Consider the following 57,671-nt stretch of genomic DNA (forward strand, 5'->3'; position numbering starts at 1 on the left):
GCGCCGGCGGGGGTCGTCGGGGTGGTGGGGGGCGTTCGGGCTACCCAGGGTCGTCCAGGCCAACGGGGGGGGGGGGGGGGGGGGCCGCCCGGGGGGGGGGGGCCGGGCCCGCCGGTCGGGTCACTGGCCGGCGGCGGCGGAGGCCGGGCCGATGGCCGCGCTCAGTTCGCGGACCGTGCCCGCGTCGAAGAGCAGCTCGATGTCGAGCGCGCGCCCGAGTTCCGCCTCCAGCCGGGAGACGAGGCGCAGGGCGCGCAGCGAGTCGCCGCCCAGTTCGAAGAAGTCGTCGTCGGGGCCGACCTCCGGAAGGGCCAGGACCTCGGCGAACAGCCGGGTCACCAGGGCCTCGTGGTCCGCCGCCCCGACCGGCCGGGCGGCGGGTGCGGCCTCGTCGCCGGGCTGCGGCGGGGTGGGCAGGGCGAGCAGGTCGGTCTTGCCGGCCGGGGTGAGCGGCAGCTCCGCGAGGACGGCGACCGCCTCGGGGACCATGTACGAGGGCAGCGAGCGGCGCAGTCCGGCCTGGAGGCCGGCGGTGTCGAGCGGGGCGTCGCGGTCGGCGGGCACCACCCAGGCGACCAGGCGGCCCTCCCGTACGGCGACGGCGGAGCCGGCCACCTCGGGCAGGGCGAGCAGCACCTGCTCGATCTCGCCGGGCTCGATCCGGTAGCCGCGCAGCTTGAGCTGGCGGTCCATCCGGCCGAGCAGCTCGATCCGGCCGTCGGGCAGGCGGCGGGCGTGGTCGCCGGTGCGGTACATCCGGCCGCCGGTGAACGGGTCGGTGACGAACCGCTCCGCCGTCAGCTCGGGGCGCCGCCAGTAGCCCTGCGCCACGCCGTCGCCGCCGATGCACAGTTCGCCGACGCAGCCGACCGGCAGCAGCCCGCCGTCGACGGTGTCCAGCACGTGCAGCACGGTGTTGGAGATCGGCCGGCCGACGGTGACCCGGGTGGTGTCGGCGGTGATCGGCTCGACGCTGGAGTACACGGTGGTCTCGGTCGGGCCGTACATGTTCCACACCGAGGAGCCGCGCTCGGCCAGCGGGGCGGCCAGGTCGGCGGGGAAGGCCTCGCCGCAGCTGTAGAGCCGGGGCCGGCCGGCGCCCTGCCAGCCGGAGTCGAGCAGCGCCCGGTAGCGGGAGGGGGTGGCCTGCAGAGCGGTGATGCCGTGCTCCAGGGTGTAGCGGTCGACCTCCCGGCCGCTCAGTCCGAGGGCCTGACCGCCCACGTGGACGGTGCCGCCGACCGCGAGCGGGACCAGCAGTTCGGCCAGCGAGGTGTCGAAGCCGAGCGTGGTGAGGGCGAGGAAGCGGGTGTCGCCGTCCAGGCCGGGGTGCCGGCGGGCCAGGCTGTCCACCAGGTTCGCCAGGGCGCGGTGGCCGACGGCGACGCCCTTGGGGCGGCCGGTGGAGCCGGAGGTGAACATCAGGTAGGCGAGCCCGTCCGGGTCGGCGCCCGGGAGCTCGACGGCCTCGGCGGAGGGCGTTCCCGCGGAGTGGGCTTCGCCGGTGAGGTCGGCGGCGGTGAGGTCGAGGACGGCGCCGTCCCAGTCGGCCAGCGCGGGCGCTCCGGTCGCGTCGACGAGCACCACGGCGGGCGCGGCGTCCGCCAGGACGAGGCGGATCCGCTCCACCGGGTGGGCGGGGTCGAGCGGGACGAACGCGGCTCCGGCGCGGGCGACCGCCAGCATCGCGGTCACCAGGTCGGCGCCGCGGCCCAGGCAGATGCCCACCCGGTCCGCGGGGCGCACCCCGCGCCCGACCAGCAGCCGGGCCAGGGCGTCCGCCCGCAGGTCCAGCTCCCGGTAGCCGTGGCGGTGCTGCTGGTCGACCACGGCGGTGTGGCCGGGCCGGTCGCGGACCGCGGCGTCGATCAGCCCGGACAGCAGGGCGGCCGGCTCGCTGCGGTCGATCTCGGTGCCGTTCCAGGTGTCCAGCTGCCGGGCGCGGGTCTCCTCGGGAACGGCCAGCAACTCCCTCACGGGGAGGCCGGGTTCGGCGGCGAAGCGGGTCAGCACGGCGACGACGTGGTCGAGCAGTGCCCGCGCCTCGTCCGGGGGGATCCGGCCGGAGTCCACCACCGCCTGCAGCTGGAGGTCGGCCGCGGCCCGGACGACCAGCGTGACCGGGTAGTTGGTCCGGGTCTCGTAGCGGACGTCGTCGACCGTCACCTCGCCGTGGGAGAGCACCGCCTCCGTCCGGTCCGGGTAGTTCTCGACCACCACGACGGTGTCGAACAGCGGCACGCCGGGGGCGGTCCCGGCCCAGCGCTGGATGTCGGTCAGCGCGGTGTGCTGGTGGTCCAGCACGGGGTGGCGGGTGGCGGCGTGCCGGGCCAGCCACTCGTCGCCGGGCAGCTCCCGGTCGACCCGCACCCGCACCGGGACGGTGTTGATGAACATTCCGAGCATCTGCTCGGCGCGGTCCAGGCCGAGCGGGCGCCCGGAGACCGTCACGCCGACCACCACGTCGTCGCGGCCGGAGTGGCGGGCGACCGTCCCCGCCCAGGCCGCCTCGACCAGGCCGCTGAAGGTGGTGGCCCGGGCGGCGGCGAGCCGCCGCAGGGCGGCGAGGGTTCCGGCGGGCAGCGCCGCCCGTACGGTGTGGAACCCGCCGGTGGGCTTGGTGCCCGGACGCATCCCGGGCAGGGTCAGGGTCGCCGGTTCGCGGTGGTCCGCCAGGTACTCCGTCCAGAACTCCCGGTCGCGCTCCGGGTCCTGGCGGCCCAGCCAGGCGATGTACTCGCGGAACGGCGGCGGTGCGGGCAGCTCGGCGGTGGCGCCGGACAGTCCGGCGGTGACCTCGGCCAGCAGCAGGGCCGCGGACCAGCCGTCCAGCAGCAGGTGGTGGTACGTCCACACCACCAGGTGCTCGCCGGGCAGGCGCAGCACCAGCAGCCGCATCAGCGGCGGCCGGGTCAGGTCGAAGCGCTCGCGGGCCCGCTGCTCCAGTTCCTCGGCGACGGCGGCGGTGCGCGCCGCGTCGTCCAGGCCGGTCAGGTCGCGGAACTCGATCGGCAGCTCCGCCTTCGGCAGCACCACCTGGTGCGGGGTGCGGATCCGCTCCCGGACGAAGGCCGTGCGCAGCACCGGGTGCCGGGCTATGGCCCGCTGCCAGGCGGCGCCCAGCACGGCGAGGTCCAGTTCGCCGTGCACCCGGAAGGTGGTCAGCTCGACGTAGAGGCCGTGCTCGGGGGAGGTGGTGCTGTGGTAGAGCATCCCCTCCTGGGTGGGCGAGAGGGGATAGATGTCCTCGATGTCGTTCACTTCGTGTCCTCTCCTGACCGGAACAGGGCGAGTACCCGGGCCAGGTCGTCTTCGCTGAGGTCCGCGTCCGAGAAGGCCTCGCGCGGCCCCGGCGAGGGGGCCGGGGAGGGTCCGGCGGGAGCGGTGGGCGGGGCTGTGGTGGCGGGCGCGGGCGCGGCGGCCGGTTCGCGGTCCGCGCGGATCCGGGCGGCGAGCTGCCCGACGGTGGGGTGGGCGAAGAGGTCGCCGGGGGAGACGGCCAGCCCGATCCGCTGGAGTTCGCCGGTGATCTGGACGATCAGCAGGGAGTCGCCGCCGAGCTCGAACAGGCTGTCGTCCGGGCCGATGCCGGGCACGCCCAGCAGGCGGGACCAGACCGCGGCGATCCGCTCCTCCAGCTCCCCGGGGCCGGCCGGCTCGGCGTCCGCCGGTGTGGCCGTGGCCGTGGCGGTGGCGGTGGCGAGGGCGGTCCGCGGCGCGGTGCGCCCGGCCGTGCGGGGGCTGACCAGGACGTGCGGGAGGTGACGGTTGGCCAGGATCCGGTCGAAGGCCAGCAGGCCCTCCCGGGTCGGGATTCCGCCCTGCTCGGGCTCGACGCCGCCCGCGGCCCCCGCAGCGCCCGTGGCGCCGCCGTCCGGGCCGGAGGCCGGGGCCGGCCGGAGCACGAAGCCCTCGACGAGCACGCTCGGCGTGCCGTCCGGCGCGGCGACGACCACGTCGACGACCAGCGTGCCGCCGGCCCCGGCCGCCCCGGCCGCACCGGAGCGGCGCAGGACCCGGACGACCGCCTCGGGGCCGAGCGGGCCGAGCACCACCAGCCGCCGGTAGGCCACCGGCAGGTGGCTGCCGGTACGGGCGGTGACGGCGCCGGTGGCGGTGTCCAGCAGCGCGGGGTGCAGCGGATGCGCGGCCAGATCGCCGTGGAACGGCTCGGGCAGGCGCAGCCGCAGCATCGCCTCGTCCCCGCTCCCGCCCCCGCCCTCGCTCCGGCGGACCTCCGTGACGCTCTCCCAGCGCGGCCCGGTGCGCAGCCCGCTCGCCCCGCCGGGCCGCTGCCCGGCGGACGGCGCGACGGCGGTGCAGCGCTCCGCGAGCCCGTCGAGGTCGAGGCGCTCGGGGGAACCGCCCCGGTACGGCGCGATCCGGCCCTGGGCGTGCGGCCTGGACGGCACCGCGCTGGAGCGGACCTCCCACAGCTGCCCGCCGTCGGGCGCCGGACGCAGCCGCAGGGTCACCTCCGGCGGCCGGCCGACGGGCAGCCGCAGCGGGTGGGTGAAGACCGCGTCCAGCTCGACCGGACCGTCCCCGAGCGTCAACCGGTGCCCGGCGACGGCGAGTTCGAGCAGTGCGGTGCCGGGCAGGACCGGGACGTCGCCGATCCGGTGTTCCTCGGCGGGCCAGCTCGTCTGCCCGCTGCGGCGCAGCCGCAGCTCCACCGTGCCGTCCGGTTCGGTGCGGCGGGCGTCGAAGAGGGCGTGGTCGAGGACCTCGCCGCCGTCGAGCCAGTCCCGCAGCCCGGAACGGACCGCCATGCCGGTCTGCGACCAGCGGTCCCAGCCGATCGACACGGCCGCCCGGGTGCCGGTGGCGAAGCTGTCCAGGAAGGCGTTGGCCCCGGTGTAGTCGGCCTGGCCGACCGCGCCGGTGACCGCGAGCGCCGAGGAGCAGAGCACCAGCAGCGGACGGTCACGGGCCGTCAGCCGCTCCAGCAGGACGGTGCCGATCACCTTCGGGGCGAGCACCCGCGCCATCTCCTCGGGGCCGCGCAGCGCCGCGACGCCGCCACCGGGCACCCCGGCGGCGTGCACCACCCCGGCGATCGGGCCGTACGCGGCCCGCACCCCGTCGAGCGCGGCGGCCAGCGCGGCCGCGTCGGTGACGTCGGCCTGGACGAGGCAGAGCCGGGCGCCGCGGGCGGTCAGCCCGGCGAGCGCGGCGGCCAGCTCCGGCGGGCAGCTCGCGGCGGGCGCGGCGCCCGCGGGCCGCAGGCTGCGCCAGCCCTCGCCGTCGGGAACGGCGCGGCGGGTGAGCAGCACGACGGTCCGGCCGGCGTCCTCGGCGAGCCGGCCGGCCACGGCCAGGCCGATCCCGCCGAGACCGCCGGTGACCAGCCAGGGACCGGCGGGCAGTGCGGTCTGCGGCGCGGCCGGGTCGGTGAGCACGGGCCGGCCCGGGGCGGGCGCCAGGTGGGCCCGGCCGCGGACCGCGGTGAGCGGCGCGGGCGCCTGCTCGGAGCACAGCTGCGCCACCACCGCGTCGGCGGCCAGGGCCAGTTCGGCGGGCTCCCGGGTGGGGCAGTCCAGGTCGAGCGCCTCGGCGGTGAGGCCGGGCACCTCCTGCGGCAGCACCCGGACGGCGCCGAGACCGGCGGCTGCCTGCGGAGTGCGGGCGGGCTGCCCGTTCACCCCGTGGGCGGCGTCGGTGACCAGCAGCATCCGCAGCGGCCGGCCCGGGAAGGCCTCGCCGAGGGCGCGGGCCAGCTGGACCGGGACGGTCAGCGCGCGCAGGGCGCCGTCGGCCGCCTCGCCCGGGGTGGCCCGCTCCAGCGGCGGCTCGTCCATGGCCCGGCAGGAGACCACGGCGTCCGGCGGGGTGCCGCGACCGGCCAGGGCGGCGGCCAGGGCGGAGTAGGCGGAGGGGTCCGCGGGGTCGAGGGTGAGCCCGGCGCCGTCCGGGTCGGCCGCCGCGCCGGGTGCGCGGACCGGGGTGACCCGGGCGCCCGCCGCGGCGAGCCGCTCGGCGACCGGCCCGGCGAGGCCGGCGTCGTCGGCGAGCAGCAGCACCGAGGCCGGGACGGGCCCGGTGCCGGCCGGCGGGAGGACGGGGGTCCAGGTCAGGACGTGCAGCCAGGAGTCCACGCCGTCGGCGGCCGGGGTGGTGCTCGCGGCGGCCACGGCCGGGGCGGTGACGGCGGCGGCGGGCCCGGCGGGGCGCGGGCCGTCCCCGGCCGGTTCGAACCAGTGCCGGACCGGCTCGAACGGGTAGCCCGGCAGCGAGGCGTGCCGGCGCCCGGCCCGCTCACCGAGGGCGGACCAGTCGAGGTCGGTGCCGCGCTCCCAGAGCCGGCCCAGCGCGCTCAGCCGGGCGGGCGGCTGCGGTCCGGCCGCGGCGGCGTCCAGGGTGGGCAGGGCCGGCCGGTCGGTGCCCAGGGTCCGCACGGCGAAGCCGGTCAGGCCCCGGCCGGGGCCGAGCTCCAGCAGCGGGCCGTCGCCCGGCAGGGCGGCGAGCGCGTCGGCGAAGCGGACGGTGTGCCGCAGCTGGCGCGCCCAGTACTCCGGCGAGACGGCCTCGTCGGCGGTCAGCTCACGCCCGGTCAGGCCGGAGACCACCGGCAGGGCGGGGGCCTGCGCCGGGACGCCCGCCACCAGCCGGGCGAACTCCGCCAGCAGCGGCTCGGCGTCCCGGGTGTGGAAGGCGTGCCGGACGGCCAGCGGACGGGCCGCGACGCCGCGTGCGGAGAGGCGCTCGGCCAGCCGGGCCACCGCCGCGGGGGCGCCGGCCGCCACGCAGCGGTCCGGTGCGTTGACGGCGGCGAGTTCCGGGCCCTCGGGGTCGTCCAGCAGCGCGCGCAGCTCCGCCTCGGGCAGCGGGACGCTCAGCATCGCGCCGGGTGCCATGGTGCCCATCAGCCGGCCGCGTTCGGCCACCAGCCGGGCGGCGTCGGGCAGTTCGAAGACCCCGGCGGCGCAGGCGGCCGCGAACTCGCCGACGCTGTGGCCGGCCAGCGCGACCGGCCGCAGGCCGAGCGCCGTCCACCACGCGGTGAGCGCGTACTCCACCGCGAACAGCGCGGGCTGGGCGACCTCGGTGCGGTCGAACAGGTCGGCGTGGGCCGGATCGAGCAGCAGCGCCCGCAGCGGTGCGGCCGTCCACGGCCGCAGGGCGTCCAGGCAGCGGTCGAGCGCGGCGCGGAAGACCGGTTCGGCGCGGTACGGCTCCGCGGCCGTGCCCGGGCGGCCGGCGCCCTGGCCGGGGTACAGGAAGGCGACCCCCCGGCCGTCGCCGGAGACCCGGACCGGGCGGGAGCGCAGCCGTTCCCCGGGCCCGGTCAGGACGGTGCGCCGCCACGGGTGGTGCCTGCGCCTGGTCTGCAGGGTGAACGCGGCGTCGGCGGCCGTGGGCGCGGCCGGTCCGGCCAGTGCCGCCTCGAGCCGTTCGGTGGCCCGGTCGAGGGCCGGCTCGGTGCGGGCGGACAGCGGCAGCAGCTCCCACTCGCCGGCCGGCCCGGCGGGCGCGGCGGGCAGCGGGGGAGCGTCCTGGAGGATCAGGTGGGCGTTGGTGCCGCCGATGCCGAAGGAGCTGACCCCGGCGATCCGGGTGCCGTCCGCCCCGGGCCAGGGCTCAGCCTCGGTCAGCACCCGGAAGAGGCGGGGGTCCAGCTCGGGGCTGGGGCTCTCGAAGTGGACGGTCGGCAGGAGCGTGCGGTGCTGCAGCGAGAGCACCGTCTTGATCAGCCCGGCCATCCCGGCGCAGGTGTCCAGGTGGCCGACGTTCGACTTGACCGCGCCGAGCACCCGGCGGGGGTCCGGGGCGCCGCCGAACACCCGTGCCAGCGCGGCGAGTTCGATCTGGTCGCCGAGGGCCGTCGCGGTGCCGTGGGCCTCGATGCAGGAGACCTCGTCGGGCGCGACCCCGGCCACCGACTGGGCCGCGGTGATCACCCGGACCTGGCCGTCCAGGCTCGGCGCGGTGAAGCCGACCTTGCGGTTGCCGTCGTTGTTGACCGCCGAGCCGAGCAGGACGGCCCGGACGGTGTCGCCGTCGGCGACCGCGTCGGCCAGCCGCTTGAGCACCACCACGCCGACGCCGCTGCCGAAGACCGTACCGGTCGCCCCGGCGTCGAAGGGGCGGCAGTGCCCGTCGGCGGAGAGGATCCCGCCCTCGGCGTGCAGGTAGCCGAGCCCCTGGCCGACCCCGGCGGAGACGGCCCCGGCCAGCGCCACGTCGCACTCGCCGCTCAGCAGCGCCTCGGCCGCCAGGTGGACGGCGACCAGGGCGGAGGAGCAGGCGCTCTGCACGCTCAGGCTCGGGCCGGTCAGGCCGAGCCGGTAGGAGGTCTGGGTGGCGAGGTAGTCCTTGTCGCCCGCGGCCAGCCACTGGACCTCGGCGCGGTCGGCCAAGTGAGCGGCGCGGGGGAGCAGTTGGTGCGTCAGGTAGGAGTTGAACCCGGCCGAGGCGTAGACGCCCACGCCGCCGTCGACCCCGTCGGTGGGCTGTCCGGCGTCCTCAAGCGCGGCGACCGCGCACTGCAGGAACAGCCGGTGCTGGGGGTCCATCAGCTCGGCGTCCCGGGGCGGGATGCCGAAGTACTCGGCGTCGAACTCCGCCAGGCCCTCCAGCACGCCGCCGGCGCCCACGAACCGCGGGTCGGCCAGCCGTTCGGCCGGAACGCCCAGGGCCGCCAGCTCCTCGGGGGTGCGGAAGGTGATGTTCTCCCGGCCCGCGACCAGGTCGGCCCAGAAGGTCCCGGCGTCGGGGGCGCCGGGGAACCGGCAGGCGAGGCCGGTGACGGCGATCGCGTCCGGCAGGTCCGGCACCGCGGTGGCCGGGCCCTCGGGGGCGTGGGTGGACATCGGACTGCTCTCCTCACAGGTGGTGATCGACACGGCTCGGGGGCCGCGGCCGGACCGGGCAGGGGTGCCCGCCCGGCCGCCGGCCGCACGATCAGCCGGTCGGGTTGGTGCCGGAGCCGCCCCGGCGGGCGGCGCGGCGCCGTTCGTGGTGCTGCCGGCGGTCGCCGCCGACGGGCTGCGCGTCCGTCCGCGCCTCCGTCCGCGCACTGCTCCCGGGGACGGGCGACGGCTCCGCGTCCGCCGCGGGGGCGGATCCGGGTGCGGGGGCGGGGACGGACCCGGGGGCGGGCCGGTCCAGCAGCTCGGCGAGGTGCCGGATGGTCGGCCGGTCGAACATCTCGACCACCGACAGCTCCCGCCCGAAGTCCTCGGCGATCCGCCGCTGGACCCGGACCAGGTGGATGGAGTTGGCGCCGGCCTCGAAGAAGTTGGTGTCGACGTCGACCTCCGCCCCGTCCATCACCTCCCGCCACAGAGCGGTGAGCCGTTCCACCGCGCCCGCCTCGGCGGCCCGCGCCACCGGGCGCGGCGCGGGAACCGGCGCCGGAACGCGTGCCGCGGGTGCGGCCGCCGTCACGGCCGGGGCGGCCAGCCTGGCGAGCGCCGCCCGGTCGACCTTGCCGTTGGCGGACAGCGGCAGCGCCTCCACCGCCCGGACCAGCTGCGGCACCATGTAGCCGGGCAGCCGCTCGGCGAGCGCCTCGCGCAGCCCGAGCGCCCAGTCGGCGCCGGAGCCCGGCTCCTCGGCCGCCGCGCCCGGCGGCAGGCCGCCGACCAGGGTGTGCAGCACGCTCTGGCCGTCCTCCAGCATCAGCGCGCCGCGCAGCGGCTCCGGGAACACGTCTCCGATCGGGCAGAGCGCCACCGTGCAGTCGCCGGCCCGGTGCCGCAGCAGCTGCGCCATCGCACCGGCCTCCAACAGGCAGAAGCGGTCGGCGAGTTCGCCGTAGACCGGGGTGATCGCGGTGTTCCTGGCGACCAGGAAGAGGGCGAAGCCGGCGCGTTCGACCAGCGGCCGGTTGGCCTCGCTGTAGAGCGCCGGATCCAGCGCCCGTTCCGCGCCCGGCGCGCCGTCGAGGGCGACCAGGGCCGGTCCGGCGGGGTCGACGTAGTAGGTGCCGGCCGCCAGACCCGCCACCCCGCCGGGGGCGACGGCCAGGTAGGTCTGCACCGGGTACAGGCCGCCGGCCGACCCGTAGGCGTACCGGGGCACGCCGTCCTCGTCCTGGCGGGCGAGCACGGTCAGCAGCGCGTGCAGGTCGGTCAGGCGCACCGGGACGTCCGCGAAGCCGGTGGCGGCGCCGCGCAGGGCGGCGGCCCGGCGCAGCTCCAGGGTGTCGGCCGGGAGCGCGAAGGGCAGGACCTCACGGCCCGCCAGGTCGGCGCGGCGGCCGGGCTGGCGCAGCCGCGCCTCCAGCCGGCGGACCCGCTCGGCGTCCAGCGCCGGCACGGCCGCCGGGGCCGGGGCGGCGGGCAGCGGACGGGCGGCCTCGCAGACCACGTAGGCCGCGAGCCGGGCGCCGAGTCCGTCGCCCTCGACCAGCGCCGCGGCCTCCCGCACGCCGTCCATCCGGACCAGCGCGGATTCGATCTCGCCCAGTTCGATCCGCATGCCGCGCACCTTGACCTGCGAGTCCTCGCGGCCGAGGAACTCCAGGTCGCCGTCCGGCAGCAGCCGGGCCAGGTCGCCGGTGCGGTAGAGGCGCTCGCCGGTGACCGGGTGGGTCGGGAAGGCGCGGGCGGTGATCCCGGGGGCGTTGCGGTAGCCGACCGCCAGGCCGACGCCGGTGATGAACAGGGCGCCGGCCACCCCGACCGGACGCGGCCGGAAGGCCTCGTCCAGGACGACCATGCCCTGGTTCCGCATCGGGCGGCCGTACGGGATGCTCGGGCGGTCCGGGTCGACCGCGCCGATCGGGTGCAGCACCGACCAGATGGACGCCTCGGTGGCGCCGCCCAGGCTGATCACCTCGGCCTTGGGCGCGAGCGCGCGGACGTTGTCGGGCATGCCGACCGGGATCCAGTCGCCGCTGAGCATGACCAGGCGCAGCGACTCCAGGTCGGCCGCCGGGTTGCCGTCGGCGTACGCCAGCAGCATCTCCATCAGCGCGGGTACGGAGTTCCACACCGTGACCCGGTGCTCGGCGACCAGCCGGGACCACCGGGAGGGATCGCGCTCCTCCCCGGCGCCGACCAGCACCAGGGCGGCGCCGGCGGCGAGGGTGCCGAAGACGTCGTACACCGAGAGGTCGAAGCCGAGCGAGGAGATGCCGAGGACCCGGTCGGACGGCGTGACCCGGAAGCGGTCGTTGACGTCCACCACGGTGTTCAGCGCACCCCGGTGGTCGATCATCACGCCCTTGGGGTCGCCGGTGGAGCCCGAGGTGTAGATGACGTACGCGAGGTCGGCCGGGGTGGTCGGGACCGGGTCCGGCGGGGTGTCGGCCGGGGTGGCCAGGGCCTGCTCGAAGCCCAGCAGGGTGACTCCGGAGGGCACGGCGTCCTCGGGGGCCCAGGACTCCCGGGCGAGCAGCGCGGTGGCGCCTGCGTGCTCCAGCGAGCGGGCGACCCGGGCGGCCGGCAGGCCGGCGTCCAGCGGCAGGTAGGCGCCGCCGGCCCGGATCACGCCGATCGCCGCGGCCACCTGCTCCCAGCCCCGGTCGGCGCGCACGCCGACCAGCTCGCCGGGGCGCACCCCGGCCGCGCGCAGCGCGTGGGCCACGGACGCCGAGGCCCGCTCCAGTTCGCCGTACGTCACCGTACCGGTGGCCGAGACCACGGCGGTGCGGTCGGGCGAGGTCCGGGCCCGGTCGAGGAAGGGCTCGTGCAGCAGCCCGGCGGGCAGTGGGCCGTCGGTGGCGTTGAGTGTCCGGTAGGCGTCGAGCTGGGCGGCGGGCAGGGCGACCAGGTGCGGGTCCGTCCAGGCGTCGGGCTGTTCGGCGAGTGCGGTGAGCAGGCCGGTGTAGGCCTCGAACATGGCGTCGAGCACGCCCTCGGGGAAGAGCTCCTCGACGGCGTCCCAGGTCAGCCGCAGCCGGCCCTCGTCCTCGGAGATCTGGTGGTCCAGCCAGACCTGCGGGGTCTGGGTGATGGTGTGGGCGACCTCGGCGCCCAGCTCCCGGAGCACCCGGCTGCCGCCCACGCCTTCGGCGCCGAGCTCGCTGGTGAACACGACCGGCATGGCCGCCTCGGCGACCCCGCGCCGGCGGGCGAGTTCGCCGCCGACCCGCACGCCACTGACCAGCTGGTGGTCGAGGTCCTCCCAGAGCCGGTCCTGCAGTCGGCGGGCCCGGTCGGCGAAGGCGCCGGCGGTCGCGCCGTCCACCTCGAACAGGCTGAGCGCGGTGAAGTCGCCGACCATGGCGCCCAGGTCGGGGTGGTCGCCGACCCGGTTGAACAGGGTGAGGTTGAGGGTGAAGCGGTCGGCGGTCGACCAGGTGCCGATCACGGTGGCGTAGGCGGCCAGGGCGAGCGCCGAGGGGGTGACCCGGCCGGCGGCGGCCCGGCTCTTCAGCCGCTCCCACAGCTCGGCGGGCAGGTGTGCCTCGCGGCGGTGGAACCTGGTCTCGGCCAGCTCCTCGGGGCGCCGCGCCAGCGGCAGCGCGGGGGCGGGCGGCAGGGTGTCCAGCCGGCCGTGCCAGTAGTCGAGGTCGCGCTGCAGGGCCGGGCCCCGGCGGCGGTCCTGCTCGGCCAGCACGTAGTCGCGGAAGGAGAGTTCGAGCGGGCGCGGGTCGAGCGTGCCCTGGTAGACGGCGAGCAGTTCGCGCAGCAGGATCTGCACGCTGCCGCCGTCGGCGATCAGGGTGTCGATGCTCAGGTGCAGCCGGACGTCGGCGCCGGCGGTGCGGCTGGCGCGCAGCTCGAACAGCGGCCAGGCGTCGGCGGGCAGCACCTGGTGCGACATCCGGGCGCGGGTCCCGGCGAGGCGCTCGGCCCGGTCCTGCTCCGGCAGCTCGCGCAGGTCGTCGACGGTCAGCTCGTACGCGGGCACCTCGGGCAGGACGCGCTGGGTGCCGTCCTCGCCGAAGACCAGGCGCAGGGCGTCGTGCCGCAGCACCATCGACCGCCAGGCGTCCTGGAGCCGGAGCGGGTCGACGTCGGCGACGTCCACCTCCAGGTAGAGGTGGCAGGCGACGTCGCCGCCGACGGCGCCACTGCGGCCGATCCAGTAGGCGCGCTGGACGTCGGTGAGCGGGAAGGGCTCGTGCCGGCGGGCCGGGTCCGGGACCAGCGCGGTCCGCTCGGCGGGGGCCCCGGCGGCCCCGTCCGCGCCGAGCGCGTCCACGGCCCGGGCCAGCGCGGCCACGGTCGGCGAGTCGAACAGGGTGCGCAGCGGCAGCTGCACGTTCAGCCCGTCGCGGATGCCGGCGACCATCCGGGCGGCCAGCAGTGAGTGGCCGCCGAGCTCGAAGAAGTCCTCCCCGGTGCCGACCTCGTCGAGGCCGAGGGCCTCGCACCAGATCGCGGCGATCCGCTCCTCGGTGGGCGTGGCCGGCGGGGTGCGGTCGCGGCCGGCGGCGGGCACCGACTCGGGCGCGGGCAGCGCCGCCCGGTCGACCTTGCCGTTGCCGGTGAGCGGCAGCGCGTCGAGCGTGAGGAAGCGGGACGGGACCAGGAAGCCGGGCAGCTGCCCGGCCAGGGCGGCCCTCAGCTCGGCCGCGGCCGGCGGCGCGGCCGGGTCCTCGGGCACCAGGTAGGCGGCCAGCGCGGCCCGGGAGGTGCCCAGGCCGTAGGCGGTCACCACGCACTGGCGGATCCCGGGCAGTGCGGTGAGGGCGGCCTCCACCTCGCCGGTCTCGATCCGGAAGCCGCGGATCTTGACCTGGTGGTCGTTGCGCGACAGGTACTGGATCCGGCCGTCGGGGCGGGTGCGGACGAGGTCGCCGGTGCGGTACAGCCGCCCGGTCCCGGGGCCGGCCGTCCCGGGACCGGTGGCCTCGGGGTCGGTGACGAACCGCTCGTCGGTCAGTTCGGGCCGGTCGAGATAGCCGGCCGTCACCCCGGCGCCGCCGATGAGGAGTTCACCGGGCACGCCGACGGGCACCCGGCGCCCGTACGGGTCGAGCACCCGGACGGTGGTGCCGGCGATCGGGCGGCCGACGGTGACCAGGCCCTCGTCCGGGTCGACCTCGTCGGTGGTGGACCAGACGGTGGTCTCGGTCGGCCCGTACATGTTGAGGATCCGGCCGTCGAGGTGCGCGGCCAGCCGGCGCACCAGGTCGGCGTCGAGGGCCTCGCCGCCGAGCAGCAGCCGGCGCAGGCCGCGCAGTGCCTCCGGGTCGGCCTCGTCCAGCAGGGTGCGGGCCCGCGAGGGGGTGCACTGCAGGTGGGTGACGCCGTGGGTGCGGATCAGCGCGGTCAGTTCGGTGTCGGCCGGGCCGGCGGCGGCCGGGGCGGCGGCCGCGGTGCGGCGCAGCCCGGCCAGCCGTGGCAGGGCGGCCAGCGCGGTGTCGGTGTCGACGCCGAAGTCGATCAGGCAGCCGATCTCGTCGACCCCGATCGCGGCCAGCCGCCGCACCAGCGGCAGGCACTCCTCGGCGGTGCCGATCAGCGAGCCCTGGCCCAGGTAGCGGGCGCAGGCGTGGTCGAGCAGCGCCTCCTGGTCCTCCGCGGTGAAGTCGCTGCTGCGCACGTCCATGCCGAGGCCGCGGGCCAGGTTCTCGATCAGGCCGACCGAGCTGCGCAGGTAGTCGCGGAACGGCTGCCGGGCGTGCGCCCGGACGTCGGCCTCGTCGGCGCCGACGTAGCTGTGCAGCATCAGGGTGACGTGCGGCTCACCGGTGTGGCCGGCCTCCCGCCAGGCCTCGCGGTACAGGGCGATCTTCTCGGCGAGGTCCTCGGTGCTCTGGCCCAGCAGGTGGGTGAGCAGCCGGGCGCCGACCCGGCCGGCCGTGCGGCAGGTCTCGGGGTTGCCGGAGGAGGTGAGCCAGTACGGCAGTTCGGCCTGGACCGGGCGGGGCAGCACCTCGACGTCGACGGTGCGGCCGCCGGGCCCCTCGAAGGGGAGCCGCTCGCCGCGCCACAGCCGCCGGACCTGCTCGATGCCGCTGACGGTGAGCGCCTGGCGGTCCTGGTAGGCGTCCTTGGCGAGGACGAAGTCGTCGGCGTGCCAGCCCGAGGCGAAGGAGAGGCCGACCCGGCCGCCGGACAGGTTGTCGACGACCGACCACTCCTCGGCCACCCGCACGGGGTGGTGCAGCGGCAGCACCACGCTGCCGGCCCGGATGCCGATCCGCTCGGTCGCCTGCGCGATCGCGGAGGCCAGCACCGAGGGGGCCGGGAACGGCCCGCCGAAGGCGTGGAAGTGCCGCTCCGGGAGCCAGACCGCCGAGAAGCCGTGGGTGTCGGCGAAGCGGGCGCCGTCCAGCAGCAGGCGGTACTGCTCGGGGCCGGGCTCGGCGCCGGCGGTGTCGCTGGCGAAGTAGAACAGGCTGAACTCGGGGACGGCCCGCTCGGCTCCGGGTGCCGGGGCCGCGGCCGCGGCGGGCAGCGCCGTGCCGGGGTCGGGGTTGACCACGACCCGGTGGCCCCGGCTGAGGGTCCAGAGCAGTTCCAGGACGGAGATGTCGAAGGACACGCTGGTGACGGCCAGCCAGGTCGACGGCTCGGCCGCGCCGTCGGTGCCGTCCGTGCCCTCGGCGAGCACGCGGTCCATCGCCGCCAGGAAGGCGGTGAGGTTGCGGCGCAGGACGACGACGCCCTTGGGGCGGCCGGTCGAGCCGGAGGTGTGGATGACGTAGGCGGGGGCGTCCGGGTCCACCGGCGCGGGCTCGGCGGAGGCGTTCCCGGCCGGGGCCGGGGCGTCCAGGTCGAGCAGCGGCGCGCCGGCCGGCGCCGCGTCCCGGGTCGCGGCGTGCACCAGGACGGCGGTGGGCCGGGCGTCCTCGACCACGTGGGCCAGCCGGGCGGCCGGGTAGTCGGGGTCGAGCGGCAGGTAGGCGGCGCCGGCCCGGAGCACGGCGAGCATGGCGGCGGGCAGGTCGGTGCCGCGGCGCAGGCACAGGCCGACCCGGTCGCCGGGGCGCACCCCGGCGGCGCGCAGCCGGGCCAGCAGCTCGTCGACCCGGGCGTCCAGTGCGGCGTAGGTCAGGGCCTGGTCCGGGCGGTCGCCGGGCAGCACGGCCTCGGCGTCGGGGCGGGTGCGGACGGCCTCGGCGAAGGCCGCCACGACGTCCACGGCGTCCTCGGGCAGCGGCCCGCCGTCCCCGGCGGCGGCCAGCAGGGCCCGCTCCACGGGGGTGAGCGCGAGCAGCTCGGAGAGCCGCAGGCCGGGGTCGGCGGCGCCGCGGGCGAGCACCCGCCGCAGAGCCTCGGTCAGCTCGCGCACGGTGTCGTCGTCGAACAGGTCCCGGCTGAACTCGCAGACGCCGGCGGTGAGTCCGCCGTCCCGGGCGAGCTCCAGGCTGAGGTCGGTGCGGCACAGCCCGTTGTCCAGCTCGACGAGCTCGACGCCGACCCCGGGCAGGTCGATGTCCGGCGCGGGGACGTTCCGGTAGCCGAACTGCACCTGGTAGAGCGGCGCGTGGCTCAGGTCGCGGTCCGGGCGCAGCTCGCGGACCAGGCGCTCGAAGGGCACCTGGGCGTGGGCGAGCGCGCCGAGGGCGGTCTCCCGGACCCGGTCGAGCAGCTCGCCGAAGGTCGGGTCGCCGGAGAGGTCCGAGCGCATCACCAGGCTGTTGACGAACATGCCGACCAGGCCGGTCAGTTCGGGCCGGTCGCGGCCCGCGGTGGGCACGCCGACCAGGACGTCCTGCTGGCCGGAGTGGCGCATCAGGACGGCCTGCCAGGCCGCCAGGGTGACCATGAACGGGGTGGCCCGGGCAGTGCGCGCGGCCTGCTCCACGGCCTCGGTGGTGGCGGCGTCCAGGGTGAAGTGCACCCGGCCGCCCCGGTGGCTGGGCACGGCCGGGCGGGGCCGGTCGGCGGCCAGTTCCAGGACGTGCGGGGCGCCGTCCAGCCGCTCGCGCCAGTAGGCGAGCGGCTCGGCCAGCGCGCCGTCGGTGAGTTCGCCGCGCTGCCACTGCGCCCAGTCGGCGTACTGCACGGTGAGCGGACCGGGCACCGGGCCGCCCTCGCGGAAGGCCCGGTAGCGGCCGCAGAGTTCCTCCACCAGCACCGAGCGGGACCAGGCGTCGCCGACCAGGTGGTGGTTGACCACGACCAGCAGGGCGCGCTCCGGCGTGGAGCGGATCAGCAGGGCGCGCAGCAGGGGGCCGTGCTCCGGGTCGAACGGCAGGGCGGCCTCCCGCTCGGCGAGTTCGCGCTCCCGCTGCTCGCTCCAGCCGGCCTCGCCGTCCTGCGGCTCGACCACCCGCAGTACCGGGCCGACCTGCTCCAGCACCCGCTGCACCGGTCCGTCCGCGCCGGTGGCGACGACGGTGCGCAGCGCCTCGTGCCGCTCCACCAGGCCGGTCAGCGCCGCCTCCAGGGCGGCGACGTCCAGCGCGCCGGTCAGGCGCAGCCCGACGTACTCGTTGAACACCCCGAGGCCGGGGGTGAGCTGCTCCACGAACCAGAGCCGCTCCTGACCGAAGGACAGCGGCGCGGGCAGCGAGCGGTCGCGCGGCGGCAGCGTCGGCGCGGCGGCGGGACCGGCGGTGGCGGGGCCGGTGGCGGTGGCCGGGGCCGCGCCGGCCCGGCCCCGGGCGCGCGCCTCGAAGGCGGCGCGCTGCTCGGGGGTGAGCCGGGCGAGGCGGTCCTCGCGGCCCCGGGGGTTGCGGCCTGCGGGGTTGGTCACTGCTGCTCCAGTTCGGCGATGATGCGGTCTTCGATCTCGACGGCGAGGTCGGCGATGCGGCCGCCCTCGAAGAAGAGCCGGGCGGGGACGTCGACCTCGAACTCGGCCCGCAGCCGGGCCGCGACCTGGGCGGCCAGCAGCGAGTGGCCGCCGAGCTCCAGGAAGTCGTCCTCCACCCCGACCCGGTCGAGGCCGAGCAGTTCGGCGTAGATCTCGGCCAGGCGCTCCTCGGTCGCGGTGGCCGGGGCGGTGTACGGGGTGGCGAGTTCGGGGCGCGGCAGGGCGGCCGTCCGGGGCAGGTCGGCGGCCGGGGCGGTGGAGGTCCGCAGCGTGCCGTCGGTGATCCCGGCGCCGACCCGGGCCACCACGGCCCGGCCGGCCGGGCCGTCGAGCACGGCGGCGAAGGCGCGGGCGCCCTGCTCGGGAGTGAGCGCGCCGGCCAGCATCTCGGCCTGGAAGGCCCGCAGCGCCTCCGGGACCTCGGCCTGGCTGGCCATGCCGACCTGGGCCCACATGTCCCAGTCGACGGCCACCGCGAACCGCTCGCCGCGCGCGGCCTCGGCCTCCGCGACGGCGGCCAGGTAGGCGTTGGCGGCCGCGTAGTCGGACTGGCCGTAGGTCGGGATCAGGGTGGCGAGCGAGGAGCAGAGCACCAGCACCTCGGCCTCGCCGGGCCGCAGCGCGGCCAGCAGGTGCCGTAGGCCGGCGGTCTTCGGGGCGAGCACCGCGCGCATGCTGTCGTCGGAGCGCAGTTCCACCGAGCCGCCGCCGGGCACACCAGCCGCGTGGATCACGCCGTCGATCCGTCCGAAGGCCGACCGGGCCTGCTCCAGCGCCCGGTCGAGCGACTCGGCGTCGGTGACGTCGGCGCGCACGGCCAGCACCTCGGCGCCGGCCCCGCGCAGCCCGGCCAGGGCGGTCTCGGCGGCCTCGCCGCCGGCCCCGCGGCCGAGCAGGACGAGCCGGGCGACCCCGGAGCCGGCCAGGTACCGGGCCAGGGTCAGGCCGATCCCGCCCAGGCCGCCGGTGATCAGCCAGGTGCTGTCGGCGCGCACCCGGGCCGGGGCCGCGGGGACGGGCCGCTCGACGCGCTCGACCGTGCGGGAGAGCAGGGAGCCGTCGCGCAGGGCGAGCAGCGGGGCTGCGGCCGTGAGCACGGCGCGCACCACCGCGGTGGCGGCCGCCTCGTCCAGGACGGCCCCGGCGGCGAGGTCGACCTGGGCGCAGCGCAGGTTGCGGTACTCCTCGCCGAACACCTGGACCGGACCGCTGAGCAGGGCCGCGGCGGGCCGGGGCCGCTCGCCGGGGGCGGCCGGGAAGGCCCCGGCGGTCACCACGCCGAGCCGCACCTCGTGCAACACGCTCTCGGCGGACATCGCCCGGGCGAGGTGGACCAGGCCGAAGTAGCCGTCGGTCTCGTCCGCGGTCTCGTCTAGTCCCCAGGCGTACAGGACGGCGGTGGGCGTGCGGACCAGGGCGCGCAGGTCGGCGAGCAGCTTGGCGTACTGGGCCGGGTCGGCCGGGTCGAGCTCGTAGACGCCCCGGCGCACCCGGCGGTAGCCGGTGCCGGGCTGGACGGTGGTGACGATCTGGCCGCGCGCGGTCAGCAGGTCGACCAGCGGCTGGGCGGCGCCGGCCCGGTCCAGCAGGACCAGCCAGGTCTGACGGCGCCCGCTCAGCGGGTCCTCCCCGGCCGGGCCGGTCAGCGGGTGCCAGCCGATGGTGGCGTGCACCGCGTCGGGGTCCGAGGCGGGCAGCGCGGTGGCGGCCGCCCGGCCGGGGACGGTGGGCTCGATCCAGTGCGGCAGCCGCTCGAAGGGGTAGCCGGGCAGGTCGGCGGGGCGCGCCGCGGCGTCGAGCGGCTCCCAGTCGACCGGGGCGCCGTGCGTCCACAGGCTGCCGAGGGCGAGCACGGCGCTGCCGGGCTCGTCCTCGGGACCGCGGCGGCCGCGGGTGGGCAGCGGCGGCTGGGCGAGCCGCGGTGCGGCGGTGCCCTCGGCGGCCGAGCGGGTCAGGTCGGTCAGGACGCTGCCGGGGCCGGTCTCCACCAGCACCATCCGCTCGTCGAGCGCGGCCAGGCGGGTGAGCCCGTCGTGGAACCGGACGGGGGAGAGCATCTGGCGGGTCCAGTACCCGGGGTCGGTGGCCTGCTCCGGGGTGATCCAGTCGCCGGTGAGGTTGGAGAGGAACGGCACGGTGGGCTCGCGCAGCGTCACCTTGGCCAGCTCGGCGGCGAACCGCTCGGCCGCCGGGGCGCACAGGGCGCTGTGGAAGGCCCGGTCCACCGGCAGGGCGAGGGCGCGCAGGCCGCGCTCGCCGAGTTCGGCGGCGGCGCGCTCGGCGGCCGCGGGGGCACCGGACAGCACGGTGGCGGCAGGACCGTTGACGGCGGCGAGGTCCAGCCCGTGCCGGGCGGCGAGGTCGGCGGCGGCCGCCTCGTCCAGCGGGACGGCCACCATCGCGCCGGGTGCGGTGGCCTCCATCAGCCGACCGCGGGCGGCGACCAGGGCGAGCGCATCGGGCAGGTCGAGGACGCCGGAGAGCAGCGCGGCGGTGTACTCCCCGAGGCTGTGGCCGAGCAGGGCGGCCGGGCGGACGCCCCAGTGCCGCCACAGCGCGGCCATGGCGTGGCCGACCGCGAGGACGGCGGGCTGGGTGACGGAGCTGCGGCGCAACTGCTCGGCGTCGCCGCCGCGGAGCAGCTCGACCAGGTCGAGGCCGAGGTGCGGGCGCAGCAGCTCGGCGGCCTCGTCCAGCGCGGTGCGGAACACCGGGTGCGCCGCGTGCAGGCCGAGGGCCATGCCCGGGTACTGGGCGCCCTGGCCGGGCAGCAGGAAGGCGACGGGCGCGGCGCCCTGGCCGGCGCGGGCCCGGACGGACTCCCGGCGGCCGCCCTCGCGCAGCGCGGCGATCGCGCCGGCGGTGTCCCGGGCGACCACGACCCGGCGCTGGACCAGTCGGCGCCGGCCGGTGCGCAGGGTGCGGGCGACGTCCGCGAGCGGGCGGTCCGGGTGGGCGGCGAGGTCCTCGGCGAGCCGCTCGGCGGCGGCGTCCAGGGCGGTGCCGGTGCGGGCGGACAGCGGCAGGGCGACCGGGACGGCGGTCGGTTCGGCGGCCTCCCGGGCGGCGGTCGCGGGTGCCTGCTCCAGGATCACGTGGGCGTTGGTGCCGCCGATGCCGAAGGCGCTGACGGCGGCCCGGCGCGGGCCGTCCTGGACCGGCCAGTCGGTGAGGTCGGCGGGGACGAAGAACGGGCTGTCGGCCAGGCCGAGTTCGGGGTTGACGGACCCGGCGTGCAGGCTGGCCGGGATCCGCCCGTTGCGGACGGCCAGGATGGTCTTGATCAGACCGGTGACGCCCGCGGCGGTGTCCAGGTGGCCGAGGTTGGACTTGACCGAGCCGAGGCCGCACCAGCCGGTGGCCGAGCGCCCCCCGGCGTCCTGCTCGGCGCGGAAGGCGGCGGTGAGCGCCTCGACCTCGATCGGGTCGCCGATCGGGGTGCCGGTGCCGTGCGCCTCGACGTAGCCGATGGTGTCCGGGGCGACGCCCGCGACGGACAGCGCCTCGCGGATCACCGCGGTCTGCCCGGCCACCCCGGGAGCGGTGTAACCCGCCTTGTTGGCACCGTCGTTGTTGACAGCCGAGCCGAGGATCACGGCGTGCACCCGGTCGCCGTCGGCGAGCGCGTCGGCGAGGCGCTTGAGCACCACGACGCCCGCGCCGTTGCCGAAGACCGTGCCGGCCGCCTCGGCGCCGAAGGGCCGGCAGTGCCCGTCCGGGGACTCGATGCCGCCGGGCACCGGCAGGTAGCCGGAGCGGTGCGGAACGGTGACGGTGACGCCGCCAGCCAGGGCGAGGTCGCACTCCTCGGAGAGCAGGCTCTGCACCGCGAGGTGCACCGCCACCAGCGAGGTCGAGCAGGCGGTCTGCACGCTGACCGCCGGGCCGCGCAGGTTGAGCTTGTACGCGGCCCGGGCGGCCAGCTGGTCGGGCTGGTTGCCCTGGAAGAGCATCGGCACGCCGAGCGAGTCCCGAAGGTCGGTGCGCGGCAGCAGGTTGTGGATCAGGTAGGTGCTGAGCAGCGATCCGGCGTAGACCGCGACCGGCCCGCGCGCCCGGTCGGGGTCGCAGCCCGCGTCCTCCAGCGCCGCCCAGGCGCACTCCAGGAAGATCCGCTGCTGGGGGTCGATGACCGAGGCCTCCAGCGCGTTGTAGCCGAACAGCTGGGAGTCGAAGCCGGCGACGTCCGACAGCACGCCCTTGGCGGCCACGTACCCGGGCTTGCCCGACTGGTCGTCCGGCACTCCGTCGGCCCGCAGCTCCTCCGGGCCGAAGCGGCTGATCGCCTCGGTGCCGGCGGCCAGCAGCTCCCACAGCGCGTCGACGGAATCGGCTCCGGGGAAGCGGCCCGCGAGGCCGACGACGGCGACCCGGCCGTCGGTCTCGGCCGCGTCGGGAAGGACCGGCTGTGCGTTCAAGGTGTTCTCCGTGGTGTGGTGGGCTCCGCGCGCGGCGGGGCGGGCAGGACCGGGGGCGACCGGGTGCGGGCCGGGGCTCAGACCGCCATCAGGTAGCGCTGGAAGCGGGGCATGAGGATCTCCAGGGCCCGGACCTCGACGGGCGTCAGCTCGGGGTGCCAGACGTCCCACAGCAGGACGGCGCGCTGCTGGGTGCCCTTGTTCCACGCCTCGTGGATGAAGCTGTCGTCGAAGAGGATCACCTTGCCCTCCTCCCAGCCGCGCTCGTCGTCGGCGACCTTGATGGCGCAGCCGGGCGGGACGATCAGCGGCAGGTGCGCGGTGAGCAGCAGGTTCACGCCGCCGGTGTGCGGGGTGATGTGCACGCCGGGGTTGAGGATGGTGAACATGCCGTCGCGCGGCCCGTGCGGGGTCGCGGACACGGCGGCGTGGGTCTCGGGGCAGCGCTCGCGGACCTCGTCGCGCCACTCCCCGTTGCGATAGAGCTGGTAGGTGTCCCAGCCCTGCCAGCCGAGCTCCTTGGTGTACAGGTCCTCGTACGGGGCGAAGCGGGCCTGCTCCTCGCGCAGCGCCAGGAACTCCGCCTTGATCGCCCCGTACGCCTCCTCCACCCGGGCCACCCAGGGCAGTTCGGCGGTGTCGTGCCAGGGCAGGGCGCTGATCCCGGGGAAGAACAGCCGGGTCGGCTCCTGGTCCTCGTGCAGGTACTCGGGGGCCTGCTCCCCGGTGAGGATGCGCAGGCACTCCTCGACCCGCTCCAGCCCCTCGGTGCCGAGGGCGCCGTGCAGCTCCGTCATCACGCTCTGGACGTCCATGGATTCAGTCCCTTGCTGTCGGTGTGTACTGGTCGGCGGCGTCCGCCCCCTCGGCCCGGTCGCGGGCCTCGCGGCGGGCCCTGGCCCGGGCGCGGACGGCGTTCTGCCGCCGTTCGCCGCGCGGTTCGGCGGTCGCGGCCTGGGTCCGGTCGCCCGGGGTGCCGGCTCCGTCGGTCAGGCCGGCCGCGAACTCGGCGATGGTCGGCCGGCCGAAGACGTCGACCAGCCGGACCGGCCGGTCCAGCCGGCGGGAGAGCTCCAGCTGGAGCCGGGCGGCCAGCAGCGAGTCGCCGCCGGCCTCGAAGAAGTTGGTGTGTCGGCCCACCGGGCCGCCGCCCAGCAGCTGTTGCCAGGCGTCGGCGACGAGCTGTTCGACGCCGGCCAGCGGAGTGGCGTCGGCGGGCCGCGCGGCGGCCTCGGGGCGCGGCAGCCGGGCCCGGTCCCGCTTGTTGGTGCGGGTCTTGGGCAGCGCGTCCAGCAGCATCACGGTGTCCGGCACCACCGCGGCGGGCAGCCGTTCGGCCAGGTGCGCCCGCAGGTCGGCGCCGGTGACCCCGGGCGCCGCGACCGCGTAGCCCACCAGCCGCCGGGCCGGACCCTCGCCGTGCGCGGCGGCGGCGGCCTCGCGCACCCCGGGGTGCAGCTCCAGCAGGGCTTCGATCTCCTCCAGCTCGATCCGGTTGCCGCGGATCTTGAGCTGGCTGCCGATCCGGCCGGCGAACGCCAGCTCGCCGTCCGCCAGCCGGCGGCCGAGGTCGCCGGTGCGGTACAGCCGGCCGCCGTCCTCCCAGGGGTCGGCGACGTACGCCCGGGCGCTCTCCTCGGGCCGGCGGTGGTAGGAGCCGGCCAGCAGGTCGCTGCGCAGGTGGATCTCCCCGACCACCCCGACCGGGCAGAGCCGGCCGCGGTGGTCCAGGACGACCGCCTCGCGGCCCGGGATGGGCAGGCCGATCGGCACCCCGGTGGGGAACTCCTCGCCCGGCGCCAGCTCCCGGTGCGTCGCCAGCACGCACTCGGTGGGCCCGTACAGGTTGTGCAGCCGGGGCCGGTCGGGGCGGTGCGCCCAGGTGGCGGCCAGGGCCACCGGGAGCACCTCGCCGGCCATCAGGACGTGCTCCAGGTCGGGCAGTCGCGTCCCGGTCGCGTCCAGCGCCTCGGTGACCAGCTGGAAGAAGGCCGGGACGGTCTGGATCTGGGTGATCCGCTCGGCCCGCAGCCACTCGGTCACCGCCAGCGGGTCGCGGCGCAGCCCGTCCGGCGGCAGGCAGAGCACCGCCCCCGAGCAGAGCGCGGCGAACACCTCGGTGTAGGCGGCGTCGTAGGTGAACGGCGCCCACTGGGCGATCCGGCTGTCCGGCCGGATGCCGAAACGTTCGCGCTGCCAGTCGGCGAACTGGGCGAGCGCCGCGTGCGGCAGGGCGATGCCCTTGGGGGTGCCGGTGGAACCGGAGGTGTAGACCAGGCAGAGCGGGTCGCCGGCGGCCGCGGGGGAGGCGGCCGGGGCGGGGCCGGCGGGGGCCCCGGCGTCCGGCGGGCACGGGTCGAGGGTCTCGACGGGGACACCGGCGAAGTCCCCGACCTCCCCGCGCAGTCCGGGGTGGCGGGCGAGCGCGGGCTCGGCGGCCAGCAGGCAGACCGGTTCGGCGTCGGCCAGCAGGGTCGTCAGCCGGGCGTCCGGGTCGGCCGGGTCGAGCACCGCGAAGGCGGCGCCGGTCTTGGCCACGCCGAGGATCGCGGCGGTCTGCACCGGACCGGCGGGCAGCAGCACCGAGACGAACCGGCCGGGTCCGGCGCCGTGGGCCAGCAGCCGGGTCGCGACGGCGTCGCTCCAGGCGTCCAGCTGCCGGTAGTCCACCGTCAGGCCGTAGGCGCGGATCGCGGGGGCGTCCGGGTGGGCGGCCGCCCGGGCACGGAACAGCTCGGTCACCGACCGGGCGTGCTCGGCGCGCACCCGGCCGGCCGGACGGGCCGGAGCGGGGGAGGGCAGTGCCGGGTCGGCGAGCTCGACCGCGTCCAGCGGGGCGTCGGGCGCGGCCAGCGCGGCCCGCAGCAGGGCGTCGAAGTGCCGGGCGAACCGGGCGGCGAAGTCCGGGCCGAAACGGTCGGCGGCGTACTCCAGCCCGCCGTCGATCCGGTCGGAGTGCTCGTCCAGGGCCAGCGTGAGGTCGTACTTGGCGGTGCCGGTGGGCAGCTGCCGCAGCACGCCGGTGGCCCCGCCCAGCCGGAGCCCGGTCGGCGGCGCGGCCTGGAACACCAGCGAGGCCTGCGCCAGGCTGGGCCGGCCCGGCTCGCGCGGCAGGCCGAGGCCGGCGACCAGCCGGTCGAAGGCGACCAGCGGACGGCCCAGGTCGGCTGCCAGCGCCCGTCCGGTGCGGGCGACCAGCTCGGCGAAGGAGGGCACGCCGGACAGGTCCACCCGCACCGGCAGGGTGTTCACCAGGGAGCCGACCAGCGGCTCGAGTTCGGGCCGGTCGCGGTTGGCCACCGGGACGCCGACGACCACGTCGTCGCTGCCCGCGTAGCGGCCCAGCAGGGCCGCGTACACCGTGAGCAGCAGGGCGAACGGCGTCGTGCGCAGGCGCGCCGCGCCCTCGCGCAGCCCGGCCGTCACCTCCGGCGCCAGCGCGACCGGCAGGGTCGCGCCGGCGCCGGCCGGGCGGGTCAGGGCGGGCACGTCGGTGGGCAGGTTCAGGACCCCGGGGTGCCCGTCGAGCCGCTCCAGCCAGTAGTCCAGCTGCTGCCGACGGTCCGTCACGGACGGTTCCGCGGCGAGCTCGGCCGCGTGGTCGGCGAAACCCGGCTCCAGCGCGGGCGGCGGCTCGGCCAGGCCGAGGCGCGCGGCGTAGAGCGCGGCCAGTTCGCGCACGGCCACCCCGATGGACCAGCCGTCCACCGCGAGGTGGTGCGCGGTGCACAGCAGCACCGAGCGCTCGGGGCCGGTGCGGACCAGGGTGAGCCGCAGCAGCGGTCCGGCGGCCAGGTCGAAGGGCCGGACCGCCTCGGCGCGGGCGAGCGCGGCCACCTCCCCGGGCGTCGCGTCCACGACGGCGAGGACCGGTGCGGTGGTCGGCGCGAGCAGCAGGACGGGGCCCTCCTCGCGCAGTTCGCAGCGGGCGGCCAGCACCGGGTGGCGCGCCACCAGGTCGGCGAAGGCGCCCTGGAGGGCGTCCCGGTCCACCGGACCGGTCAGCTCCACCTCGGCCGGGAGGTGGTAGGCGGGCGACTCCGGGTCGAGCCGGTGCAGCAGCCACAGCTGTCGCTGCTGGTCGGTCATCGGGACGGTGTCGGGCGCGGAGCGGGCGGTGCGGCCGGTCGGACCGGTCGGACCGGTCGGGCCGGTCGCAGCCGCCCGCGTGCGGGCCAGCGCGGCCGGGGTGGGATCGGTGTAGAACTCGGCGAGCGAGGGCGCGCCGCCGAACCGGGCCCGGACCCGGCCGAGCAGGCGGGTGGCGGCGATGGAGTTGCCGCCCGCGGCGAAGAAGTCGTCGGCGGTGCCGACCCGTTCGGCGGGCAGGCCCAGCACCTCCGCCCAGAGCGCGACGGCGGTCCGCTCGGCCTCGGTGACCGGCGCGGTCCGTTGGGCGGCGGCCAACTCCCCGGCGCGGCGCAGCAGTTCCGGCCTGTCCACCTTGCCGCTGGTGTTCAGGGGCAGGGCGGGCAGCACGGCGATCGGGCCGGGCACGGCGGCGGCGGGCAGCCGCTCGCGCAGGTGGTGGCGCAGCGAGTCGGCCAGGGCCCCGTCCTCGGACAGCGCTTCGCCCTCGGACCGCGCGGTGACGAAGGCGACCAGCCGGGGGCCGGCCGGCTGCTGCCGGTCCACGACCACGGCCGCCTGGCGTACCGCGGGGTGGGCGGTCAGCAGGGACTCCACCTCGCCGACCTCGACGCGGTGGCCGAGGATCTTGACCTGCTGGTCGGCCCGGCCGAGCACCAGGATCCGGCCGTCCGGAAGGTGCCGGGCCAGGTCGCCGGTTCGGTAGACGGTGCCGCCGGCCGGGTCGACCGGGTCGGGCACGAAGGCGGCGGCGGTGAGCTCGGGGCGGTTGCGGTACCCGGCGCTCACACCGGCCCCGCCGATCACCAGCTCGCCGACGGCGCCGCGCGGCACCGGGCGCAGCCGCCGGTCGAGGACGTAGCAGACCGTGCGGGCGACCGGGCGGCCGACCGTGACGGGCTCGCCGGAGCGCACCCGTCCGACGGTGGACCAGATGGTGGTCTCGGTGGGCCCGTACAGGTTCCACAGCTCGGCGCAGCGGGTCAGTAGCCGTTCGGCGAGGTCGCCGTCCAGGGCCTCGCCGCCGCACAGCGCCCGCAGTCCGGGCCGGCCCGGCCAGCCGCCGTCCAGCAGCCCGCGCCAGAGCGAGGGGGTGGCCTGCATCACGGTGGCGCCGCTGCTCTCCAGCAGGGTGCCGAGCGCCTCGGCGTCCCGGACGCTCGCGCGCGGGGCGACCACGACCCGGCCGCCGGCCAGCAGCGGGGCGAACAGCTCCAGGACCGAGATGTCGAAGGTGATCGAGGTGACGGCGAGCAGGGTGTCCTCGGGGCCGAGGCCCGGCTCGGCGGAGACCACGCTGTGCAGCAGGTTGGCCACGCAGCCGTGCGGCACCGCGACACCCTTGGGCAGCCCGGTGGAGCCCGAGGTGTACATCAGGTACGCGAGGTCCTCGGGCGCCGGGCCGGGCGCCGGGGCCGCGGCCGGCTCCGGCCCCTCGGCCAGCAGCGCGGCCGGGTCGACGGCGGGCAGGCCCGGCAGGCCGTCGCCGACCAGCAGCCGGGCGCCGCTGTCGGTGAGCACGTGCTCGGCGCGTGGGGCGGGCATGGCCTCGTCCAGCGGGACGAGGACGGCCCCGGCCCGCCAGATGCCGACGATCAGCGGCACCAGGGCGGCGTCGCGGTCCACCCGCAGGGCCACCCGGTCGCCGGGCAGCACGCCGTGGCGGGTGGTCAGCCGGTCGGCGACCCGGTCGGCGGCCGCGTCGGCGCCGGCCCGGGTGAGGGCGGTGCCGGGGGACTCGACGGCCGGCGCGGAGCCGTCCCGCCGGGCGAGCTCGGCCAGGGCCCGCGGGACGGTGGCCCAGTCGCGTCCGCCGTCCGGGGCCCGGTTGAAGTCCGTCAGGACCTGGCGGCGGCGCGACTCGGAGAGCACCGGCAGCTCGGTCAGCGGCCGGTCCGGGTCGGCGACGGCGGCTTCCAGCAGGCACAGCAGCGAGTCCGCGAAGTCGGCCGCCGTCTCGGGGGCGAGCAGCGCGGTGCGGTACTCCAGGGTGGCGTCCAGGGCGCCCGAGGGGCGTGGCCTGAGGAAGAAGGTCAGGTCGTACTTGGCGGTGCCGCTGTGCGAGGGCGCGGGGGTGGTCCGGACGCCGGGCAGCTCCAGGGTGGTGGTGGGGCCGCTGTGGAAGGAGTACATCAGCTGGAACAGCGGGGTCCGCCCGCCGGCGGCGCGGCCGAGGCGCTCCACCACCAGGTCGAAGGGGGTGTCCCGGTGCCGGAGGTCGGCCTTCAGCTGCTGCCGGGTGCGGGCCAGGGCCTGCCGGAAGCCGGGCTCGCCGCCGAGGTCGGCGCGGTGGGCCACGATGTTGAGCAGCGGGCCGACCACTCCGGCCAGGGCGGTCCGGTTGCGGGTCGCCACCGGCATGCCGACCACCAGGTCGTCCTGGCCGGTCCAGCGGGCGGCGGTGGCGCAGAAGGCGGTGAGCAGCACCGTGGACAGGCTGGCGAGTTCGGCCCGCCCGAAGGCACTGAGCCGGGCCGCCAGTTCGGCGGGGACGGTGAAGTGGTGCAGCGCCCCGGCGACCGGGTCGCCGCCCCGGCCGGGGTCGGTGGGCAGGTCGGCGGTGGGCAGCTCCCCGGCGAGCCGGGACGTCCAGTGGTCGAGCCCGGCGCCGTCACCATCCCCGGCGCGCTGCCAGGCGGCGTAGTCGCCGAAGTCGGGGCCGTCGGCCGGGGCGGGGGCCCCGGCGTCGCCGGGCGCGGCGGCGTAGCAGGCGGCGAGGGATTCCAGGAAGACGCCGAAGCCCCAGGCGTCGACCACGATGTGGTGGGCGGTGAACAGCAGCAGCGAGCGGTCCTCGCCCAGCCGGAACAGGTGGGTCCGCATGAGCGGGGGCCGGTCGAGGTCGAAGGGCACGGCCACGGCCCGGGCGACCAGCTCGGTGAGCCGCTCCGCCCGGTCGGGCTCGGGCAGGTCGGCCAGGTCGACGGTCTCGACGGTGGGCCGGACCCGCTCGGCGAACAGCTGCCGGGGCTCGCCGGCGCCGTCGGCGACGACGGAGCAGCGCATCATCTCGTGCCGCCGGGCGACCTCGGCGAGCGCCCGCTCCAGGGCGGCCGGGTCCAGTGGGCCGCTGACGTGGAAGGCGGCGCTCTCGTTGTGCAGGGCGGTGCCGGGCAGCACCTGCTCGGCCCGCCAGATGGAGCGCTGGGCGTAGGAGAGCGGGGCGCGGCCGCGGTCGGCCCGCGGCGGCAGGGAGGTGTCGCGGCTCATCGGCGCTCACCGTCCGGGTGGGCCCCGTCGCGGCCGGCGGCGACGGCCGCGGCCAGCCCGGCGACGGTGGGGGCGCCGACGTACACCCGCAGCGGCACCTCGACGCCGAAGCGGGTGCGCAGCCCGTCCAGCAGCCGGGCGATGCCCAGCGAGTCCCCGCCGAGCAGGGCGAAGTCGTCGTGCCGGCCGACGCTGGGAACGTGCAGCAGCTCTCGCCAGAGCTCGGCGATCCCGGCCTCCAGGCCCTCCAGCGGCTGTTCGCCGGTGTGGCCGGCCCGGGCTGCGGCGGGACTGGGCAGCGCCCGCCGGTCGGCCTTGCCGCTGAGGGTGCGCGGGATGGCGGCGAGCCGGAGGTAGAGGGCGGGGCGGGCGGCGGCGGGCAGGGTCTCGGCGGCGTGGTCGCGCAGTTCTTCGTCGGTGACGTCCGAGGCGACCAGGTAGGCGCACAGCACCGGCTCGCCGTCGGTCTCCTCGACCAGCGCGGCGCAGACGTCGGCGATGCCGGGGTGGCGGCGCAGCCCGTCCTCGGTCTCGCCGAGTTCGACCCGGGCACCGTGCACCTTGACCTGCTGGTCGCGGCGGCCGAGGACCTCCAGGGCGCCGTCGGCGCGCACCCGGCCGAGGTCGCCGGTGCGGTAGCGGTCCGGTCCGGCGAAGCCGCCGGGGGTCTCGCCCAGGTAGCCGCGCAGCGGGAACGGGGTGCGGATCTCGATCTCGCCGATCGCCTCAGTGACGGGGCGTCCGGCGACCAGCACGCTGATCTCGACGCCGGGCATCGGGTGGCCGGCCGGGACGGTCTCGGCCTCGGCGTCCTCGGCGGTGAGCCGGCGGAACACCTTGGTCATGGTGGTCTCGGACGGGCCGTAGAGGTTGACCAGTTCCTTGCCGGCCCCGAACAGACCGCGCCACCAGGCGACGTCGGCGGGGCGGACCGGCTCGCCGGCCAGCAGGACGGCGCGCAGCCGGGGCAGGGAGCCGGCGGTGAGCCCGGCGGCGCGCAGGGTGCGGAACACGGTGGGCACGCAGTGCAGCAGCTCGATCCGCTGCTCGGCCAGCCAGTCGCCGAGCGCCGCGCCGACCGGGATCGCGCCGGGCGCGGGGACGACGGCGGTGCCGCCGGCGCAGAGCGGGATGAGGGCGTCGCGCAGGAAGGCGTCGAAGCCGGGGGAGGTGAGCATGGAGACCCGGGTGCCGGGCGCGACGGCGAACTCCGCGATCTCCCAGTCCAGGAAGTGGGCGACGGCCTCGAAACTGCCCCGGATGCCCTTGGGGCGCCCGGTGGTGCCCGAGGTGAAGTAGACGTACCCGGCGTCGGGGCCGTCGAGGCCGCGCCAGTGGTCGGCCGTCCACGGCAGGCCGGTGACGGACTCGGCCTCCAGCAGGGGCAGTTCGTGCTGCGCGGCGGCGGCCAGGGCGGCGCGGCCGGCGGTGTCGGCGAGCACGGTGCCCGGCCGCAGGTCCGCCAGCAGGGCGGTCCAGCGCACGGCGGGCTGGCGGGTGTCGACCGGGGCGAACGCGCGGCCGGTGGCGGCGCAGGCGAGGACCGCGGCGACCACCGGGACGGGGTCGGCGCAGGCCACCAGGACGGGCCCGGTGCCCTCGGCGAGCCGGGCCCGCAGGCCGGTGGCCAGCTCGGCCAGGTCGCGGTGGCTCCAGTCCCGGCCGGCGGTGGCGAGGGCGGGTTCGGCGGCTCGCTGCTCGACCTGGTCGGCCCAGCGGTCGAGGATGCTCGTGTGGCTCACAACTCTCCGTTCATGATCCGGCGGGCCACGACCGTCAGCGGGTCGAGGGAGGGCAGTTCCCCGCCCAGACCGGCGTCCTCGATCGCCCTGGTGACCAGGTGCAGTTCGGTGCAGGCGGCGACGAAGGCCCGCACGCCGTAGCGGGGCAGGGTCTCGCGCAGGAAGTCGATGGTGCGGGCGGGGTCCTCGCCGCGCTTGAGGCGGTGGATCCGCTCGTGCAGCGCGTCCTGGTCCGCCGGGCGCAGTGCGACCAGCCGTTCGGCGGCGCGGGCCCCGGCGGGGCCGGAGGTGAGCAGGCCGGCCCGGGCGGTGCCGGAGGAGCAGAGCAGCAGGTGCGGTTCGGTGGCCGCGGCCAGTTCCTCGTGCACGATGTCGACCAGGGAGACGCAGCGCGCCGCGAGGTCGTCGGGCAGGTCGCCGAGCACGTGGTGGGCGGTGATGCAGGCGATCACCGTGCGCTCGGCGCCGGCCGCCAGCAGGCCGCGCAGCGAGGTCTCCACGGCGTGCCGCAGCGCGTCGAGTTCGCCGCTGCCGATGGCCTCGGTGCGGTCCACCACGGCGGGGTCGGACCACAGCAGCAGCCGGGGGGTTTCCTGCTCGGGCTGGTGCCGGCAGGCCCGGTAGACGGTGCGCAGCAGTTCGGTGGAGGCCAGCGGCCCCATGCCGCCGAGCACCCCGATCAGCGGGTGGACCGGGCGGGCGGCGGGGGCGGCGGACGGTGCCGCGGCGGTGAGGGTCATCCCAGGCACGGCAGGTCGAACTCCTCGACGAAGAGGGCGAAGGTCGCGACGAGCATCAGGTAGTCGGTGTCCAGGTGGGCGTGCACCTGGCGGCCGTCGGTGCGCTGGCGCGCGGTCAGGGCGGCGACGGTGTCCGGGTTGAAGTAGCCCTGGCGGCGGACGGTCGCGGGGGAGATCAGCTCCTCGAACCAGTCGGCGCCGGTGCTCAGCAGGTGGCTGCTGGTCTGGCCGCGGAAGCCGTACTTCTGCCGGCCGAGCACCTCGGCGGGGACGAGCCCCTCGGCCGCCCGGCGCAGGACGGCCTTCTCCCGGCCGTGGGCGAGCATCAGCTCCGGCGGCACCGTGGTCGCGTGGTCGACCACGGCGTTCGCCAGGAAGGGGAAGCGCAGTTCGACGCCGTTGGCCAGGGCCATCCGGTCGCCGTGGTCGCCGAGCAGGTGGTCGGCGAGCCGCAGGTGGTAGTCGAGGTAGGAGCGCTGGTGCAGCGGGTGGCGCCCGGCCAGCCGCCCGGGGTCGACCAGGCGCTGGCTGGTGACGGAGAACTCGTCCAGCGCGTGCGCCAGGTCCTCGGCGTACAGCTCGCGGCGGAACTCCTGGGCGGGCAGCTGGTCCTGTTCGTAGGCGAGGTCCACCCCCCACATCCGCTGGCGGAACTCCCGTTCCAGGGAGGCGTCCAGGCCGGTGAGCCGGCTGCCGCCGAGGCCGGTGGCGTCGAAGCGGTAGCCGGGGTAGCCGCCGAAGAGCTCGTCGGCGCCCTCGCCGCTGAGCGCGCCGACCGTCCCGGCGGCGCGCACGGCCTCGGACAGCGCGAGCGAGCAGACGTTGTACGACTCGCGGACGGGGGCCTCGGCGTGTCGCACCATGGCGGCGATCCGCTCGGCGACCTCGTGCTCGCCGACCGGCACCTCGTGGTGGTCGGTGCCGAGCTTGCCCGCGACCAGCCGCTGGTGCGGGCCCTCGTCGAAGTCCCGGCCGGGGAAGGTGACCGAGAAGCTGGGCCAGGCGCGGCCGGGCTCGGCCCGGGACATCAGGGCGCCGATCAGGCTGGAGTCGAGGCCGCCGCTGAGGTACATCCCGATCGGCACGTCGGCGAGCAGCCGGCTGCGGACGGCGGTGTCGAGCAGCCCGACGGTGCTGTCGGCGAACCGGTCCAGCTCCCCGTCCAGGTCCGCGGGGGCCACCGGGGCGAGGTCGCCGGCGAGCGGGAAGTCGAGGTCCCAGTACCGCTCGGTGCGCACCCCGGTGCGGTCGGCGATCAGCCGCTCCCCGGGACGCAGCGCGCTGATGCCCTCGAACATGGTGCGGGGACTGACCAGCCCGGGCAGGGTCAGCACCTGGTCGAGGCCGCGCAGGTCGACCCGGGCGCGCACGGCGGGGTGGCGCAGGATCGCCTTGACCTCGGAGGCGAAGACCAGCAGGCCGTCGGTGACGGTGTAGAAGAGCGGGACGATGCCGGCGCGGTCCCGGGCGAGCAGCAGCCGCCGCTCGGCGGCGTCGTGCAGGGCGAAGCCGAACTGGCCGTCCAGATGGGCGGTCAGCTCCTTGCCGTACTCCCGGTAGAGGTGGACCAGCACCTCGGTGTCGTTCTCGGTGCGGAAGCGGTGGCCGCGGCGGCCCAGCGCGGTGCGCAGCTCGCGGTGGTTGTAGATCTCGCCGTTGCAGACCGAGACGAGCGTCCCGTCCTCGGTGCGGTGCGGCTGGTTGCCGTGGGCGAGGTCGTTCAGGGCCAGCCGGCGGAAGCCGAGGGCGACGCCGTCCGCGGTGTGGTGGCCGTCGTCGTCGGGCCCCCGGTGCACCAGACAGGCCGTCATCGCGGCGACCGCCTCGGCGTCGGCCGGGCGACCACCGCCCAGGACGAATACGCCGGTTATTCCGCACATTGTGTCCGCCCTCTCCCGTGGATGTTCGCACGTGCCGTCGGAAATACTCTGGAAATATCCGGGAAGGAGCCCGGACGGATAGCACCGTAACAGAGTCGGATGGCCCGGGAAAGTGCGAGATTTCGCTGTGTTAATTGGCTGTTTTCGGGCGCGGAAAAGCCCCGCCACGGCCTGATCGCGAATTTCCGGCACATGTCGGATGGCGGGCTGGACCTATCGGAAAATCAGCGCATAAAGTCGTCCGGGAGGCCTGGGCCTCAGGCTTCCTCGAATGGACCGGGAACGAAAGAGAAGAATTGATGACCGGATGGCCCGCCGTATTGCCCGACGAGGTGGCCCGATGGACGCCGTGGCACCGTGATGCCGAGCCGGACGGGGGGTCCGGGTCCGTACGCGTCTACTGCCTGCCGCACGCCGGCGGCTCCGCCAGCGCCTACCTGCCCTGGGCCCGCGACACCGGCCAGCCGGACCTGACGGTGGTTCCGGTGGAGCTGCCCGGGCGGGGCACCCGCCTCGCCGAGCCGCCGGCGGCCGGCATGGACGAGGTCGTCGACGGCCTGCTCGCCGTGCTGGCGAGCCGCCCGGCCGACGAGCCCTTCATCCTCCTCGGTCACAGCATGGGCTCGCGGATCGTCTACGAGACGACCCGCCGGCTCGCCGCCGACGGGCGGCCGCTGCCGCTCTCCCTGGTGGTCTCTGGGGGCCGGGCGCCCGGCACACCGGACGTGGCCCAGCTGCACGACCTCACCGACGACGACCTCCTGGAGCGCCTCGTCGACCTCGGCGGGACCCCCGCCGAGGTCCTGGAGTTCCAGGACCTGATGCGGATGGTGCTGCCGGTGCTCCGGGCGGACGTCACGTTGCTGGCCGAGTACAACGAGCGGATCCGGCCGACCGTGCTGCCGTGCCCGGTGCTGGCGCTCGGCGGCTCGGACGACCTGATGGCCGGTCCGGAGTGGATCACCGGCTGGCGCTGCACCACGGCGGCGCGCTTCCGCCACCGCATCCTGCCGGGCGACCACTTCTTCCTGCACCAGCAGCGCACCGAGGTGCTCGCGGAACTCGCGGCGGAGGCCCGGGCGGGCCTGGAGGCCCAGGGGGCCTGACCCCCGCCGCCCGGCCCCCCGCGGGGCCGGGCGGCGGGCGGCGGTTCGTCCGGAACACTCCGGACGGACCGCCGTCACCGGGCTCCGTCGGCCCGCCGGAGGGCGGCCGCGACGACCCGGGCGATCTCGTCGATCGGTCCGGCGTTGGCGAGGTCCAGGTGTCGGGCGGCGACCGGGTGGTCCAGCACCGGCCCGGTGGAGTGCGCCCGCCAGGCGGCCACCGTCTCCTCCGGCCGGTTGTCGGCCGAGGCGGTGAAGACCACCACCGGCGCGTCCAGCACCCCCGGTGTCCAGCCCGTCATCAGCCCGGCGTGGTAGCGGCAGGAGTCGAGGAAGACCTCCAGCTGCTCCTCGTCGCGCGGCGCGGCCTCGCGCAGCGCGACCGCGAGCCGGTCGAGCAGCTCCGCAGGCTTCGGCCGCCACCGGTCCGCCAGCACGGCGGCCACCTCGTCCTCGGGCGCGCCGATCGTGGTCAGCAGCTCGGCCAGCACGACGGTGTCGTCCACCTGCCCGGCGTCCGCCGGGGCCGGCAGGCTGTCCAGCAGCGCCACCAGGTCGACCTCCTCGCCCGCCTCGCGCAGCAGGACGCCGATCTGGTGGGCGACCAGCCCGCCGAACGACCAGCCGAGCAGCCGGTAGGGTCCGTGCGGCCGGACGGCCCGGATCCGCTCCAGGTACTCCCGCGCCAGCCCGTCCATGGTGGCGGGCCGCGGCCCGCCACCGACCGGGCCGATGCCCTGGAAGGCGTGGACCGGCTGGTCCGGGTCGAGGCCGCGCAGCAGGCCGAGGAAGCCGAGGCCGTCGCCGGTCACCGGATGGACGCAGAACAGCGGCGGCCGGTCGCCGGTGCCCCGCAGGGCCAGCAGCGGCTCGAAGGCCGTCCCGGCGGGCCCCGGCTGCCGCCCGGTCAGCCGTTCGGCCAGCGCGGCCGGGGTCGGCGCCTCGAACAGCGCCCGGACGGGCAGTTCGGCGCCGAACTCCGCGTGGATCCGCTCGACCAGCCGGATCAGCAGCAGCGAGTGGCCACCGAGGAGGAAGAAGTCGTCCTCCGGACCGACCTCGGGCACGCCGAGCAGCTCGGCGAACAGCGCGACCAGGGTGCGCTCGGCCGGCGTCCGCGGCTCCCGGGCCCGGCTCTCCACGTGGGTCTGCGGTTCGGGCAGCCTCCGGCGGTCCAGCTTGCCGTTGACGCTCAGCGGGAGCTCGCCGAGCGGCACGTAGGCGGTCGGCACCATGAACTCGGGCAGGTGGCCGCGCAGATGGGCGCGCAGCGCGGCGGCCGTGGGCGGCTGCGCCGACGGGGCCGGCACCACGTAGGCGACCAGCCGGACGGCGCCGGCCCGGTCCTCGCGGACGGTCGCCGCGCAGGCCGAGACCGCCGGGTGCTCGCCCAGCCGGGCCTCGACCTCGCCGAGTTCGATCCGGTAGCCGCGCACCTTCACCTGGCCGTCCACCCGGCCCAGGTACTCCACCGCGCCGTCGCGGCGGCGACGCGCCAGGTCGCCGGTGCGGTACATCCGGGTGCCCGGAGCTCCGTGCGGGTCGGCGACGAAGCGCTCGGCGGTGAGCGCCGGACGGCCGAGGTAGCCGTACGCGAGCTGCTCGCCGGAGAGGTACAGCTCGCCCGGCACGCCCGGCGGCACCGGGTTCAGGGCGGCGTCCAGGACGTGGGCGCCGGTGTTCCAGACCGGCCGCCCGATCGGCACCGGACGCGGCTGCTCGTCCGCCGGGCCGCACTCCCAGGCGGTCACCTCGACGGACGCCTCGGTGGGCCCGTACAGGTTGGCCAGCCGGACGCCCGGGAGCACCTGCCGGAACCTGCGCACGGTGGCGGCCGACAGCGCCTCGCCGCTGGCCACCACCAGGCGCAGCCCGGTGTGGTCGGTGGCCTGCGGGTGCTGCAGGAAGGCGTCCAGCATGGACGGCACGAACTGGGCGACGGTGACGCCCTGACGGTCGATCAGGTCCGCCAGGTAGGCCGGGTCGCGGTGCCCGTCCGGCTTGGCCACCACCAGGGTGGCACCGGTGACCAGTGGCCAGAAGAACTCCCAGACCGAGACGTCGAAACTGGACGAGGTCTTCTGCAGCACCGCGTCGGCGGCCGTCAGGCGGTACTCCTCCTGGCCCCAGCGCAGCCGGTTGGCGATGCCCCGGTGCGGGACGAGCACGCCCTTGGGGCGGCCGGTGGAGCCGGAGGTGTAGATCACGTACGCCGGGTCCTCGGGGCCCGGTGCGGTCGGGGTGACGCCCTCGGGCGCCGGCAGGTCCTCCGGGGACAGGCACGGCACGCCGTCGGCGGGGCCGAGCAGCGCGAGCTGCTCGGCGGCGGCGACCACGGCGGCCGGGCGGGCGTCCGCCAGCATGAAGGCGAGCCGGTCGGCCGGGTAGTCGGGGTCGAGCGGGAGGTAGGCGCCGCCGGCCCGGTGGACGGCGCACAGCGCCACCACGAGCTCCACCGACCGGGGCACGGCCACCGCGACCAGGCTGCCCGGGCGGACACCCACGGCGGCGAGCCGGCGGGCCATCGCCTCGATCCGGCGGTCCAGTTCGGCCGGGTCGAGCGCCTCGCCCTCGAAGACCAGCGCCGGGGTGTCGGACGGGGTGGCGAGCCGCTCCCGCACCAGCGCGGCCAGCGTGGTCGGCGCCAGTTCCCGCCGCTCGCCGACGGAGTCGGCCAGCAGGCCGGACCGCTCGCCCTCCGCGGCCAGGTCCAGACGGCCGATCGGCCGTTCCGGGTCGGCCGCCGCCGCGCCGAGCAGCCGCGCCAGGTGGCGGGAGAGCGCTTCGACGGTGGCCCGGTCGAACAGGTCGGTGCGGTACTCGATCGCGCCGCTCAGCTCGCCGTCCGGGCCGGTGGGCGCGCCGAGGGTGACGGTGAGGTCGAACTTGGCCGGCGCCGGGCCGGCGGCGATCACCTCGCTCTCCAGGCCCGGGATGTCCACGGCGGGACCGGCCTGGTCCATCACCAGGGCGACCTGGAACAGCGGGTGGCGGCCGGGGGAGCGCTCCGGGTTGACCAGCTCGACGATCCGCTCGAACGGCAGGTCCTGGTGGGCGTAGGCGGCCAGGTCCGCGTCCCGGACCCGGAGCAGTAGTTCGCGGAAGCCCGGGTCGCCGTCGGTGTCGGTGCGCAGCACCAGGGTGTTGACGAAGAATCCGACCAGGTCGTCCAGGGCCTCGTCGGTGCGGCCGGCGACCGGGGCGCCGATCGGGATGTCGGTGCCCGCGCCGAGGCGGGTGAGCAGCGCCGCGAGACCGGCCTGGACGGCCATGAAGAGGCTGGCGCCGTGCGCCCGGGCGAGCGCCGCCAGGGCCCGGTGGTCGTCGCCGGTCAGCCGCAGCGGGACGTGGTCGGCCTGCGGGCCGGTCTCGGCGGTGCGGCGCCGGTCCACCGGCAGGGCGATCTCCTCGGGCAGACCGGCCAGGGCCTCGCTCCAGTACCGCCACTGGCGGGCGGCCGGGCTGGCCGGGTCCCCGTCGTCGCCGAGCAGGGCGAGCTGCCACTGGGTGTAGTCGGCGTACTGGACGGGCAGATCGGTCCACTCGGGCGCGCGGCCGGCCGACCGGGCCCGGTAGGCGGTGCCCAGGTCGCGGGCGAGCGGGCCCAGCGACCAGCCGTCGCAGGCGATGTGGTGGACCGTCAGCAGCAGGACGTGCCGGTCGGGTGCGAGGGCGAGGAGGTCGGCGCGCAGCGGCGGCTCGGCGGCGAGGTCGAAGGGCCGGGCGGCGGCGGTGCGCAGCGCCTCCACCAGCTCCTCCCGGGTCACCCCGGCGGCGTCGGCGCGGCGCAGCAGCGGGGGGAGCCGGTCCGGGTCGAGGACCAGCTGCCGGGGGCCGTCCGCGTCGGCGGGGAAGACGGTGCGCAGGGCCTCGTGGCGCACGGCGCAGTCGTGCAGGGCGGCGGCGAGCGCGTCGGCGTCGAGGTCGCCGCCGAGGCGCAGGGCGAGCGGGATGTGGTACGCGTCGCTCAGCGGGTCCAGCCGTTGGAGGAACCAGAGCCGGCGCTGGGCGTGGGAGAGGGGGATCCGCTCGGGGCGGGCGGCGGTGGTCAGCACCGGACGGCACCGGTCGGTCCCCACCAGGCGGGCCAGTCCCGCGGCGGTGGGGCTCTCGAAGACCGCCCGGATGGGCAGTTCGGCGCCCAGGGCGGTGCGCACCCGGCTGACCAGCCGGGTGGCCAGCAGCGAGTGCCCGCCGAGCGCGAAGAAGTCGTCGTCGGGGCCGACCGCGGGAACGCCGAGGACGTCGGCGAGCAGCGCGCAGAGCGCGGCCTCGCGGGCGTCCCGGGGAGCCCGGGACGGGCCGGTGGCGGCGCGCAGCCCGGGCTCGGGCAGGGCCGAACCGTCCAGCTTGCCACTGGAGTTGAGCGGCAGCCGGTCGAGCACGGCGTAGGCCGCCGGGATCATGTAGTCGGGCAGTCGGCCCGCCAGCAGCTCGCGCACCTCGGCGAGGTCGGGGGCGCTGCCGTCCTCGGTCACCAGGTAGGCGGCCAGGTAGCGCTCCTCGGCGCTGTCGCCGCGGGCCAGTACGGCGGCCTGGACGACGGCGGGGTGGTGCAGCAGCGCCGCCTCGACCTCGCCGGGCTCGATCCGGAAGCCCCGGATCTTGACCTGCCCGTCGGCCCGGCCGAGGTACTCCACCTGGCCGTCGCGGCGCATTCGGGCGAGGTCGCCGGTGCGGTACATCCGGGCCCCGGGCGGGCCGTACGGGTCGGCGACGAAGCGCTCGGCGGTGAGGCCGGGGCGGCGCAGGTAACCGCGGGCCAGGTGCGGCCCGGACAGGTACAGCTCGCCGGGTACGCCGAGCGGGACGGGGCGGAGCCGCTCGTCCAGCACCTGGGCGCGGGTGTTGTCGAGGGGCCGGCCGATGACCGGGGTCGCGCTGTCCGTCAGGTCGCAGGCGAGGGCGTCGACGGTGCACTCGGTCGGGCCGTAGTAGTTGAACACCGCGACGTCGGGCAGGGCGGAGAGTTCGGTCCACAGCGCCGGGCCGACCGCCTCGCCGCCGAGCATTAGCACCGTCGGTCGGTGCTCCTCCTCGGCAAACAGGCCGGCCGCGGTGAGCGCCGGGACGTACGTCGGGGTGAGGTCGAGGAAGTCCAGGCGCTCGCGGCGCACGTAGGCGACCAGGGCCCGGGGGTCGAGCCGGACCTCGTCGCTCAGCAGGTGCAGCGGGTGGCCCTCCAGAAGCCAGAACAGCGGCTCCCAGGCGGTGTCGAAGGTGATCGAGGCGACCAGGCCGAGCTGGAGGCGCCGGCCCCCGGGGCCGCCGGAGGGCCGGACCATCCGGGTGCGGTGGTGCTGCATCAGGCTGCTGAGGCCGCCGTGCGGGATCACCACGCCCTTGGGGACGCCGGTCGATCCGGAGGTGTGGATGACGTAGGCCGGGTCGAGCGGGCCGGTGGGACCGGTGCGGTCGGCGTCGGTCAGGTCGCCGCCGGGGTGGGCGGCGACGGCGGCCCGGACCGCGGGCTCGTCCAGGAGCAGGACGGGCGCGGCGTCCGGCAGCCGTGCGGCGTCCGCGACGGTGGCCAGCACGCAGACCGGCTCGGCGTCGGCGAGGACGGCGGCCAGCCGCTCGCGCGGCGCGGCGGGGCTGACCGGGACGTAGGCGGCGCCCGACTTGAGCACGGCGAGCAGGGCGATCAGCAGGTCGCTGGTGCGCGGCAGAGCCAGCACCACGTACCGCTCCGGGCCGGCCCCGCGCCGCACGAGCTCCCGGGCGAGCCGGTTGGCCCGCTCGTTGACCTCGGCGAAGGTGAGCCGGCCGTCCTCGGCGACGAGGGCGGTGACCTCGCCCTCCAGGGCGGCGCGCTGCTCGAAGGCGGCGTGGTAGGTGACGGTGGCGGCGGGCAGGGCGGGCCCGGCGGCGCGCTCCAGGAGCTCCAGCCGGTCGTCGGCGGAGAGCAGCTCGTAGGCGCCGATCGGCTGGTCCGGGTCGGCTGCGGCCGCGGCGAGCAGCCGGCCGAGCCGGGCGGTCAGGGCCTCGGCGCCGGCCCGGGTGAACAGGTCGGTGCTGTACTCGACGAAGCAGCCGAGACCGGCGGGGGCGCCGTCGGCGTCGTGCAGCTCCCGGACGTTGAAGGACAGGTCGAACTTGGCGCCGCCCGGGCCCGCCTCGGCGATCTCGGTCTCGATGCCGGGCAGGGCGAGGCTTGCCTCGGGGGTGTTCTGGAAGGCCAGCATGACCTGGAACAGCGGGTGCCAGGCCAGCGAGCGGTGCGGGTTGAGCGCCGTGATCAGCCGCTCGAAGGGGAACTCCTGGTGGGCGAAGCCCTGGAGGTCGGTGCGGCGCACCCGCTTGAGCAGCTCGCGGAAGGTCGGGTCGCCGGAGGTGTCCAGGCGCAGGACCAGCGGGTTGACGAAGTAGCCGACGACCTCGTCGTAGCGCTCGTCGGTGCGGCCCGCGATCGGGCTGGCGATCGGGATGTCCGTACCGGCCCCGGAGCGGGTCAGCACGGCGGCCAGCGCGGCCTGGAGCACCATGAACATGCTGACCCGGCAGGAGCGGGACAGTGCGAGCAGCTCGCGGTGCAGCTCGGCCGGGAGGTCCCAGGGGAAGAACTCGCCCCGGTGTGACATCGCGGCCGGCCGCGGGTGGTCGGTGGGGAGTTCCAGGAAGTCGGGCAGGCCGGCCAGGGCCTCGCGCCAGTAGGCGAGCTGGCGGCCGCCGCTGCTCCGCGGGTCGTCCAGGTCGCCGAGGTTCGCGTGCTGGCGCACGGCGTACTCGGCGTACGTGGCGGGCAGCGGGGACCAGATCGGGGCCAGGCCCTGCCGCCGGGCCAGGTACGCGGTGCTGAGGTCGCGGGCCAGCGGGGCCATCGACCAGCCGTCGCCGGCGATGTGGTGCAGCACCATCTGCACCACGTGCTCCCGCGGGCCGAGCGAGAACAGCCGTACCCGCAGCGGGACTTCCGACTCCAGGTCGAAGACGTGCCCGGACTCGGCCGCGATCAGGGCCGGCAGCTCCGCCTCGGTGGTGGGCACCACGGTGAGCACCGGGGGCACCTCGGCCATCGGCAGCACCTGCTGGCGCGGCACGCCGTCCCGCTCGGGGAACACGGTGCGCAGGGCCGCGTGCCGTTCCAGCACGTCGTCCAGGGCGGCCCGGAGCGCCCCGTGGTCGACCTCGCCGGTCAGACGCAGGGCCACCGGGACGTTGTACGAGGCGTCCCCGCCCTGGAGGCGGTCGTTGAACCAGAGCGCCAACTGCGCGTACGACAGCGGTGTTTCCGCGGGCAGGCTGTGTTCGCCCAGCACGGGGGCTTCCCTCCAGGTCGATCCGTCCCGCGGGCCTGGTGGGCCGGGCGGGACGGACGGTGGTCGTCCGGTGGCTCTTGGCCGTTGGGGCCCGCCGATGTCCCTCGGCGGGGTACTGCCGCATGCTGCGAAGGGGTCAGGCGGTCCAGCGGTAGGTCATGTCGGGCTCGTTCTCCTCGTTGCGGCTGCCGTCGTCGCTGTCCACCAGGACGAAGCCGTGCCGCTCGTAGAACGCGCGCGCCCCGGTGTTCTTCTGGAAGACGTGCAGCGAGAGCCGCTCGGGGCTCGCCTCCTTGACGGCTTCCAGCAGCAGCGTCCCGATGCCGCGGCGGCGGACGTCGGGACGCAGGTAGAGGTGGTCGAGCAGGTCGCCGTCGAGTGCGGCGAAGCCCAGGAGGGCCCCGGTGCCGGCGTCCTCGGCCAGCCAGACCCGGGTGTCCGCCAGTACCACGTTGGTGACCCACCACAGGGTGGCCTCGTCACTGTGCAGGCGGGGGAGGTACGGCATGGCCGCCGCACGGGAGGCAAGGAAGACCTCGGTGACGGCCGCGGCGTCCTGCGCCCGCGCCGCCCGCAGGTGGACGTTACCGGTGAACGGTGCGTCGGATTGCATCCACATCTCCTTGAACGGGGTTTCGCGGGCGGTTCTGCCGCGGGTCGGCCATCAAGGGTGGAAACGCGCGATCGACACCCATCGCACAATGACGCAACGTCGGTGCGGCGATGGGTGGTTGAGCCGAAATTCCCCCCGGATGGGCCGACACAGAGCGGTCCCAGCGGCATTGATCTTCGGTCAACATAACACCTGGTCATGGACATGGGAACCCCCTCCGGGCGGGTTCCCGGCAAGGCCATTCTGCGGTTAGATAAGCGCGCGCCGTGCAGGCGATCGGAATCGAACCCGCGGCACTCCGAGAGCCGTTGTGACATCACGTCGGCCGGAGACAACCCGTATCCGATCGGAAGCCGGGTCCGGATTTCCCCGGTCCCGAGGACACCGGTCGACCCGGCGCGGCGGACTCCGCGACTGACCCGGAACTCCCCGGACTTCCCGGACTTTCCCAGACCCTTCCCGAAAGGAGCGGCCCGCGTGGACACCCCTGCCGTCCGAATCAGCGGTGCGGTCAAGACCTTCGGCACCACCACGGCGGTGGGCGGCCTGGACCTGGAGGTGCCCGCAGGCACGTTCCTGGGCCTGCTCGGACCCAACGGCGCCGGCAAGTCCACCACCATGCGGATGCTCACCGGACAGACCCGGGCGGACTCGGGCACGGTGGAGGTCTTCGGGCACCGGATGCCGGACGACTCCCGCAGGGCCCGCGCCCTGGTCGGCGTCGTACCGCAGCACGACAACATCGACCCCGAACTGACGGTCCGACAGAACCTCGACGTCTTCGTGCGCTTCACGGCCCTGCCCCGCGCCGGGTATCGTGACGCCGTCGACCGCGCCCTGGCCGCGGTCCGCCTCACCGACCGCGCCGACACCCGGGCCGACGCGCTCTCCGGCGGCATGCGCCGCCGGGTCCTGCTCGCCCGGGGCATCGTCAACAACCCACGGCTGCTGCTCATGGACGAGCCCACCGTCGGCCTCGACCCGCAGATCCGCCAGGACCTGTGGGACGTCATCGACGGGATGCGCGAGAGCGGCACCACCGTGGTGATGTCGACCCACTACATCGAGGAGGCCGAGCGGCTCGCCGACGAGGTGGCCGTGGTGTTCGGCGGTCGGCTGATCGCCCGGGGCACCCCGGCGGAACTGCTGCGCGCCCACGCGGGCGCCCAGGCCGCCGAGTACCGGGGCGACGCGGCCCGGCGCGAACTGGTCGAGGCCGAAGCCGCCCGGGCCGGACTGCCCAGCCGCCGTACCGGGCCGGCCGTCTCCGTCCTGCGGGCCGAGACCCTCCCCGCGCAGCTGCACGAGCGCCTCGGGCCCCCGGACGTGCTGCGCCCGACCTCCCTGGAGGACGTCTTCGTCGCCCTGACCGGAGAACTGTTCGGCTGAGATCCGGCTGAGATCCGGCTGAAGCCGCCCGCGCCGTCGCGCCCCGCGAGCCGGCCGCCCCCGTCCGGGACCGGTCGGCCGCAGGACCGCGCGCCGGCCGCCCGCCGGCCCCCAGAGAGAGGACACCCGATGACCACGGCGACGCCCACGCCCCGCACCCGGGAACAGGCCGGCCCCGCCGCCGGACCGGGCCGCCCGTCGGCCCTGTGGCCGACCATGCGCGCGGTCTGGCTGCGCGAGCTGCTGCTCTTCCGCCGCTACTGGCCCGCCATCACCTTCGGTTCGCTGATCGAGCCGCTGGTCTACATGACCGGCTTCGGCCTGGGCTTCAGCCGGCTGATCGACTCCGTCCAGGGCCACCCGTACCCGCAGTTCGTCGGCGTCGGCATGGTGGTCACCTCGGTGCTCTTCGCCTCGGCCTTCGCCGGGATGTTCGAGAGCTTCAACCGCCGCAAGTACCAGAAGATCTACGACGCCGTCCTGTGCCAGCCCGTCGACGTCTGGGAACTGGTCACCGCCGAGGCCTCCTGGATCGCCGTCAAGTCCTCCGTGTACGGGACCGCGCCCCTGCTGGTCACGCTCGCCATCGGCCTCCCGCCGACGCCGGAGCTGCTGCTGGTGCCGCTGGTGGCGCTGGTCTCCGGCTTCGCCTTCGCCCTGCTCGGCATGTGGGTGTCGTGCCTGGTGCCGGCCATCGACTGGCTGCGGCTCGTGGTCTCCGGCGTACTGACCCCGCTGGTGATGGCCGCGGGCGTGTTCTTCCCGCTGGACGGCCTGCCCGGCTGGGTCCACGCCGTCGCCGCCGTCAACCCGATCTACCACTGCACCCAGACGGTCCGGCACGCCGCCTTCGGGACGCTGGGCGCGGCGGACGCGCTGCACGGGGCCGTACTGGCCGGATTCGCCGCCCTCGCCTGGTACCTGGCCGTCCGCGGGATGCGCCGGCGGCTCATCGACTGAACCGGGGGAGCGCGCCACAGCCCCCGACCCGACCCGGGCCCGGCCTTCCCCCGGGCACCGCGCAGACCAAGGAGGACCACGTCCATGACGGACACCACCCGACCGGGCCCGAGCGAGCGGCCACCGGTGCGCACCGCGCGCCCGCGCCGCTTCCTGATGTGCAGGCCCAGCCACTTCGGGGTCAGCTACTCCATCAATCCCTGGATGCACCCGGAGAAGCCGGTCGACGCCGATCGCGCGCTCGCCCAGTGGATCCGACTGCGCGACCTCTACCGCGAACTCGGCCACACCGTCGAGGAGATCGACCCGCTGCCCGGCCTGCCCGACATGGTCTTCGCGGCCAACGGCGCCACCGTGATCGACGGGAAGGTCCTCGGGGCGCGCTTCCGCCACGCCGAGCGCACCGCCGAGGGCCCGGCCTACCTCTCATGGTTCCGCGACCGGGGCTACTCCGACCTCCTGTGGCCCGAGCACATCAACGAGGGCGAGGGCGACTACCTGCTGGTCGGCCGCCGCCTGCTGGCCGGCACCGGCTTCCGCACCGACCAGAGGTCGCACGCCGAGGCCCAGGAGTTCTTCGGCGTTCCGGTGACCGGCCTGACCCTGGTCAACCCGGAGTTCTACCACCTGGACACGGCCCTCGCCGTCCTCTCCGACGACGAGGTCATGTACTACCCGGAGGCCTTCACCCCCGGGAGCCGCGCGGTGCTGCGCGAGCTCTTCCCGGACGCCGTCCTGGCCACCGACGAGGACGCCGCGGTCTTCGGCCTCAACGCGCTCTCCGACGGCCGGCACGTGCTGCTGCCCGAATCGGCCACCCACCTGATCGGCGAACTGCGCCGGCGCGGCTTCGAGCCGATCGGCGTGGACCTCACCGAGCTGCTCAAGGCGGGCGGCAGCGTCAAGTGCTGCACCCTGGAGCTGCGCGGCCGCTGACCGGCCCGGCCCCACCCCACCGAGAGAGGACGACCCGATGACGAATCCCTTCGACGACCCCGACGCCGACTACCTGGTCCTGGTCAACGACGAGGGCCAGCACTCCCTGTGGCCCGCCTTCGCCCCGGCTCCCGCCGGCTGGCAGCAGACGTTCGGCCCGGCCGGGCGGCAGGACTGCGTCGACCACATCGAGACCACCTGGACCGACATCCGCCCCAACAGCCTGGTGGAGACCACCACCCAGCAGCCCACCGCCCCAGCCGGCCCCGCCCTCGGCTGACCGCGGCCCGCCCGGGCCTCCGGCCGAGCCACCATCGATGGGGAACGTCACGATGCTCAGCAGTCCGTCCGGCGTGGGTGCGCCGACCGTCCTGGCCGCGGCACGGAACAACGCCTCGTGGTGCGAGGTGATGTGCCGGGCGTTCGGATTCCCCGGAGAGACGACCGGTGTCGCCTGGGTGAGCCCGCGGAACACCCTCGCCTACTATCCCAACCTGGTGACACTGAGTCCGTCGATCTCCGGCGCCGAGGTGCTGGAGACGCTCCAGGGCGGGGTGCCCGGGGCGCCCGGTTCGTCCGGGCCGCTCTCGGTCAAGGACAGCTTCGGGTGCCTCGATCTCCTCCCGGGGGATTACGAGGTCCTCTTCGAGGCGGAGTGGATCCACCGGCCGACTTCGGCCGCGCCGCCCGGAGTCACCGTGTCGCAGGTCGCGGCAGGCAAACGCTGGCGGCGCATCACCGGCCTCGACGACCTGTGGGCCTGGGAGACGGCGTGGGGCGGCACCGACCGATCCGCACGGGCATTTCCCGAGGTCCTCCTGTCCGAGGACGGCGTCGTCTTCCTCGGCGGGTTCTCGGACGAGCGGTTGGTGGCCGGAGCCGTCCTGCACCTGAGCGACGGTGTCGCCGGAGTGTCGAACGTCTTCGGACCCGAGGGGGAGTCCGCGTCGACGTGGGCCGGAGTCGTCTCCTGTGCGCTGCGCGAAGTCCCTGGAGCCGACCTGGTCGGATATGAACGAGGAGAAGGGCTGGCTGCTGCCGCGGCGAACGGATTCGCGCCGATCGGGCCACTCCGGGTGTGGCAGCAGAACGTCGGAAGCACCGGAACCGAGTAGGACGTCGCCCGCCACGGGCAGGAAGGTGTGTCAAGGAGATGACGGGGGAAGTCATGCTCGGAGAGCCCGGAGGAGTCCGCGGGGCCCTGCGTTTCGTCATCAGGTATCTCAGTTACCCGATCCTCATGGTGTTGACCCTCGGGGCCTCCGTCTCGCTCGTCGACACCTCGTTCCCGCAGTGGGCCATCGTCCCGATGGTCACGGTCTTCGCCTCGGTGTACGTGGCCGTCCTGGAGCGGGTCCAGCCGTTCTACGAGGGGTGGAACCGCTCGCGCAACGATGTGGTGACGGACGCCACCTCCAGCCTGGTGGCCCTGCTCGTGGTCGCCCGGCTGGTGGAGCCGCTCTTCCTCTCGGTCCTGTTCGCCGGCTCCGTCTTCCTCTCGAAGGAGCTGGACAGCACACTGTGGCCGACGAGTTGGCCTCCGGCCGCCCAGGCCGCGCTGGCGCTCTTCGTCGGAGAGTTCTTCTACTACTGGATGCACCGCTGGATCCACGGAGCGCGGTTCTTCTGGCGGTTTCACGCGGTGCACCACAGCTCGGAGCGGCTCTACTGGCTCAACTCGGCCCGTTTCCACCCGATCGACTTCTTCCTCGACGACGTGGCGATCGTCTTCCCACTGGCCCTCACCGGGTGGACCCTGCACAGCATCTCCGGCCTGATCATCCTGCTGACCTTCTACAACTGCCACGGCGTCACCATGCATTCGAACATGGACGTCCGCCTGGGACCGCTGAACTACCTGGTTCCCGGGCCGGAGCAGCACCGCTGGCACCACTCCAAGGACATGCGCGAGGCGAACAACAACTTCGGCGGCAAGGTCGTCATCTGGGACCTCTTGTTCGGAACCTTCCTGCTCCCCGGCGACCGCATTCCCCCGGAGGAGATCGGCCTGGCCGACGACGTCCGCCTGCCCGATTCCTACCTGGGCCTGCTGCTGGCCCCGTTCCGCTGGTCGAAACTCCCGACGCGCAGTCCTGATCCGGTGGCCGAGCCCGAGCCGGCCGTGTCCGGCGGGGGTGGCGTCTGACAATCCGCGAAGTCGGCCGCCGACCGTGGTTCGCCGCCGAGACCCGAAGGGCAGGATCCGTTCCATGACCTCCCTGCTGCTCTCCCGCCGCGACCTCGACTTCCTGCTGTACGAATGGCTGGACGTCCAGTCGCTCACGGCGCGGCCGCGGTACGCGGACCATTCGCGCGAGACCTTCGACGCCGCCCTGGAGCTGAGCGAGCAGGTCGCCACCCGGCACTTCGCGCCGCACAACAAGCGGAACGACGCCGAGGAGCCGCGCTTCGACGGTGAGCGGGTCCACCTGATCCCGGAGGTCAAGGCGGCGCTGACGGTCTTCGCCGGCACCGGACTGCTGGGCGCCGCCATGGACGACGAGGTCGGCGGCGCACAGCTGCCCTCCGTCGTGGCCAACGCCTGCTTCGCCTGGTTCCAGGCCGCCAACCCCGGCACGTCCGGCTATCCGTTCCTGACGGTCGGCAACGCCAACCTGCTGCTGGCGCACGGCAGTCCCGAGCAGATCGACACCTACGTCCGGCCCATGGTGGAGGGCCGGTTCTTCGGCACCATGTGCCTGTCCGAGCCGCAGGCCGGCTCCTCGCTCGCCGACCTGCGCACCCGCGCCGAACCGCAGGGCGACGGCACGTACCGGCTGTTCGGCAACAAGATGTGGATCTCCGGCGGCGAGCACGAGCTGTCCGAGAACATCGTCCACCTGGTGCTGGCCCGGATCCCCGGCGGACCGCCCGGGGTGAAGGGCCTCTCACTGTTCATCGTGCCCAAGGTGCTGGTCGGCGCCGACGGCGCGCTCGGCGAACGCAACGACGTCGTGCTGGCCGGGCTCAACCACAAGATGGGCTTCCGGGGCACCACCAACACGCTGCTCAACTTCGGCGAGGGCGTCCACCGGCCGGGCGGCGAACCCGGTGCGGTCGGGCACCTGGTCGGCGAACCGCACCGTGGCCTGGCGTACATGTTCCACATGATGAACGAGGCCCGGATCGGCGTCGGTCTCGGCGCCACCGCGCTCGGCTACACCGGCTACCTGCACGCCCTCGACTACGCCCGCAACCGCCCCCAGGGCCGTCCGCTCGGAGCCAAGGACCCGGACTCCCCACAGGTGCCGATCATCGCCCACGCCGACGTCCGCCGCATGCTGCTGGCCCAGAAGTCGTACGCGGAGGGGGCTTTGGCCCTGGTGCTCTACTGCGGCCGGCTCCTCGACGAGGAGCGCACCGGCGCCTCGCCCGAGGACCGGGCCCGCGCCAAGCTGCTACTGGACGTCCTCACCCCGATCGCCAAGAGCTGGCCCTCCCAGTGGTGCCTGGAGGCCAACAGCCTCGCCATCCAGGTGCACGGCGGCTACGGCTACACCCGCGAGTACGACGTCGAGCAGTTCTACCGCGACAACCGGCTCAACCCCATCCACGAAGGCACCCACGGCATCCACGGCCTGGACCTGCTCGGCCGCAAGGTCGTCATGGACGGCGGCGCCGGCCTGCGCCTGCTCGCCGACACCGTCTCGGCGACGACCGCACGCGCCAGGACGACCGGCGGCGACGCCGCCGGGTACGCGGCGCGGCTCGACGAGGCCGTCCGGCGGATCGTCTCGGTCACGGAGCGGCTGTGGGGGACCGGCGACCCGGAAACGGCCCTGGCCAACGCCAGCGTCTACCTGGAAGCGGTCGGCCACACCGTCGTGGCGTGGCTGTGGCTGGAACAGCTCCTCGCCGCCGAGAACGGCGACGAACCCGTCCACCAGGGCAAGCGACACGCCTGCCGTTTCTTCTACCACCATGAACTCCCCAGGACCGGGGCTCAGTTCGACCTCCTGGAGAGCCTGGACCGTACCACCGTCGACATCCCCGACGACGCTTTCTGAACCCGGTCGGACACTCCACACTCCCCGTCCAGGGCGAAGGCGACCATCTCCCGGTAGACGGGGTGCGGCGCGTCGGCGGCGGAGTACCAGTCGCCGGGGCCGGTGCGCTCCTCCCAGGCCAGTTGAGCGTCGGCGATCGCGTCGACCAGTTCGGCGGCCAGCCGTCCGGCCTCGAAGAGGCCCTGGTCGGTCGACTGGGAGCTGGCGGCCCCGCGGCTGCCGCACGTCGAACCCGACCGCACCGCCTCCACCCTGCAGAACGTGCGGGAGGGCTGGACGGCGTTCCGTTCCCGCTCCTGGCTGTGGTCGGTGAGCCTGATCTGGTGGGTCCTCGGCGTCTCGGTCCGGGGCCCGATCACCCCGGTCGGCGCGGTCTCCATCATCGACGCCCACGGCAAGGCCGCCTTCGGCTGGGCGGAGAGCTCCTTCGGCGTGGGCCGCGTGCTCGGCGGACTGGTGGCGATCCGGCTGCGCCCCGCCCGTCCGCTGTTCGGCGGGGCGGTGGCGATGCTGCGCTTCCCGCTGATGCCGGCGTCCGCCGCCCTGGCGCCGCCGGTGCCGCTGCTGATGCTCGGCCACCTGGCCAGCGGCACCCGCAACGTCGCCGTGCTCGGCGCCGCCTTCAAGCCCGAGTCGGACGACATCCGCGACTCGCCCGCGCTGGAGGTCGCCACGGCGATCGCCCGCGAGGGCGGGCAGGTCTCGGTGTACGACCCGGCCGCCCTGGACAACGCGCGCAAGGCCCGCCCCGACCTCGGCTACGCGGCCTCCACCGCCGACGTGGCCCCGGCGGCCCTGGGCGAGCGGGTCGCCGTCCGCGCCTTGGCCGACGGCCGCAACGTCCTGGACCCGGCGGCGTGGCGCGCGGCCGGCTGGACCTACCGCTCGCTCGGCCGGCCGTGAGCCGCGGTCGCGTGGGGCGCGCCCGCCCGACCCGCCCTAAGCTGGCCCTGGTGCCGGGCGGCCCGACCCGTTCGCCGCCCGGTGACTCCGGCGAGAGGCGGGACCGGTGCCATGACGACGGCCGTGGTGGTCGGCAGCGGGCCGAACGGGCTCGCCGCCGCGGTCCGCCTCGCCCAGGAGGGCGTGCGGGTGCGGGTGCTGGAGGCGCGGGAGACCATCGGCGGCGGCACCCGGTCCGGTGAGCGGACGCTGCCGGGGCTCATCCACGACGACTGCTCCGCCTTCCACCCCACCGGCGTCGCCTCGCCGTTCCTGCGGTCGCTGGCCCTGGAGGAGTACGGGCTGCGGTGGCTCTGGTGCGAGGCGGAACTGGCCCACCCGCTGGACTCGGGAGCCGCGGGGGTGCTGTGGCGGGACGTGGACCGGACGGCCGCGCACCTTCCGCCGTCGGACGGCAGGACGTGGCGGCGCGTGTTCGGCCCGCTGTCGAGCCGCTTCGACCGGCTCGCGGACGACGTCCTCGGCCCCCCGCTGCACGTGCCCGCGTCGCCGCTCGCCCTGGCCGGGTTCGGTGCCCAGGCCCTGCTGCCCGCCCCGTGGACCGCCGGGAGGTGGCGCGGCGAGCGGGCCCGGGCGCTGTTCGGCGGGGCGGCGGCCCACGCGTTCAGCTCACTGCGCACACCGTTCAGCAGTGCCATCGGGCTGATGCTGATCGCCGCCGGCCACGCCCACGGGTGGCCCGTGGCGGAGGGCGGCTCGCAGGCGATCACCACCGCGATGGCGCGGCTGCTGGAGCGGCTCGGCGGCGCCGTCGAGACCGGAGTGGAGGTCCTCGACCTCGGCCAGCTCGACCGGCCCGATCTCGTCCTGCTGGACACCGGCCCGCAGGCCGCCGCCCGGATCCTGGGCGACCGCCTGCCGCACCGGACCGCCCGGGCCTACCGCCGGTACCGGTACGGCCCCGCGGCCTTCAAGGTGGACCTCGCGGTCGAGGGCGGCATCCCGTGGACCGACGAGCACTGCCGGACGGCGGGCACCGTCCATCTCGGCGGAACGTTCGAGGAGGTCGTCGCCGCCGAGGAGGCGGTCTTCCGCGGCCGGATGCCCCGGCGGCCGTTCGTGCTGGTCGGTCAGCAGTACCTGGCCGACCCGTCCCGCTCGGCCGGGGACCTCCACCCGCTCTACGCGTACGCCCACGTCCCGCACGGCTACCGGGGCGACGCGACCGAACCGGTCCTCGACCAGATCGAGCGGTTCGCCCCCGGCTTCCGGCGGCGGGTCCGGGCACGGCACGTCCGCACGGTGGCAGGGCTGCGGGCGGACAACGCCAACCAGGTCGGCGGCGACATCACCGGCGGAGCCAACACCGTGCGCCAGCTCGTCCTGCGCCCCCGCCCCGCCCTGGACCCCTACGCGACCGGCGTGCCCGGGGTGTACCTGTGCTCCGCCGCCACCCCGCCGGGCGCCGGGGTGCACGGGATGGCCGGCTTCCACGCGGCGCAGTCGGCCCTGCGCCACCTGGCGAAGCGCTGAACCACGACCGTCCTCCCACGCCCCGGGCGCCCCGTCACGCCGGCGCGCCCGCCGTCACGCCGCCGGAACCCGTTGGAAGCGGCCCCCGTAGAAGAGGAGGGCCTCCCGGCCGTCGCCGGTGGCGGAGGAGAGCACCTTTCCGAGGAAGAGGGAGTGGTCCCCCGCGGTGTGCGACCCGACGAGTTCGCACTCCAGCCAGGCCAGTGCGCCGGGGAGGAGCGGTGCGCCGGTGAGCGGGCCCGGCTGCCAGGGGACGCCGTCGAACTGGGCCCTCCCCAGCGGGCGCGCCTTGTCGGCGAAGTAGCGGGCGATCTGCTCCTGGCGGGCGTCCAGTATCGAGACGCCGAAGGTCCGGGCCCCGGTGAGGCTGTCGTGCATGACCGCGCTGTGGGCGATGCAGCACTGCACCAGCGGCGGATCGAGTGACACCGATCCGAACGCGTTGGCCGTCATCGCGTGGACGTCCGGCTCGCCGACGGAGAGTACGACGACCCCCGTGGCGAGCCTGGACATGGTCTGCCGGAACGAGTCCGGCGTGGATCCCCCGTTGGACATGGACACCGGTGCTCCTGATGGTCAATCGGACGTGAACTTCCCGGGGAGCCGCTCCCCGGTGTGGCTCCGGATCGCGAGGCTCGCCAGCTCCTTCACCCGCTCCGCCGTCACCGGGACGCCCCGGGTGTCGCGGAACCAGCGGAACAGGGCCTCCTGGCTCGTCCCCCAGGGCGGCATTCCCGGGAAGTACGGGCGTACGTAGAGAGGCGTCCCGGGTTCGCTGCGCCAGCTGTCGGCGAGGGGGCCGAGGTCCACGGTGTCGTAGCCGAGGACGTCCAGGAGCGCGGCGACGTCGGCCTTGGCGTCCGCGTCGTCGCCGGCGATCGGCAGGGCGCTGCGCTCGGGCGAGCCGGCGGGACGGGCGACGGTGTACAGGCTGACGAAGTGGATGTTGTTGCAGGCCTTGACCACGCGGGACCCGGTCAGCCGGCGCTGCACCAGGGCGCTGGAGGTCAGCTCGCGGGTGTCCAGCGCGGCGATCCGGCCGTCGCGCTCCGGGTAGTAGTTCATGGTGTCGATCACGGTCTTGCCGGCCATGGCCTCGGCGGGCAGCTTCTCCAGGGCGCCCAGCGGGACGGTCGCCACGACGAGGTCACCCGCCAGGGCGGCTTCGGCGGCCGTGGCGGCCCGGGCCCGGGGGCCGAGTTCGGCGACCAGGTCGGCGAGGGTCCCGGGGCCCCGGGAGTTGCTCAGCACCACGTCGAGGCCCGCGTCCACGGCGAGGCGGGCCAGGTTGCCGCCGATCATGCCGCTGCCGATCAGCCCGAGGGTCTTGGTCACGATGTCGTTCTCCATCCTGTGTTCCGATGGTCCGGCCTGTGCGGGGCCGCGCTGCCGCGGCCCCGCGGACCGGACCCTGTTCCCTGTGGCCCGGGCCCTTACACGAACGGGCTGACCCTGTTCTCAGCGCCCACCAGGGCGGCGCCGTAGACCTCCAGGTTGACCTGGGGGATCAGCATGCCGTGGCGGGCCGCCACGCTGGCGTCGCGCCAGATCCGCTGCAGCGGGCTCGCGTCGGCGAGCCCGCTCGAACCGTGAGCGGTCATCAGGGTCTCCAGGGCGCGGTTCACCCGCCGCGCGGCCACGGCCGCGTCGGCGCGGCAGCGGGCGCGGAGCAGCGCGTCCGGCTGGACGGTGTCGGCGGCGTGGCCGTCGAGGGCGTCGGCGGCGCGGTAGGCGTGCAGGTGCGCGGTGTCCACGGCGGTGGCGGCCTCGGCGACCTGCAGTTGGAAGCCGACCGAGTCCCGCTGCAGGGCGAAGTCGGTGAAGGCGATGCCCTTGTGCCCGGCGGCCGCGATCACGTGGCTCAACGCGGCTCGGCCGAGCCCGAGTTGGGGACCGGAGACCATCAGCACGAGCGACGGCACCAGCGCGGTGCGGTACGCGGGGGCGAGCTCGGCGGTGACGTTCCCGCCGGCCACCACGGGCCCGAGGTGCAGCACCCGGTGCTCGGGCACGAACGCGTCCTCGATCACGTAGCGGTTGCTGCCGGTCGACCGCATGCCGGCCATGTGCCACTCGTCCACGATCCGGTAGTCCTCGCGGGGCACCAGCATGGCCGCCGGACCGTCCTCCAGGACGACGGAGGCGATCACCCAGGAGGCGTGCCAGATCCCGGAGGCGTAGCTCCAGCCGCCGCTGACCCGGTAGCCGCCGGGCACCCGGCGGACCGGGCCGCTGGGCTTGAGGGCGCCGCTGACCAGGGCGTCGGGCGTCCCGCCCCACACGTCGTCCTGGGCCCGCTCGGGGAACAGGGAGACGCACCAGGCGTTGCCGTTCCAGAGCGAGGTCAGCCACCCCGCGCCGCCGTCGAGTTCGGCCACGGCGGAGGACACTTCCAGGTGGGTGCGCAGCGGTGCCTCGCCGCCGCCGTACCGCTTGGGCATGGCGACGCGGAACACCCCCGCCTCCTGCATCGCCGTGACGGTGTCGTCGGACAGCCGGCGGTCGGCGTCGGCCCGGACGGCGGCATCGGCCAGGTGGGGTGCCAGGGCGGCTATGGCGGGCAGGACGTCGGATCCCATCGCGAACACCTTCCAGGGTCGGGCCGCCCCCGCGGCGGGAGGCGGCAGCGCTTCGGTCGTTTGGTGCGGGAGGTCGGCGCGCTCAGTCGCCGCGCTCGACGGGAACCCCGATCAGCGAGCCGTACTCGCCCCAGGAGCCGTCGTAGTTCCTGACGTCCGGCCGGCCGAGCAGCTCGCTCAGGACGAACCACGAGTGTGCCGAGCGCGCACCCACCCAGCAGTACGTGATGGAGCCGCGGGCCGGATCGAGCCGCCCGTAGACCCTTTCGAGGGCCTCCGTGGACTTGAAGGTGCCGTCCGGGTCGAGCGCGCCCTCCCACTCGAGGTTGACCGCGCCGGGCACGTGGCCCGCACGCTGCGCCACGTCGTGCGGGCTGTTGCCCGGGGCGAACGCCTCGCCGGCGAAGCCCGGGGCGAACACGCGGCCCGCGTACTCGTCGGGGGTGCGGACGTCGATGAGGTTGGCGCTGCCGATCGCGGCGAGCACGTCGTCCCGGGTGGCCCGGATCGACGTGTCCGGTGGCCCGGCGCGGTAACCCGTGGCGGGGCGGACGGTCTCCTCGGCGGTGAGCGGGTGGCCGTCACGCTGCCACTTCTCCCGGCCGCCGTCGAGCAGCTTCACCTCGCGGTGGCCGTAGAGCCGGAAGTACCAGAACACCGGCGCCGCGAGCAGGTTGAGGTTCGCGGAGTACACCACGACGGTGTCGTCGTTGGCGATGCCCTTGGCGCTCAGCAGCTCCTCGAACGCCGCGGCGTCGACCAGGCCGAGCCGGAGGCCGTCCTGGAACTCGTCCCAACCGATCCAGACGGCGCCCGGAACGTGTCCCTTCCGGTAGTCGGAGTCGCTGTTCCCGGTCTCCAGGAACACCGTGCCCGGTTCGTCGATGTGGGCCGCCGCCCACGCGCCGGAGGCCAGGACGGATTCGCGGGCCATGGTGTGCGCTCCTTCTCGCTCCGGGGTCGTGCGGTCCCTACGGGGAGTCACGCCGTTCGGGGTCATGCCGTGGTGACCTCGGCGTCCGGGGCCGTGGCCGGGGCGGCGACGGCCGTGCGGGTGTCCCGGAACCAGGCGAACAGGCTGGCCAGGACGCCGAGGACGGTGATGGCGGCGGCCACCGGGTAGATGCCCTTCAGGCCCGCCCCGCTGTCGATGATCCGGCCGCCCAGCCAGGAGGCGAGTGCCGCCGCGAGCTGGTAGGCGGACGAGTTCACGGCGAGCGCGAGGGTGGGTGCCTCCGAGGCGGTCCCCAGCACCCGGGCCTGGGTCCCGGGCACGATCGAGAAGCCCAGGGCGCCGAGCACGAAGACCATGACGGCGGCGCCCACGGTGCTGGAGCCGACCGCCCACGCCACCGCGAGCGCCGCGGTCAGCGCGGTCAGCAGGCCGACCAGCGAGGGCATCAGGGCCCGGTCGGACAGCCAGCCGCCGCCGAGGTTGCCCACGGTCGCGCCGACGCCGTAGACGAGCAGCAGCACCGGCACCGTGTCGGCGGTGAAGCCCGCGAGGTCCGTCAGCAGCGGGGCGAAGTAGGTGAACACGATGAGCAGGCCGGCGTTGCCGACGACGGTCATCAGGATGGCCATCTGGACGGGGGCCTTGCGCAGCACCCGCAGTTCGCCGAAGGCCGAGGTGGAGGTCTCGTTGGCCACCGGGGGCACGAAGCGGGTCACCATGAGGAAGCCGAGGGCGCAGATGACCGCGATCGCGACGAAGGTCGCGCGCCAGCCGAAGCTGTGGCCGACCCAGGTGCCCAGCGGAGCGCCGAGGATCATCGCGAGGTTCATGCCCAGGATCAGCTTCGCCACGGTGGAGGCCGCCTTCTGCGGCGGCACGGTCGAGGTGGCGATGACGATCGCGTTGGCGAAGAAGGTCGAGGTGACGAGGGCCGTGACGACGCGCGCCGCGAACGCCACGCCGTAGACGGGCGCGACCGCGGACGCCAGGTTGCCGACCACCGCGATCAGCAGCAGGACGAGGATCAGCGGCTTTCGCTGGTACCTGGCGGTGAGTGCCGTCAGGACGGGGCCGCCGAAGATCATCCCGAGGGCGTAGGCCGTCACGAGGAGGCCGGCCGCGGGGATGGACACGTCGAGGCCGTCGGCGACGTCCGGCAGGATGCCGGCGACGACGAACTCGCCGGTGGTGATGCCGAAGACGCACAACATGAGGGACAGGACACTGATGGGCATGTTCATCTCTCGCATCGGATTCGGGGGTACTCGGTCGGCCGGCGTGGGTGGCTCAGGGTCTTGCGGGCCGGATCACGGTCTGCCGTCGGTGCAGGCCGCCAGGAAGGACTCGACCCCCTCGGGGTCGGCCAGCACGCCCCACATCGCCTCGGGGTCGTGGAAGCGGCTGACGAAGGCGTCCGCGATCCGCTTGTCCGCGGCCGCCCGTCCGAACAGTTCCCGGACGTGCGGCGGGGGCGGGGCCAGGAACGCGTTGCTCCACTCGACGACGTGCCGGGCGTGCTCCCACAGCCGTGCCGAGGCCGTACGGCAGAACGCCTCGTCCAGCGGACCGTCCGCCCCGGCGATGAGCGCGGCCAGGGCGAAGGCCGTGTGGGAACCGAGGTTGGCTCCCTGGGCGGTGAGCGGGTCGTTGGTGATCCAGGCGTCTCCGACGGCCAGGGCGCAGGTGCCGTCGGGGAGCCGGGCCCACCCCTGGCGGACCACCGGAGTGACGCCGCCCTGGGC

The 57,671-nt window shown here is 75.8% G+C and carries 27 protein-coding genes and 1 pseudogene (1 of these 28 only partly in view); 10 read left to right on the plus strand and 18 right to left on the minus strand.

Features of this window, described 5'->3' with window-relative positions:
• Window positions 1–120: 120 nt before the first annotated feature.
• The 9 genes from ACH4J0_RS10660 to asnB form a co-directional block, all read right to left on the minus strand.
• Window positions 121–3,261, minus strand: coding sequence for an amino acid adenylation domain-containing protein (locus ACH4J0_RS10660; protein WP_396238389.1), 3,141 nt, complete (start codon window positions 3,259–3,261; stop codon window positions 121–123).
• Window positions 3,258–8,813, minus strand: coding sequence for an SDR family NAD(P)-dependent oxidoreductase (locus tag ACH4J0_RS10665; RefSeq protein WP_396238391.1), 5,556 nt, complete (start codon window positions 8,811–8,813; stop codon window positions 3,258–3,260). The genes ACH4J0_RS10660 and ACH4J0_RS10665 overlap by 4 nt, the downstream gene beginning before the upstream one ends.
• 91 nt (window positions 8,814–8,904) lie before the next feature.
• Complete coding sequence (locus ACH4J0_RS10670) at window positions 8,905–17,550, minus strand: amino acid adenylation domain-containing protein (RefSeq protein ID WP_396238393.1); 8,646 nt, start codon at window positions 17,548–17,550, stop codon at window positions 8,905–8,907.
• Entirely contained in the window at window positions 17,547–22,028 is a 4,482-nt protein-coding gene (locus tag ACH4J0_RS10675; protein ID WP_396238395.1) for an SDR family NAD(P)-dependent oxidoreductase, read from the minus strand. Before ACH4J0_RS10675 ends, ACH4J0_RS10670 begins: the two co-directional genes overlap by 4 nt.
• A gap of 77 nt (window positions 22,029–22,105) precedes the next feature.
• The gene (locus tag ACH4J0_RS10680; RefSeq protein ID WP_396238397.1) at window positions 22,106–22,843 is read right to left on the minus strand and encodes an aspartyl/asparaginyl beta-hydroxylase domain-containing protein; all 738 of its coding nucleotides are present in this window, start codon (window positions 22,841–22,843) and stop codon (window positions 22,106–22,108) included.
• Between the two features lie 4 nt (window positions 22,844–22,847).
• Window positions 22,848–29,327 (minus strand): amino acid adenylation domain-containing protein, encoded by a 6,480-nt coding sequence (locus tag ACH4J0_RS10685; protein WP_396238399.1) that lies wholly within the window; start codon window positions 29,325–29,327, stop codon window positions 22,848–22,850.
• The gene (locus ACH4J0_RS10690; protein WP_396238401.1) at window positions 29,324–31,069 is read right to left on the minus strand and encodes a non-ribosomal peptide synthetase; all 1,746 of its coding nucleotides are present in this window, start codon (window positions 31,067–31,069) and stop codon (window positions 29,324–29,326) included. Before ACH4J0_RS10690 ends, ACH4J0_RS10685 begins: the two co-directional genes overlap by 4 nt.
• Window positions 31,066–31,809, minus strand: a complete 744-nt coding sequence (locus tag ACH4J0_RS10695) for an aspartate/glutamate racemase family protein (protein WP_396238947.1) — start codon at window positions 31,807–31,809, stop codon at window positions 31,066–31,068. Before ACH4J0_RS10695 ends, ACH4J0_RS10690 begins: the two co-directional genes overlap by 4 nt.
• Window positions 31,806–33,689, minus strand: a complete 1,884-nt coding sequence (gene asnB, locus ACH4J0_RS10700; RefSeq protein WP_396238403.1) for an asparagine synthase (glutamine-hydrolyzing) — start codon at window positions 33,687–33,689, stop codon at window positions 31,806–31,808. Before asnB ends, ACH4J0_RS10695 begins: the two co-directional genes overlap by 4 nt.
• A 299-nt stretch (window positions 33,690–33,988) precedes the next feature.
• Here asnB and ACH4J0_RS10705 point away from each other — a divergent pair, with 299 nt between their 5' ends.
• Window positions 33,989–34,795, plus strand: coding sequence for a thioesterase II family protein (locus ACH4J0_RS10705; protein WP_396238405.1), 807 nt, complete (start codon window positions 33,989–33,991; stop codon window positions 34,793–34,795).
• A 74-nt stretch (window positions 34,796–34,869) separates the two neighbouring features.
• On the opposite strand, the gene ACH4J0_RS10710 is transcribed toward ACH4J0_RS10705, so the two are convergent.
• On the minus strand, window positions 34,870–42,054 hold the full coding sequence (locus ACH4J0_RS10710; protein WP_396238407.1) for an amino acid adenylation domain-containing protein: 7,185 nt from the start codon (window positions 42,052–42,054) through the stop codon (window positions 34,870–34,872).
• Window positions 42,055–42,190: 136 nt separating this feature from the next.
• Window positions 42,191–42,667: a GNAT family N-acetyltransferase gene (locus ACH4J0_RS10715; RefSeq protein WP_396238409.1), complete on the minus strand. Its 477-nt coding sequence runs from the start codon at window positions 42,665–42,667 to the stop codon at window positions 42,191–42,193.
• A 477-nt stretch (window positions 42,668–43,144) separates the two neighbouring features.
• On the opposite strand from ACH4J0_RS10715, the gene ACH4J0_RS10720 reads away from it, so the two are divergent.
• From ACH4J0_RS10720 to ACH4J0_RS10750, 7 genes are all read left to right on the plus strand, one after another.
• Entirely contained in the window at window positions 43,145–44,056 is a 912-nt protein-coding gene (locus tag ACH4J0_RS10720) for an ABC transporter ATP-binding protein (protein ID WP_396238411.1), read from the plus strand.
• 129 nt (window positions 44,057–44,185) lie between these two features.
• Complete coding sequence (locus ACH4J0_RS10725; RefSeq protein WP_396238413.1) at window positions 44,186–45,016, plus strand: ABC transporter permease; 831 nt, start codon at window positions 44,186–44,188, stop codon at window positions 45,014–45,016.
• A gap of 84 nt (window positions 45,017–45,100) precedes the next feature.
• The gene (gene ddaH, locus ACH4J0_RS10730) at window positions 45,101–45,952 is read left to right on the plus strand and encodes a dimethylargininase (RefSeq protein WP_396238415.1); all 852 of its coding nucleotides are present in this window, start codon (window positions 45,101–45,103) and stop codon (window positions 45,950–45,952) included.
• Window positions 45,953–45,989: 37 nt separating this feature from the next.
• On the plus strand, window positions 45,990–46,232 hold the full coding sequence (locus tag ACH4J0_RS10735) for an MbtH family protein (RefSeq protein WP_396238417.1): 243 nt from the start codon (window positions 45,990–45,992) through the stop codon (window positions 46,230–46,232).
• A gap of 52 nt (window positions 46,233–46,284) precedes the next feature.
• Window positions 46,285–47,067 carry a hypothetical protein gene (locus tag ACH4J0_RS10740; protein ID WP_396238419.1) on the plus strand — a complete coding sequence of 261 codons (783 nt, stop codon included), beginning with the start codon at window positions 46,285–46,287 and terminating at the stop codon, window positions 47,065–47,067.
• Between the two features lie 125 nt (window positions 47,068–47,192).
• Window positions 47,193–48,098 carry a sterol desaturase family protein gene (locus tag ACH4J0_RS10745; RefSeq protein WP_396238421.1) on the plus strand — a complete coding sequence of 302 codons (906 nt, stop codon included), beginning with the start codon at window positions 47,193–47,195 and terminating at the stop codon, window positions 48,096–48,098.
• A gap of 64 nt (window positions 48,099–48,162) precedes the next feature.
• Window positions 48,163–49,959 (plus strand): acyl-CoA dehydrogenase, encoded by a 1,797-nt coding sequence (locus ACH4J0_RS10750; protein WP_396238423.1) that lies wholly within the window; start codon window positions 48,163–48,165, stop codon window positions 49,957–49,959.
• Here the strand turns inward: ACH4J0_RS10750 and ACH4J0_RS10755 are convergent.
• Window positions 49,896–50,210 carry a hypothetical protein gene (locus tag ACH4J0_RS10755; RefSeq protein ID WP_396238425.1) on the minus strand — a complete coding sequence of 105 codons (315 nt, stop codon included), beginning with the start codon at window positions 50,208–50,210 and terminating at the stop codon, window positions 49,896–49,898. The two genes, ACH4J0_RS10750 and ACH4J0_RS10755, sit on opposite strands and share 64 nt — an antisense overlap.
• Before the next feature lie 343 nt (window positions 50,211–50,553).
• Here ACH4J0_RS10755 and ACH4J0_RS10760 point away from each other — a divergent pair.
• Both ACH4J0_RS10760 and ACH4J0_RS10765 read left to right on the plus strand, forming a co-directional pair.
• Window positions 50,554–50,862: pseudogene (locus ACH4J0_RS10760) on the plus strand (UDP binding domain-containing protein); the annotation flags it as partial.
• A gap of 111 nt (window positions 50,863–50,973) precedes the next feature.
• Window positions 50,974–52,395 carry a phytoene desaturase family protein gene (locus ACH4J0_RS10765; RefSeq protein ID WP_396238427.1) on the plus strand — a complete coding sequence of 474 codons (1,422 nt, stop codon included), beginning with the start codon at window positions 50,974–50,976 and terminating at the stop codon, window positions 52,393–52,395.
• 54 nt (window positions 52,396–52,449) lie between these two features.
• Here the strand turns inward: ACH4J0_RS10765 and ACH4J0_RS10770 are convergent, their stop codons facing one another.
• From ACH4J0_RS10770 to ACH4J0_RS10795, 6 genes are all read right to left on the minus strand, one after another.
• Window positions 52,450–52,950, minus strand: a complete 501-nt coding sequence (locus tag ACH4J0_RS10770; RefSeq protein ID WP_396238429.1) for a flavin reductase family protein — start codon at window positions 52,948–52,950, stop codon at window positions 52,450–52,452.
• A 21-nt stretch (window positions 52,951–52,971) separates the two neighbouring features.
• The gene (locus ACH4J0_RS10775; protein WP_396238431.1) at window positions 52,972–53,745 is read right to left on the minus strand and encodes an NADPH-dependent F420 reductase; all 774 of its coding nucleotides are present in this window, start codon (window positions 53,743–53,745) and stop codon (window positions 52,972–52,974) included.
• Window positions 53,746–53,828: 83 nt separating this feature from the next.
• A complete protein-coding gene (locus tag ACH4J0_RS10780) occupies window positions 53,829–54,974 on the minus strand; it encodes an acyl-CoA dehydrogenase family protein (protein WP_396238433.1) in 1,146 nt (381 codons plus the stop codon).
• 82 nt (window positions 54,975–55,056) lie between these two features.
• Window positions 55,057–55,908 carry a sulfurtransferase gene (locus ACH4J0_RS10785; RefSeq protein WP_396238435.1) on the minus strand — a complete coding sequence of 284 codons (852 nt, stop codon included), beginning with the start codon at window positions 55,906–55,908 and terminating at the stop codon, window positions 55,057–55,059.
• Between the two features lie 62 nt (window positions 55,909–55,970).
• Window positions 55,971–57,170 carry an MFS transporter gene (locus ACH4J0_RS10790; RefSeq protein WP_396238437.1) on the minus strand — a complete coding sequence of 400 codons (1,200 nt, stop codon included), beginning with the start codon at window positions 57,168–57,170 and terminating at the stop codon, window positions 55,971–55,973.
• A gap of 66 nt (window positions 57,171–57,236) precedes the next feature.
• Window positions 57,237–57,671: the final stretch of a styrene monooxygenase/indole monooxygenase family protein gene (locus ACH4J0_RS10795; protein ID WP_396238439.1), read on the minus strand. The gene runs 792 nt beyond the window's last position; 435 of the gene's 1,227 nt are visible here — the last part of the coding sequence; its start codon lies beyond the right edge, outside the window; it ends in the stop codon at window positions 57,237–57,239.

The organism is Kitasatospora sp. NPDC017646 (assembly GCF_044329365.1).
In the GTDB taxonomy this organism is placed as follows: Bacteria; Actinomycetota; Actinomycetes; order Streptomycetales; family Streptomycetaceae; genus Kitasatospora.

Bases quoted from the DNA above. Each gene is read 5' to 3' on its own strand.
- ACH4J0_RS10665 (WP_396238391.1), bottom strand. From the start codon at position 8,813: ATGTCCACCCACGCCCCCGAGGGCCCGGCCACCGCGGTGCCGGACCTG.
- ACH4J0_RS10680 (WP_396238397.1), bottom strand. From the start codon at position 22,843: ATGGACGTCCAGAGCGTGATGACGGAGCTGCACGGCGCCCTCGGCACC.
- ACH4J0_RS10685 (WP_396238399.1), bottom strand. From the start codon at position 29,327: ATGAGCCGCGACACCTCCCTGCCGCCGCGGGCCGACCGCGGCCGCGCC.
- ACH4J0_RS10695 (WP_396238947.1), bottom strand. From the start codon at position 31,809: ATGACCCTCACCGCCGCGGCACCGTCCGCCGCCCCCGCCGCCCGCCCG.
- asnB (WP_396238403.1), bottom strand. From the start codon at position 33,689: ATGTGCGGAATAACCGGCGTATTCGTCCTGGGCGGTGGTCGCCCGGCC.
- ACH4J0_RS10705 (WP_396238405.1), top strand. From the start codon at position 33,989: ATGACCGGATGGCCCGCCGTATTGCCCGACGAGGTGGCCCGATGGACG.
- ACH4J0_RS10715 (WP_396238409.1), bottom strand. From the start codon at position 42,667: ATGCAATCCGACGCACCGTTCACCGGTAACGTCCACCTGCGGGCGGCG.
- ACH4J0_RS10725 (WP_396238413.1), top strand. From the start codon at position 44,186: ATGACCACGGCGACGCCCACGCCCCGCACCCGGGAACAGGCCGGCCCC.
- ddaH (WP_396238415.1), top strand. From the start codon at position 45,101: ATGACGGACACCACCCGACCGGGCCCGAGCGAGCGGCCACCGGTGCGC.
- ACH4J0_RS10735 (WP_396238417.1), top strand. From the start codon at position 45,990: ATGACGAATCCCTTCGACGACCCCGACGCCGACTACCTGGTCCTGGTC.
- ACH4J0_RS10740 (WP_396238419.1), top strand. From the start codon at position 46,285: ATGCTCAGCAGTCCGTCCGGCGTGGGTGCGCCGACCGTCCTGGCCGCG.
- ACH4J0_RS10745 (WP_396238421.1), top strand. From the start codon at position 47,193: ATGGTGTTGACCCTCGGGGCCTCCGTCTCGCTCGTCGACACCTCGTTC.
- ACH4J0_RS10750 (WP_396238423.1), top strand. From the start codon at position 48,163: ATGACCTCCCTGCTGCTCTCCCGCCGCGACCTCGACTTCCTGCTGTAC.
- ACH4J0_RS10765 (WP_396238427.1), top strand. From the start codon at position 50,974: ATGACGACGGCCGTGGTGGTCGGCAGCGGGCCGAACGGGCTCGCCGCC.
- ACH4J0_RS10770 (WP_396238429.1), bottom strand. From the start codon at position 52,950: ATGTCCAACGGGGGATCCACGCCGGACTCGTTCCGGCAGACCATGTCC.
- ACH4J0_RS10775 (WP_396238431.1), bottom strand. From the start codon at position 53,745: ATGGAGAACGACATCGTGACCAAGACCCTCGGGCTGATCGGCAGCGGC.
- ACH4J0_RS10780 (WP_396238433.1), bottom strand. From the start codon at position 54,974: ATGGGATCCGACGTCCTGCCCGCCATAGCCGCCCTGGCACCCCACCTG.
- ACH4J0_RS10785 (WP_396238435.1), bottom strand. From the start codon at position 55,908: ATGGCCCGCGAATCCGTCCTGGCCTCCGGCGCGTGGGCGGCGGCCCAC.
- ACH4J0_RS10790 (WP_396238437.1), bottom strand. From the start codon at position 57,170: ATGAACATGCCCATCAGTGTCCTGTCCCTCATGTTGTGCGTCTTCGGC.